We start from the raw sequence: 50,343 nt of genomic DNA, 5'->3' as shown, positions 1-50,343 counted from the left end.
ATGAGATCGACGTATTCACGCTTCAGGATAACTACACAAATCCCGCTGAGCCCACTGAAGCGATGACCTTCAGTCAATACGGCATAGTGGATTTCAAGGTCCAGTACTGGAACGGAACGGCCTGGACTGCGGTGACTGACGGAGTGGTTACCGGCAACAACAAGGTGTGGAGGAAGTTCTCTTTCTCAAACATCACCACCGACCAGATCAGGGTGCGAGTAACCAGCGCATTGGCCAGTTACAGCCGAGTCACTGAGATCGAGGCCTACCAGCCGAACAACTCCGCCTATGACGCGGCGGGCAATGTCACTAACGACGGAGTACACAGCTACAGCTACGACGCAGAGAACCGACTGGTGAGCGTGGACAATGGAGCGACTGCCTCCTACAAGTACGATCATCAGAATCGCCGAGTGAGCAAGGCAGTCGGATCAAGCTTGACTCATTATGTGTGGCAGGGCTCGCAAGTGATAGCCGAGCACGACGCGACGACACCATTGCCGGGGTACGGGCAGCCGCCCTATCAAGTGCAGTCAGCGCGAGTCGACTACGTCTATGCGGGCGGCAAGATGGTGTACAGCACGCAGCGAACGAGCAGCACTGGCGCCTGGATGGAGAGGTATTACCTGGGCGACCGACTGAGCACGAGGGTTGTGCTGGACGCGAGCGGCAATGTGTTAGGCCGGCAGGGACACTTGCCGTTCGGGGAGGACTTCGCAGAGAGCGGCACGCAGGAGAAGCATCATTTCACCTCATATGAAAGGGACGGAGAGAACGGAAGCGACTATGCGATCAACAGGCAGTACTCACAAAGCACAGGTAGATTCATACGCGTGGATCCGTTCAGCGGAAGTAGTCAGACAGGCAACGCTCAGAGCCTGAACCGATACTCTTATTCGCAGAATGATCCAATCAACGGATTCGATCCGCTTGGGCTGCTGAGAGTGATATGTTCAACAACCATTTCCGGAAGTATCTGGCGATACGAGGGTATTATACTTGGAGTTTCCGTGAGCGCGAATTCATTCTGCATGATCGTCGCCGACGCTGGCATGAGCAGAGGCGAGGGCTCCAGCGGCCCCGATCTCCTTGATCTCTTGAAGAAATTCTGGGATCTGAATCCTTGTGAAAAAACAGCGGCGATGAATACTCCGTTCCCTTTTCTCGAAGGGATCGTAGAAGCTGAGAGAATAGCGCAAAAGGTCGCCAAGGCGTTTGGTGACCAAGATAATGACTATGGCAACGCTGTGAAGCACTGCACATGGAGTTGCGAAATGGCAAGAAGAACAAATCAATATTGGGCTGAGCAATGGGGAACCGCTCACGAATGCGATAAGAAGGGAAGAAAGGACAGGGATAGGAGCGCGCTGATGGATCTTCATAACAATGCAGTGGGACGAGAGCTTGCCAAGAAACCTGAGAGCGAAGGCTCCTGCGCGACGCTCTGCTCACGGTGCAAGGATATCCAAACGAGCCCTTGAGAATTGTCTGACTGAATGAGGATCATTAGCTGCGAGAGGTAGTATTGTCCTGAAACTTCCAAAACGAAACCTCCGCCTAATTTGCGGGTAAAAATCGGCATAGAGATCATGAGACCTTTGCCTTGTTATCTGACGTAGCATTTTGGCGAGAAAGGAGTTTAGACTTTGCTTAGAACCTCTTGCAGTATTCTATTGCTCGCTACTTCTTTGTGTATAGGTTGCAGACAAGATCACAGAGTGACCAATGACCCCTCAAGCAAGGTCGTTAAACTACGCGACGAGTTGATAAGCTTGGCTGAAGGGAAGATAGCCGAGATTAGAGACGAGTTAGAACCAGAAGAGCGCTACGTACTGCTTTACGGTTACGGTCGCCCCTTGAGGTCTCTAGCTATTCCTCCTGCGTTATTAACGAAATTGGAGGACATAGCCCCGCCTCGAGACTACGAGGTTTATGTTCTGGTACATACTGAGGGCGATGATATCCTAGAGTATACAAGGTGGGAACCTGTCAATGAGAACTGGCATCCCGGTTTGTCGCCAATGCCGCTATTAATAACTGGCAAGCGGTATAGGATCAGCATGGGATTGAACAAAGAGGTCACCGTGGAAACTGAGCGTTGAACTGAAGATCGCGAACCGAAGAGAGTCAAACAACGCAAACCAACCCAGGTTGTCCAAGAATGAGGGCCAGGCCTGCGATTCTGCAATTTCCCCTCTTTGACTGTTGGGCCTTATCAGTCAAACAGCGTCGGGAGGAACAGCAAACAGCGTCGGGAGGGGTCTGGCTTGACTTTGTTGACATTGGGGCAACGGGGGAGGATGGGCCGATGCAACTGGCGGCTACCCGGATTGGATACAAGTGGACTTCAGCGGGAGCAAAACGATCACGAGATAGATGTATTCACCTTGCAGGATAATTTCAGCAATCCACAAGAGCCGACCGAGCAGATGACCTTCAGCCTGTACGGTGTAACCGAATATCAGGTGCAGTACTGGAATGGGTCTTCCTGGCAAACAGTGTCTGGAGGAAGCGTAACCGCCAACAACAAGGTGTGGAGGAAGTTCAGGTTCTCGGACATAACCACGAGCAAGATCAGAGTATATGTGACGAATGCGGCCGAGGCGCACAGCCATGTTACAGAGATAGAGGCGTATCAATCGGCGACCAATTACAGCTACGATGCAGCAGGAAATGTTACGAATGATGGCGCGCACACTTACAGCTACGACGCAGAGAACCGCGTGGTGAGCGTGGACAATGGAGCGACTGCCTCCTACAAGTACGATCATCAGAATCGCCGAGTGAGCAAGGCAGTCGGATCAAGCTTGACTCATTATGTGTGGCAGGGCTCGCAAGTGATAGCCGAGCACGACGCGACGACACCATTGCCGGGGTACGGGCAGCCGCCCTATCAAGTGCAGTCAGCGCGAGTGGACTATGTGTATGCGGGTGGCAAGATGGTGTACAGCAGGCAGCGGACGAGCAGCACTGGCGCCTGGTCAGAGAGGTATTACCTGAGCGACCGTCTGAGCACGAGGCTTGTGCTGGACGGTCTCGGCAACGTGATAGGCCGGCAGGCTCACTTGCCGTTCGGGGAGGATTTCGCGGAGAGCGGCACGCAGGAGAAGCATCATTTCACCAGTTATGAGAGGGATGGTGAGAGTAGTACAGACTATGCGGTGAGTCGCCAGCACTCAGGAAACGTAGGGAGGTTCATGACTGCTGATCCGTACAAACCAAGTGCATATTTGATAGACCCAGAAAGTTGGAACCGGTATAGTTACGTACAGAATGATCCGGTAAATTTCACCGATCCTACGGGGTTGTTCATGTTGGCCCCAAGGTTTCCCTACGACGTCGTCATTATTACGCATCCTGACACAGACACCACTCCAACAGACACCACTCCACCTGATGCAAAGGGACCGGGTGGGGGTGCAGCTCCTAGTACTCCGCTGCGGCCGGGTGAGACCAGCGAACGAATAAAATCATTCTTCGATAGAACACCATGTGCACAGGCCTTGAGGAATATTTTCGGACCAAACGCCACAAATAAGATTGTCCATAAAGCCGAGTAACCGTCAGTGGCGAGCCAAGCGCTGCCTTGGTGTTCCCGTCTTAGTCGGATTGAATTCAGTGGGGGGTGATGAAGGCGTTGCGGTGCGCAGAATTGTGCTGTTGCTCAATTCGCGATATTTCAACGAAGAGGATTTGACAAAAGTGTTCACGGCTCTCGCGTCTGAGTATAGTGAGCCGGACTTGCTCTCCATAGATGCACACACAGATCAAAAAGAAGCGAGCGAAGAAATTCGCGCGGCCCTATCTAATGTGATAATCGATGTTGGAGCTTCGACCGATCGCGAAGGAGCGGCTCCGAGCCTCTCGGCGGCGGGTCGCATAGATTCCTCGCTCCGGGCCGAGTATTCTCGAATGCAGGGCGAGGAAGTTTTTCACTATGAGGATCCAACAACGCAGGAGTATCGGACCATTACGATAAAGTCCAAGACTATTCAATACACAGAGAACATCAGCACGGATTTATTACTCGCGGCCCAAGAAGGTGATATCTCAAAGATACGCTCGATACTAGCCAGCTATGCTGATAGTAGAGTCAGCGCGAAAACCAAGTCGATAGCGATTCTACGTGCAGCATTAAATGGGCATGACGACGTTGTAAGAATACTGTTAAAAGAAGCGATAGACGTACGAACCCAGACGGAGGGGGGTTGGACACTCCTGATGATAGAGGCTTCGCGTGGCGATCTCGAAATTGTGCAGCAGTTGTTAAATATGGGCGCAGAAGTGAATGTTAAGGATCCAAACGGTAATTCGGCGCTCCTTTCGGCGGCTTACAAGGGGCACGTTCAAATAGTTAAAGTGCTTTTGGACAATGGGGCTAAGGTTGACGCAAAGGACAATTCTGGAGTTACTTCTCTGATGGAAGCAGCGGCAACCGGAAATTCGGAGATCGTAAAGGAACTGTTGGCGCGCGGTGCCAATGTAAATCTGAAGAGCGATGGGGGCAAAACGGCATTGATTGTGGCTAGAGAGCGCAATCAAGTAGCCGTAGCGGATCTGCTGAAAAAGGCTGGCGCCAAAGAATAAACAAACCCAACACCAAGATGGGGCCCCAAGATGGTGCCGGGCTTGCAATATTGCAATTCTGAACGATGCTCCTAAGATCACTCCGCTTGGCTCGAGCAGTAGCACGTGGGCTTGGATATCGAGGTATTACCTGAGCGACCGCCTGAGCACGAGGCTCGTGCTGCACGTAAACGGCAACGTGATAACCTTATTCGCGTCTGGATATTTTTGAGTTGAAGCTAAAGAGTTAGTCTCTCGTGAACTCGACGGCGACCGCATCGCCCGCGAATTTGGATTGGCCGGCGATTGGCTTGAAGTAAATGTACGCGATCTTATTAACGCTTCCGCAATTCACTTTTCCCTCAAACTGTGGGTCCTGACTATAAAACTCCAACTTGTCTTTGTCGCTGACCGCGAAGCGCAACAGATCATCCTTCGTGTTGACGACCAACGTCCACTTTCCCGCTTTGCATTCGATCGAAACGAGCACGCCGCGAATCGTCTGTGCGCCCTCGATCTTCAACGTCGGTCTTCTAATGAGGCGTGGAGGAGCCGGCTGACCCGGAGTGCTCGTTTGAGGCTCGGTGCTCCTGTCGGCATCCGTCCCTGATCGAGCCAGCTCGGAAGGAGTCGGGGCCGGCCGCGTGGCGTACTCAATCATTTTCATTGTCGACTCGGCGGAGGTTTTCAACCCAGGATCGGCATCGGCGGAGAGCAGCGGTTCAAGCGTCTTTTTCGCCGCCGCGTAATCCTGCATCCGCGCCTGAAGCAGCGCGAGGTTAAGAAGGAAGTGTTTGGTTTGCGGTTCAAGTCGAATAGCGGTCTTTAAGCTCTCCGCGCCCTCCTTAAGGTTCTGCCCGGTGGCCAGCGACAAGAAGCCAAGTGCGGCATGCGAGTGCGCAAAGCCGGGCATGAGCTTGATCGAAGTCCGCAGCTCCTCTGAGATCGTCTGCGCGAGCGCCGGTGTGATGCCGCCTGGCGCCTGCTGCTGCAGCGCCTGAGCGTAGTAGTAATGTGCAAGATGACTCATCGAGCCGCGCGTTGCTGCCTGCTTGTAGTGCTCCAGCGCTTCAGTGTAGTTGTTGCGCCGCATCGCGACAAACCCAAGGCCTTCGTAGGGCCGCGCCAGCTCAGGTTCGGCCGCGACCGCTTGCTTGAAGAGCGCTTCAGCCTCGTCCATTCGATTGGTGCGCGCCAACAGGTTGCCCAGGTAAGACTGCGCTTCGCCTTCTGAAATCGGTCTTACTGCAATGTCCTTCTCGCCTTCAGTGCTCGCGAGCGTGTAGATGTTGGCCGTATACGAACTCCTGCCGATGTAAGACCGGATCTGCTTTTCCATTTCTACCGGGCTCACCTTGAACGCCTGAGCGAATGCGCGATCGTCGGCGACGCCCTGGTTGATCAGCCTGGCGAAGTCGGCCATCTGTGGTTGGCGAACGCTCTTGTCGCCGAACATCATATAGTGGCAAAGCGCCCACGATTCGGCGTAGAAGATACTTTGTTTGTCGCGCTCGTTGTAAATGGGCGAACCGTGGCGAACGGCTATGAGATCCTGAAGCGGTATGAAAGTTTTGTCGCGCAACAGCAGAACATGCCGCGATATTGGGGACCCAAGCGTCACCTCGTTGTCGTCCACATCGAAGCTCGAGTAAAGCTCTGCGAGGCCTTCCTTCAGCCACACCGGCCACTGACGCGGGGTAGCGCTTGTCAGCAGATGTGTGTACTCGTGGTAGATGAGGGACATCGGACGTTCCTGGTTAGCGCTGATGTCCACAGCGATGAGGTTTTCGTCCTGCCCGGACTGGAAATAACCCGCAAGGTTTGCCGGCTTCCCGTTGTACAGAGGCTTGTAGGGTTTGAAGGAGCCGTCGTGCTTGAACACCATCACGGTCGTCGGGAGTGAACGCTTCAGGGGGAGATTGAAAAGTTTTGAGAAGACGAAATGAAACTGCTCGAGCTTGAGCGCAAGCCTGCGAGTTCCGCCCTCGTCAGCATTGCTGATGATGTTGAAGTTCTTGGTGGTGAGGTTGATCCACTTGTCCTTGGCTTGAGCGGGCGTCGCCAACAGAGCAAGCACCATAGAAGCCAACAGCACGGTTTTCACGTGAAGTCTCTTCATAAAGAACTCCTGGGCACGGATTGAGCGAGGGATTGACCGGCAGTTGTTTCAACTACTGCTGTCTGAGCGAAAAGTATGAGCGCTACTCGTCGACGAAGTCAACACATGCGAGTCGTGCCCTTCAGCGCATGGGTGATCGTAGATTAGTGCAGTATTGGAAAGGGCCGCCGCGCGCGCTCCCGTTCAATTGGCGTTAGCCCACCGACATTGCCGTTCGCAAAAACCGCGTGTTAGTATCGACCTACTCGTGCGGAGGTTTCTTTAACTCAATGGTCCGCTTCCCGAAGCAGCTTTCTATCACCTTGTCTCTCTTTCTTCTGATCGCGCTTAACTCGGGGCCGATCCTCGCGCGCCAGGTCGTCAGGCAACAATCCCAACAGGCGCCGAAGGTTCAGGAGGAATCGGAGACTCAAAAGGACAAACGCGCTCGGAAGGCTGAGCGCAGGAAGGCAGCGGATGCTGAAAAGGAAACCGCCTCGCCCGCGCCGCCGGGCGCAGCTACCGACGAGGAAACAGTTGAGATCATCTCTGACAAGCAATCCAAGAACGGCGATCTTTTCTTGCACGAGGGTTACGTGAACGCGACGCAAGGCGAGGTTCGTTTGCAGGCTGATCGCGTGACCTTCAACAACACAACAGCCGATATGATCGCCGAAGGCAACGTGATCTTCGATCAGGGCGCCGACCAGCGAGTTACCGCGCGCCGGGCTGAGATCAATTGGACGACTAAGAAAGGCATATTCTGGGAGACGACCGGTTTCACCAATCGAACGCAGACCGGCGATTATGTTTTCTTCACCGCCGCGCGAGTCGAGAAGACAGGACCAGACACCTACGAGTTATATGATGCGGAGGTGACCGCCTGCGAAGACGTGATTCCCAAGTGGAGCTTCAAGACCAGACGCGCCGAGTTAAAGATGGGCGATCGCGTGGTCATGCGCAACGCAGTGTTTAAAGTGAAGACGCTTCCCGCGTTCGTGCTGCCCTATGTGTGGATACCGGCGACAAGGAGAGAGCGCAAGTCCGGCTTTTTGTTGCCGAGCACCGGCAACTCGAATCAGAAAGGCCGCACGCTCAAGCTCGCCTACTACCAGACGCTGGGCGAATCGGCCGACATCACGTTTCGCGGCGATATCTACACTCAGCGCGGGATAGGAATGGGCGCCGAGTTTCGCGCGCAGACGGACGAGAATTCATACTTGAGGCTCGGCGTATTCTCGGTGAAGGACAGGCTGTTCGGACCTGCGGGCGAAAATCAGGGCGGCACTGCGTTCATCGGCGAAGGCGTGCAGCACCTCGGGCACGGCTGGCTGGCAGTAGGAAACGTTTCGCTGGTTTCGAGCCTCGCCTTTCGCCAGGTGTTCTCCGACGACATTGCTCAAGTCATCGACCCGAGACGCGAATCCACTTTCTATGCGAACAACAACACGGGCGGGTTCAGCTTCAACTTTCTAGCGGCGAACGAAACCACCACGCTTTTCAGGCCAAGTCGGGATCCTCAGACGCCCGGGGCAGGAACCAACTTTGACATCAAGATTCGCCAAGCGCCGGAGATCAATATGACCGTGTATCCGCGGCGCATCTTCGAAGGCAAGCCGGTCTATTTTTCGTTCGCCTCGACGATTGGCGCGCTCAAGCGGGAGGAGACGATCGACTCCAACGTCAAGCTGGTCACACCGGCGGCGGTTCAGCGATTCGACTTCCAGCCGAAGATCACCGTGCCACTTGCGACTATCGCCGGCGTCGCAATTACTCCGAGCCTGACCCTGCGAGAAACCTTCTACAACAGCAGCCTTGATCCCAGCGTGCCGGCCTTTGATCCGGAGGTGTTCACATTTGATCCAAAAGATCCAAGACTTAATCCGACCCGCATTGAGTTCAAACCCCAACTAAAGCTGTTCGACCGCAACCAACTCGACCCGATCAGCGTCGAGGCAATCTCTCGCCACTACGCGGAGGCCGAAATTGACATCAGGCCGCCCTCACTCGAGAAAACGTACACGAACGAGGATGGCGCCGCGCGGTTCAAGCACCTGATTGAGCCTTACATCACCTATCGGCTGATCCGCGGAATCGGAGATGAGTTCAACAAGGTCATCCGGTTCGACGATCGCGACGCGGTGGCGAACACTAACGAGTTCGAGTACGCGATAGTAAACCGATTCTTCACCAGGCAGTTTGCTTCCGATTTGACCCGGAAGCGTTTCAGAGGACCTCGCGCGCCGCAGGATATGAACCCAGTGCGGCCGGGCAAGCGAGACAAAGCCGATCGCGAGAAGGACGGGGCACGCGAAGCAGCAGAGACTAAGACCGAACCGCCGGCGACCGAGACTCCAGCGGCTTTGCAAAAGGAGCAGAGCAACCCCGAGCCGGCGCAAACCTCGGAGAAGAAATCACAGCTCGAGACGGGTCAAAAGGCTGAATTGAACGCTAAAGACCGCGTGGACCAGCAGAAGCAAGAGACGAAGAAGGGCGCAGACAACGATAACAAGCAGACCAGATCAACCGAAACTATTGCCAGCAACGAGAACGCGACACCACAGGCTTATGAAGTCTTAACCGTCAAAGTTGCGCAGAAGTATTTCTTCGACCGGAGCTTTGGCGGCGCGTTGATCGAAGGACGCCGCAACCAGTTCTATCCCATCAACACGCTGTCGGGTTTTACGTTTGGCGGCCGCGCGCGCAATTTCTCGCCGGTTAATGTTGCCGTCCGCTACCGGCCGATCTCGTCGGTGTATGCAGATCTGAGAATGGACGTAGGGAGCGACGACGGCGTTCGAAACGTCACAGTCGGCGGTGGGATGAGAACAGACAAGTTGACGGTCTCGGCCAGCTATTACCTCTCGCGTCAAACCAGGCTCGAGCCGAATGGATTCGAGCCGGGTACATTCCCTGGCGATCAGGTCTCGACGACGGTGCAGTTGGGAGATGATCTTCGCGGAATGTACGGGGGCGCGCGGGTAAGCTACGATTTCACGAACCGATTCATCAGCGAGACGGATCTGTCACGGGGCCGGCTGATGAACTCGCGCAGCTACGTAGGCTATGCCTGGGACTGCTGCGGAGTGCAGTTCAACTACAACACGTTCAAGGCCGGGCTCCGCAGCGAGGGCGCGTGGTCGTTCACATTCACGCTGGCGGGATTGGGGAGTTACGGAACGGACCAGTTTTCTCAATTGGGCGGCGGCCGCGGGGCCCGCAAACGCGGAAAGCGAATGGGTGATGATTTCCCGTGAGACGGTCCGTGGACGTGCCGATGACTCACGAGGCGCCGGTCGAGACCCCGGCGCTTTACTCGACGGTGAATGAGAAGGGCGCCGAGAACACCCCGCCCGGATTGACTATCCTTATTTGGTGACTCCCCTGTGCGAGCGCAATCGGCTTCAGAACAAACGAACCATCGCTTACTGTGGCTGAAGTTTGGTTGCCGTCTACCAGCAACACCGCTGCGGGATTGATTCTGTCTCCCAGCACGATCAGCTTTCTCCCGCCTTTATATTTCACTTTCCTGATCGCTGGTATCGTTTCAGGATCTATCAAAGCGATTTGTATGTTGGCCGTCGCGCTAACAGACGCTTGATCGCGAACGGTTACGATCAGCGTGAACACACCGGCGACAGTTGGAACACCTGAGATAAGGCCCCCGGTTGAATTAAGATTCAATCCGGAGGGGAGCGCTCCCGAAGTGACCGACCACGTGTACGAAGGCGTTCCCCCTGTTGCCTTGAGCTGGTAGCTGAACGATGACCCTTTCAGCCCTTCAAGAGGGGGCACAGTGGACGCCAGGAGCGGTGGCGCGACTACCGTAATCGACAAAGCCTTGCTGCCCGTGCGCGACTCAGCGTCGGCTGCCATCGCACTAAAGCCGAATCCCCCGGTCGCAACGGGTGTGCCCGATATCATTCCCGTCGCAGTCGCGAGGCTAAGCCCTGCGGGAAGCGCGCCCGCAGTCACCGCCCACGAATAAGGCGGCTTGCCTCCGGTTGCATTCAATTGCTGACTGAAAGCTACTCCCTTAATGGCCGAGGGAAGCGAAGATGTTGTTATCTCGACTGGCGGAACAACCGGAGCGGTCACCGAGATCGTCAAAGCCTTCTGTGCCGTTTGAGATTTTGAATCGGTCACCTGCAAGGTGACAGCAGAATTGCCGGTCGCAGTAGGCGTGCCAGTGAGAGCCCCCGTGTTGGGATTCAAGCTGAGCCCCGGCGCAAGCGTGCCCGATGCTACTTGCCAATTGTAGGACGGCGTGCCTCCGGTTGCCGTAAAGACATGCGTGAAGAATGTTCCCATCACCGGTGCAAGAGATGAAGGGCCGTCTATTGATGGCGGGGGTGACGGCGGGCCCGGGTCGCCTACTGTGATGGTAACGTTCGCCGACATCTGGCCAAACAAGCCGGGGCCTTGCTGATATAACTGCCACTGAAAATCGTAAATACCTGCTCGACTGGGCGCGAACGCTTGAAACAACAACTCCATCTGCTCGCCTGGAGCGACAGGCGAACCAAACCAGGGCACGGCGTTGCCTCCCCAAGTCACGTTGTTAGCAGGATTCTGTGAGAACACTCCGAACCCGGCCGCTCCGTCCCACGTTTTCGAGCCGGTATTGATCCATCTGATGGTAGCGAAAAATGCCTGGTCTGGATTCAGCTTTGCCGGTACGTTCTGCGAAACAAACTGCGAATCTACTCCTGACGAAGGTGCGATCACCGTAATGGAAAGGGGCTTCTGAGCGGACACATTTTGAGGGTCCGTCACCTTGACGGTGAAGTCGGAAGTTCCGATTGCAGTCGGTGTGCCGCTGATGACGCCGTTTGGGAACAGGTTGAGACCGTCGGGCAGCGAGCCTGAAATCAAGCTCCAGCTATAGGGAGTCGCGCCTCCGGAAGCAAGAAGCTGTCTCGAGAAAGTGCTTCCAACCGTGGCGATTCCCAGTGGCGAGGTACTAAGAATTGTCAAAGGCCCGGCGCCATCGCCAGTGGCCGGGTAAACGAAGGTGATTGCGTTTATGTCGTCTTGACGAATTGACGCGCAACGGCCATCGAAGTGAGCACGGCCAGCCATTGTGGCGTCGGAAAACTGTGAGTGCCCTAAACCGAGCGCGTGACCCAGTTCGTGTGTGGCTATCTCGCGAACAATACAATGCTCGCCAAAATCGCAGCTTGCGTAAGGGTTGAACGATATGTGGCCGGTGGCGGCCCTGACAAAAGTTGTTCCGTTAATTACCTTGGTTTGACTGGAGTCCCAGCTCACGCCTCCGATCGCGAGAACACTCGCACAATTGGGACTGGGCGGAAACTGTCCGTCACAATTGTTAAACACTATGGTGTTCACGTCGCGCGGATAGCAGCCGCCGTCCGGGCCGCCGTTTACGACCCTCAGAGAGCAGGCGGGTACCGTCGACCAGGCTTCCATCGCAGCGGAAATGTCATCCATTATCAGCGGACTTGGCGCTCCATCGGGGTTAACCATAAAAACAACGGGCTGGCCGAGATCGGGCTCAAACCATCGCGGCGGCGGTGACGTTATGAAAGTGAACTGCGGCTCGAGCTCGCCGGCACTGCCGTGGTTATACTCGGAGGGCGCGGCGAGCATTGGAGTGTTTCTGTAATGAGTCCCGTCAAAATTCTCAGATCGTTCTCGATTCGCCTTTAGCCGCCTCTTCACCATCTCGCGATAAGCTGACAATTCCATCCGGCTCGTGGCTACGCCGCCAGCCGTATGAGATCCGCTTTGTAGTACCGATGTGTTTTTGTCGGGAGAGGCGCGAACAACGATTTGTTTGCCGGTTGCGGCGTCGTCGATGATGGAGAACTTGCCCAGAAACATCTGGTAGACCCGCAGACTCCCGTCGCGCCATGTATCGAGGTAAAGCAGGACGTTCTCGCCCTTCTCGAACCCGGGCGTGCCGAAAACGATGCTCCCCCGATTGCCTGCTTGCCCGCCGTTTTCCTTCAGTACGATCTCGCGCTCGGACACTTGTCCTTTGAGCACCTCCCGGACGCGCAGCCGCACGTAGGTGAAGATGCGACCCGTTTGATCGTCAGCTTGACAGCTTACGGAGAGGACCTTTCCCCGTACAATTGCCCGCGCCCCGATTATCAGATCGTCATCGGTGGGGATAGTAAAAGTGGACGCTTGAGCGCTAGCGGCGCAGAAGAACACCAGGTAGAGCGCCAGCAACCTCGTGCCGGCTTTCATGTATGTCGACATGCAGCCTCCGTTAAAAGGGGGGCATCGCTTAAGAGTCACTGACGAGTGGGAGCCGCGTCTGAATGTGACCTTGCGGATTATCGAAGTAGGTCAATACCAAATCGGTACTTCGGGTGCCGCATCGAAATCAGGGGCTTTGCTCTTCCTGAGCCTGCTGACGAAGGGCTATCGTATTCCGGGCAATAAAATACTCGTTAAACCGTTGCGGTGTCAATTCAATAGTCTGACCGACGATTCAGGGACTCACCTGGCGGGCGGTCAGTCTTCTCCTCCGAAGCGCGTGATGGAGAATCGCTCGGTGCGAACCGGAGTGCCCGGTCTGATTCCGGCTTTAGAATGCACAGCAAGCCACTGCTCTTCTACCGAATCTATGCCGTGAATTCGAGGGAGCAAGAGGCCGCGGCGCAATCCGTCCAAAGTCTCTATGATGACCCCATAGACTAAATGATCAAGGTCATCCGGTCCGCGCGCTGGTTCGGGCGTCGAGAGTACGTCCACGCCATATCTCAAGTGAGACAGTTCAGTTGTTGATATCGGGGGAAACCGAGGATCGCGCGTCGCCGCGCTGATTGCGTTATGAACTATCTCTTCGGCGACGTTCGAGTGCGCGGGTTCGATGGTTCCGATGCACCCTCGCAGTTGACCTTCTGAGGACCTCAGCGTAACGAACGCGCCAGCTCGCGTCGCAAGCACGCCGCAAGGGTCAACGGGCGGCTCGATGACGGTTCCATAACTTACGAATGTCTCGATCGCCATCCTTGCGAGTTCTTGCGGTAATATGTCATTGGGCGGGCGGTTCATTGTCTTTTTGCTCATAGCACCCCTGATGTGTCAGGGCGACGAAATGAAACGGGGTCACGAATCACGCACTACGAATCACGTTTCGCGATCACGGATCACTCATCGGTTCGGTTCGCGTCGGCGAGCACTGCGACCATGTAGCCGACGCCGAATGGGCCCTCGTAGCTCAGAACTTCATGATCGCGCAGGTGCTGACCTACGGTCCCGAGTGCGATCACGATAGACCTGTATCCACATTCGCCGGCTCGGTTCCTCAGATCGGGATCGACGTCGATTACACCATTGGCATCGCCACGCGCGATTGCGCTGACGATCTGCTCATCAAACAAGTGTGCAGTCGGCTCGTACTCGTATGGCCCGTCTACAACCAAACGATGGCTAAGGTCTCCGCTTGCGACCAGAGCTACGCGTCGATTGATCGCGCCGGCGGCCCCGGCGATCGCGCGCCCGAATGCCAGATGCTCGTCGTTCGATTGAAGCGTGAAGCCGATGACGACTGTTCGCCCGCGCCAACCTGCTTCGTGGAGATAATACAAAGGCACAAGCGCTCCGTGATCGAGCGGATAGTCTCCAACAAGCTCGCGCAACTCGACGCCTTCGACCGACGCCGCGTGTTTAATTGCGCCAAGCATCTCGAGGTCATTTGGAAAGGTCAGCTTGACCGCGGGCGCAGAAAACTCACGGAAGTCACCAATGAGGGCCGCAGTAGAACGCGCAGTAAACGCGCGAGCGTCGAGCGGCGAATGTGGAGAGATAACGACGACGGTCTCAGGCCGGGCTTGTATGAGTCGGCGGGAGAACTCCCGCAGGGCGCGTTGTGACTCGGCCACCTGCTCGATTCGCCTGCCGCCGACTTCGGGCACGAGAAGTGGCGGATGCGGCGCTATTCCTGCGAATACGATTGAGCCGAGCACGATGTACTCCTTCTAACTTTTGAAGGGTTTCAGCGCGTTTGTGGAGATCATTCAACAAAACGGCGAGCACAAACTGCGTTTCGTCGAGCCGCAGTGAACCTTGTCCTCGCCACCCCCGTTTGTATGGCCGACTTGCTCAAGTCAGATGATAACCCTCGGAATTTTGGAATTGCAATTCCATGAGATCCCAATTCTCAAGGGCCTATCAGCCTGCTTCACATATGCATCCGAATTCACGGCGCGCCTGGCAGACGGTCGACAGGGAGAGAATACTCACTCACTCCTGAGCTGCCCCTTAATAGCGCGCTCCTTTCGTAGCGTTGACAACGGTATGATGCTATGGTTGAGTCCCGCTACTGAAGCTCGCTAACCCTCAAGGTGTCGCGGAGCCTGATCAAGTTTGAATGGTTCGGGCGTCGCTGAGCTTCGGACGAGTCGTTCGCGATGGGCCTGGCGTGTTCAGTGTTGGAACAAACATCGGAGAACATAAGCAGTTGTCTGTAAGGAGGGCCGATGCCAGGCACGGCGGCGCAATGAATAACTCAGGACCGGCAGGCTCGTAAGAGAAGATGATGCGACGCAAGATTGTCACGATTGTGGGGACACGTCCTGAAGTCATCAAGATGGCGCCGGTCATTCGTGAGATTGAGCGACGCAAGTCCATCTTCGAGCACACGATCGTCACCACGGCGCAGCACCGCCAGATGCTTGACCAGGTTCTTGAAGCGTTCGCAATCGAGCCAGACATCGATCTGGGACTGATGGAGCCGAACCAGGATCTTGCCGGGTTTGCCTCGCGCTCACTGCTAGCGCTTTCAAACCTGTTTTCGGAGGTTAAGCCGGACGCCGTTCTGGTTCAGGGCGATACGACAACCGTGATGACGGCGGCTCTGGCGGCGTTTTATAAGGGCATTCGAGTGGGACACGTCGAGGCTGGCTTGAGATCGTTCGATCGGTATCAGCCGTTCCCAGAGGAGATTAATCGCCGGCTCGCGAGCTGTCTCGCCACTATGCACTTTGCACCGACCCCGCGCGCGCGTCTTAACCTGTTGCGAGAAGGAGTGCCCGAGGAGAACATCTTCATCACCGGAAACACAATAGTTGACGCTCTCAACTCTATTTCTCCTGGAGCGAGTTTTGACGATCACAGCCTGGCGGGCTTGGATCGCAATGGCAACCGTGTGCTGCTTGTCACTGCGCATCGCAGGGAAAATCACGGGCAGCCACTGCGTTCAATCTGCAATGCCCTGAAGATTCTCACGAGCAGCTTCGCCGATCTTGAGGTGGTTTATCCAGTACACTTGAATCCCAACGTAGCGGCGGTGGTGCGAGAGGAACTGGGCGATAACGACAGAATTCACCTTGTCGATCCTCTCTCTTATGCTGATATGTTGAGGCTGATGAAGCGCTGCTACCTGATTTTGACGGATTCGGGTGGCGTACAGGAAGAGGCTCCGTCGTTTCGCAAACCCGTGCTTGTGCTCCGAGAAGTAACAGAGCGCCCGGAACTGATCGAAGCGAATGCGGGAAGGATGGTTGGCACGGAAACTACGGCGATTGTGGATGCTGCTGCGCGTCTGCTGACGGACGCAGCGGAATACACAAGTATGTCGGCGGTCGAGAATCCGTTCGGTGACGGGCACGCGGCCGAACGCATTGCGGACATATTGTCTCGATGTTTTTGATGCCGCGCAGGGACCGACCTTACTTACGCGTCTTTAACAGATGAACGCACATCCCAAATCAAGAGTGTGGTCCTATTCAAAAGTGTTGACAATGGTACGGTGCTATGTTTGAATGCCGCTACTGAAGCTCGCTAAGCCCCTCAGAGTGTTGTGAAGGTATTGACCCGGTTGAGCTGGTTCAACCCTCACTGAGCTTTAGACCTGAAGTCCGATTTAACGTGCCTGGCGCATTTTTCGGGCAAGCCCCTTGCAGGTTGACAAATAGGTATCCAAGATCAAGCAGCGACTGTCTGTGACAAGAGGCGACGCTGGCCAGTTGGCTCCCTTTTCTACCGTGATCTTCGAGCCCTGCCTAGCTGTGGGAACGCGTCAAGTCCTAACTACTGTCCAAGCTTGTGAGTTTAACTGAAGGCGAGCGCCCGCGAACCTTCTGGTGGAGGCAAGTATGGAACGCGTTCTGAATCGAGTTTCGTTCAAAGCTATAATTCTATCTATATGTCTGTTGTGGTCGGCGCAGTCTGCGCTGGCGACTACAGTGATTCGCCCGCTCGACGACGACATGATCGTTGGGGCGAGGGCGATCGTCACCGGCAAAGTTGTCGAGATCCAGAGTTCCCTTGACGAGCAGGAAGATCGCATTTACACCTACATAACAGTTCGGGTCAGTGAGGTTATCAAAGGGCAGATAGCCGAGCGGAGAATCACTATCAAAGAACTCGGGGGCGTTGTCGGCGATCGCGTCAGCGTCGTCTACGGTAGTCCTCAGTTTAAGCGTGGCGAAAAAGTTTTGCTCTATCTGAGCACTCGCGATGATGGGAGCTTACGCACTTATCAATTATTTCTCGGCAAGTTCTCTCTTGTGATAGACGACACGACCGGTAATAGATTTGCGGTGCGGGATACCGGCGGCGAAAACGTAACTGTGATAGGGGCCCCTCAAGGCCAGCCGCAGGGTGATACCACCGACCGCATGGAGCTCTTAGCTTACGCTGAAATGGTGCGAACCAAACTCGCGGTCAATCTGGAACGTTCGCAGGCTTTTGAGGAAGCTTACTTCAAGAACACTCCCGTGCTGGCCTCGCCGCCCGGCTTCGTCGGCTCTAAGCATCAGTTGCAGCCGGAGTACACATTTCTGGGGAACAGACGATGGTTTCAGCCCGATTCCGGTCAGCCTGTTCCCTATACGATCAATCCTAATCCTGGATCACCGGCAGTTGTACTTAACGCCGCCGATATGGCGGCCGCTGCAGGCGCCTGGTCAGGTGTGCCGGGCTGCTCTTTGAATTTGACCCCTTCCGGTAATCTCGACAGTTGCTACACGCAAACCGGCACTCCCGCCATAAACCTCGTCTCCAACAATTGCGACGGGATGAACCAGGCCACATCTGGTTGCGCCAACATACTGGCGATCGGAGGATGGAGTGGAGGTGGTTCTCAGACCAGGGTCCTCGGAGGTATAACATTCGGCCAAATAACCCAGGGATTCGTGTCTTTTAATCCTTGGGCGAGTTGTTACTTCAGCAATGCCTGCAACCTTCGTGAAGTCGCCACCCATGAGATCGGCCACGCGCTGGGGTTTGGACACTCGGCCGATTCAACCGCGACGATGGCCGCGTTCGCACACTTCGACGGCCGATGCGCGTCACTCCGATCGGACGACTCCAACGGCGCTGCTTTCCTCTATCCCGGATCGAGCGGACCAGGCCCGTTGGCGGTTGTGACTTCTTCACTGCCCGGCGGCACGGTCGGAACCTCGTATTCGCAAACGCTCACGGGATCTGGGGGGACGTTGCCCTATGGCTGGAGCCTGGTTGCCGGTCTGGGCTCGTTACCGCCGGGCCTGGGCCTGAGCAGTGGAGGAGTCATCAGCGGCAACCCCACTACAGTTGGAACCTACAATTTCACCGTCAAGGTGACTGACGCCGTGCCGGCTACGGCGCAGAAGGCCTTGTCAATTGCCGTAGTGGTGGCTGGCGTTCCGCTTGCCTCACAGTTCGTTTCGCAGACGACGCCCACGACTGCAACACCCGGTCAGTCAATGAGCGTAAACATGAAGTTCTTAAACACGGGCACCGAGACATGGGGAGGTTCGGTATTCTACCTGGCTTCGCAGAACCCGGCGCTCAACTCAAGCTGGGGCGGCAACGGGGTCTCGTTAGTCAACCTCTCTATCGGTCCCGGCCAACAGCTTGACCTCACTTTCACCGCCACGGCGCCGTCGGTATCCGGCACACACAACTTCCAATGGCAGCTATACAAGAATGATGGGACGGGATTCTTTGGACAGATGTCGACAAACGTAGCGATTCAAGTGGGAAGCGCACCTCCTCCCACAAACAACGCGGTCTTCCTTTCGCAGACGGTGCCTACATCGATGGGCGCAGGTCGGACTTACAGCGTTTCCGTCACAATGCGGAACAGCGGCACTAGCACCTGGGCTGCGGGCAGTTACTATCTCGGCTCGCAGAATTCGCAAGGCAACTATACCTGGTCTTTGAATAGAGTCGATCTTGGTTCGTCTGTTGCCCCAGGCTCCGATGTCACCTTCGCTTTCAACGTCAACGCTCCTACAACTCTCGCAGCCTACAATTTTCAGTGGCAAATGGCTCAAGATGGCGTGGGCTATTTTGGAGCTATGTCGACAAACGTTTCGGTTAACGTGTCTTTAGCGAAATCACTTTGCGATTTCGACGCGGACAAAAAGGTCGATGTTTCCGTATGGCGACCCTCAGACGGATTCTGGTACATAATCAATAGCTCGACCGGCGGAGGTAGAATTCAAGGCTGGGGCGAGAGCAACGACATACCCGTGCCAGGCGATTACGACGGCGATGGAAAGTCTGATCTGGCGATATGGCGTCCTTCCACTGGAGTTTGGTGGATCATCAACAGCTCCGATGGCGCTGTCAAATCCCAGCAATGGGGCCTGGCTGGAGATAAGCCAGTGCCAGGAGATTACGATGGAGAGGGAAAGACAGACTTAGCAGTATGGCGACCATCAAACGGGTTTTGGTACATCATCGATAGCTCGACTGGTGGAGGCAGATCCCAAGGCTGGGGTGTCAGTACCGATATTCCGGTGCCGGCAGACTACAATGGAGACGGAAAGACCGACTTGGGCATATGGCGTCCATCAACCGGGACCTGGTGGATCATAAACAGTTCGAATGGCTCTGTTACTACAAAGCAATGGGGCGCGAGCGGAGACCAGCCAGTGCCCTCAGATTATGATGGAGACGGCAACGCTGATCTTGCAGTATGGCGTCCCTCGGACGGATTCTGGTACATCATCAACAGTTCCACTGGCGGCGGCAGATTCCAAGGTTGGGGCCTCGTCACTGATGTTCTGGTGCCGGCAGATTATGACGGAGACGGAAAGTCCGACCTGGCAGTATGGCGTCCGTCAGATGGCAACTGGTGGATCATAAACAGTTCGAATGGCTCTGTGACAACAAAGCAATGGGGCATGACCGCAGATAAGCCAGTGCCCGGAGTTCCATAGTCCGAAGCGGACGCTGATGTAGCTTAAAGCTTTGTATACCTGCTCGGCCGATGCGGCCCGTTCGTCGGTAGCAGCCTCTGCAGGAAAACGCAGCCCGCGTCGCACCCGAGAAGCGGCCGTCGGTGACAAGCGCGACGTCGCGGAATAAGCTCATCAGCCGTTTGACTGGTGGAACGGGGTCATTATCACGCGCTCGAAACTCTTTGGACGCCGGATTCCGAGTAAAGCCTCCCTCCACAATGCTGCGATGATCCCACTAGTTAAACCCAGAAGGATCGAATCAGCGTCAAAGTCCGACGACGACTCGAACCCCATTCGCTGTTCAGAATTAAACTTTAGAACTGCCAATACTTGAGCTACGGCCCTAGTTCGGGTTTAGGCAGCATCCCATCTCCATCTCATCTCCATCTAGACAACGCATTATTCATGCTAATAGAATACGAACTCCTTTAGTACCCCACCACGCTTTTATATAAGCGTATGGGTTTGCGGGCTTGATTCGATTACAAGCAAGAGAATTGACCAGGTCTTCACCGGAGGGGGTTAGTGTACTTCGATGATTGCGCTAAGGTCGTAAACCAGGGCGAGAAGTTGAACTTAATCTAAGATGAAAGCTACCGATTCGCTCCTTTATCAATTGCCAATATATGAGGACACCATTGCAACCTCATTTCGGCTGAGTGTTTTGGTGCCCGTGTACAACGAGCGTCACGTGGTCGAGGCGAGCTTGCGCCGCGTGCTGGCGCTGGGACACGAGGTTATCAGCAATCTCGAACTGATTGTAGTGGACGATTGCAGCACCGACGGCACGCGCGAGATTCTGGAACGGATGGCCAATGAAGACGACCGCATTACCTTGCTTCGCCACGGGCGCAATCAAGGCAAAGGCGCTGCGATTCGCACTGCAATCCAGGAAGCGACGGGCGACATCATCATCATCCACGACGCCGATCTTGAATATAATCCTGCGGATATTCCATCTTTGCTCGTGCCGTTCGCTAAAGAGGGCGCTGATGCTGTATTCGGTTCGCGCTACCTCTCGGCACCCTATCGCCGAGCCTTGATGTATCGGCATACTATGCTTAACAAGTGGCTGACGACCCTAGGTAACTGGTTCACTGATCTTACGCTGACCGACATAGAGACTTGCTACAAGGCGGTGAACGCGACACTGTTAAAATCCATCCCTCTGCGTAGCAGTGACTTTCGTTTCGAAGTAGAAATCGTGTTCAAGCTAGCGAAGCGCCGCGCCCGCATCTTTGAAGCGCCAATTCGCTACTTGCCGCGAAGCTACGAAGAAGGAAAGAAGATTCGCGCCCGCGACGGCATACTCGCTCTTCTTGCGATGATCCGTTTTTGGCTAATAGATGATCTTTATAAGGAAGACCAATACGGATCGCACATACTCATAAAGCTTGAGCGGGCGCGGCGATTTAATATGTACACGGCCGATGTATTGCGCCCGCATATTGGCGATCGAGTGTTGGAAATAGGCGCCGGCATCGGGAATCTGACAAACCAATTCATTCCTCGCGAGTTATACGTTGCCTCGGACATAAATCCTAACTATCTGCACTACCTGCGTTCGTATTCTATCGGCAAGCCTTATCTGCGGGTGATGCATATTGATGCTGGGAACCGAGAACACTTCGCCGGCTTGGAAGGTCAGTTCGATACGGTGGTGATGCTCAACGTGCTTGAGCACCTGCCCGATGAGCGGCAGGCGTTAAGTAATCTGTGGTCTGCGCTTGAACCGGGCGGGCGAGCAATCATACTAGTTCCGCACCACCCCGCGCTGTACGGCACGCTAGACGAGGCGCTGGAACACCGCGAGCGGTACACAGTCGCCGGGCTAGAGCAGGCACTCACCACCACCGGGTTTCGCATTGAGAGGATATTCGACTTCAACCGTTTTTCTGTCCCGGGCTGGTGGCTTAACGGCAAGCTGCTGCGCCGAAGAAGATTTTCTCGCGTGCAACTCAAAATAATAGACACGATGATGCCAATCCTGAGAGGCATTGATCACATATGGCCTTGGACCGGCCTCAGCATCATCGGCATCGGCATCAAAGAATAGACCTTCTAATCTGCTAAAGACTCTCCGGCGAGACTGCGCGATAATTCATTTCGAGCTCTCCTTTACGCGTCCGATCTTTTCAAAAACAGCAGTAAGTAGCACTCGGCGTTGCCTTCGGAGTTGACGGTAGGCACAACGTTGATGCCTTTGGCCGCCTTCTCTAGCGAGCTTGGTTCTCGCAAGGGGTTTCCTCTTGATTGTTTGACCTCGATAGCCAGAGTCGAAACGCTTTTTCTGTACTTTCGATGCTTCTTTGGTACAATCGCATTGGAACAAGCCAAGTCCTCGGCAACGAAACTGAACACTGCGTGGGAACGGGGACTGACTTGAAAGATAGAATCGCAAAACGAACGCTTCTGGTCGCCCCGCCTTCGTAGACTGGTCGGTTGCCCCCAACCTAATGACACCGGAGGAGAGTTAGAATGGCTAAACCAGGGATTAGAAAAGTCCGATGGCTTGCGCATTCATCTACCATCTTTTTGATACTAATCTCTCTAATGGAGAGCCCAGATCGATCGACTGCGTCGCTTGCTTCAACGCCGCTGACAACTATTCAACTTCAGCCAGTAGTTACGACAGGCCTGTCCTCCCCGCTTTATGTGACGAATGCACACGACGGCAGTAATCGGCTCTTAATAGTGGAACAGCCCGGCAGGATCACGATGCTCCAGCCGGGACAGAACTCGCCCACAGTGTTCCTGGACATCACATCAAAAGTCTTGTTTGGTGGGGAGCAAGGTCTGCTAGGTCTCGCCTTTCATCCGCGGTTCGGAATCAATGGCCGTTTGTTCGTCGACTACACCCGTCAGCCTGATGGCGCGACTGTGATTGCCGAGTATCACGTATCGCAGAGTAATCCGAACATAGCAGACACGGAAGAGACCGTGATTCTTACGATCGCTCAGCCTTTCGCAAATCACAACGGCGGCATGATTGAATTCGGGGCCGATGGTTTTCTTTACGTGGCGATGGGCGATGGAGGATCGGGCAACGATCCCGGCAACCGCGCGCAGAATATCGACGAGCTTTTAGGCAAGATACTTCGGATAGACATCGATCATCCGAATGGTTCGGTGCCCTATTCATCACCCTCAGACAATCCATTCTTCGGCCCCACTCCCGGTCGCGACGAGATCTTTGCTTACGGGCTGCGGAACCCGTGGCGCTTTTCGTTCGACCGGAATACGGGCCAACTCTACGTTGCAGACGTCGGACAGAATGCATTCGAAGAGATCGATATTGTCACTCGAGGAGGCAATTTTGGCTGGCGCGTGTTTGAGGGCAACCACTGTACCAATATTGACCCTCCTCTGTGCAGCGGGAGCGGTTTTGTTTTCCCGATAGCCGAATACGGGCACGCAGTAGGCTGTTCAATAGTTGGCGGATATGTATACCGCGGGCCCATCGGGACACTGCCGAGCGGAGCCTATGTGTATGGTGACCTTTGTACGGGCGAGATATTCGTGCTGCAGAACGGCTCCCAGAGTGTGTTGCTCGATACGGCTCTCACTATATCGTCGTTTGGCGAAGACGAAGCTGGTGAGATTTACGTCGTCGGGCTTGGAGGCACAGTTCACCGGATTGTTAATCCCGATTCACCCTGTTCCTTTTTTGTTTCGCCATCGAGTCGAGTTTTCAACGCACGCGGAGGACCTGCAAGCACGGTCGTCACTGCGCCCGAGAACTGCAGTTGGACTGCTATAAGCAACGCTAGCTTCATCACCATCACGGCCGGAAGCGCCGGGACAGGCACCGGAGCGGTCAACTATTCCGTGGCGGCTAACCCCGGAGGATCTCGCACCGGCACGATAACCATAGCCGGCGAAACTTTCATAGTCTCGCAGACCGCCAAGGGAAACCTATATGACTTCGATGGAGATAGCAGGACGGACATAGCAGTATGGCGACCATTAGATGGATTTTGGAACATCATCAACAGTTCTACTGGAGGTGGCAGATTCCAAGGCTGGGGCCTCAGCACCGATGAGCTTGTTCCCGGTGACTACGATGGCGACGGCAACACCGATCTAGCAATATGGCGACCATCAGACGGCAATTGGTGGATCATAAATAGCTCCGACAGTTCATTGAGACTCCAGAACTGGGGCCTCAATGGAGATGTACCCGTCCCGGCAGATTACGACGGAGACGGTAAGATAGACTTGGCTGTGTGGCGACCATCGGATGGATTCTGGTACATCATCAACAGTTCTACAGGAGGAGGAAGATTCCAGGGCTGGGGTGTGAGCACCGATAAGCTGGTTCCGGGAGACTACGATGGCGATGGCAAGACTGATTTGGCAATATGGCGACCTTCAGATGGAAACTGGTGGATAATCAACAGCTCAAATGGATCCGTGAAAGTTCAGAACTGGGGGCTCAATGGAGATGTGCCTGTTCCAGGAGATTATGACGGAGACGGGAGGACAGACCTGGCTGTTTGGCGTCCATCGGATGGAATCTGGTACATCATAAACAGCTCAACGGGCGGAGGAAGGTTTCAGGGCTGGGGCCTGAGCACTGATAAGCTTGTACCGGGAGACTACGATGGCGACGGCAAGACTGACGTGGCAATATGGCGACCATCAGATGGAAACTGGTGGATCATTAACAGCTCGACCGGCACGGTCAAAATACAGAACTGGGGTCTGAGTAGCGATGTGCCTCTGCCTTCAGTTTTCATTAGATGATGTAGTACTGTCGTAAATGGTCGGACAACTTAATGTTCTACCACTGTTCCCGGCTATGATTGGGTTGGCCACGCGCCGGCCTCCGCATTCTCGGCATCGGCGCCGAACAATAGAGGGCGTCATCCTTACGGGTGCTCGGCGAGATTGAGGCTGGCGAGAGTCCCCTTGACAGTCCTATTGACCTCGCATACGATGCACCGCTCTGGCCCTTCCCAGGGTATACTTTTCTGAAGGACGCAAATTGAATTGAACGTGATCCAGTTGTTTGGAGCGATCGCGAAAACTCGGCGACAGGTCTTTTTGTCAGTTTGGGGAAGGTCTGACGAGCTTGGAATCCTCTCACAGTAACTCTGGCCGCTCATTTTCAAGTTCGATAGAAGATGATCTGACAGGAGTCGCCGAGTCAAAACTTCTGCTTGCCGTAAATATCAGGCGGCACTTGTTTATTAGATAGGGAGCGGTTTGTGCCAAGGTACCAATGAACCGCCACCGTGGGGCACCAATGAAATACTCGAAAACCTGCGTCAAGGATTTGGCCGTCATAATTGCGGCGTCACTTAGTCTCACAACTTTCATCGCCTCGCCGGGCAGCCATCCGAGCGCGGCAGTGTTTGAACAGCATGCGGTGGAAGCAAGCCATTCGGGCCTGACCGACCCGCCGGATCTGCGCAACACGTCGCGCGGAGTCGAACTCAACCAAAAGGCTCAAATGAGGATCAACGAATCATATGCCAGACTGCCATTGGGGTTTGAACCCAACTATGGGCAGACCGATCCTCAGGTCAAATTTATGTCTCGCGGCAGCGGGGCTGCTCTTTTCTTAACCTCCCGGGAAGCTGTATTGGCCCTGGCGCAAAAAAAGCGTACGTCGCGTAGGTCTGCAACGAAGAACACAAGGGAACGAGGACACCGCGCGGCGGCGAGCGTGCTTCGGGTTAGGATGCTTGGCGCAAATCCCAAATCGAGCATCAAAGGAGTCGATCAACTACCCGGTTTTAGCAACTACCTGGTAGGAAAAGACACTAATAAATGGCGCCGCAACATACCTACTTATGCAAGGGCGCAGTATCAGGACATATATCCGGGAGTGGATCTCGTCTACTACGGCAACCATCGCCAACTCGAATATGATTTTGCGGTAGCTCCCGGGGCCGATCCGAAACTTATCAAGATGGCGTTTGAAGGCGCTCTGAGGATTTGGGTGGACGCCAAAGGCGATTTGGTGTTGCACACGGCGAGCGCCGATATTAGTATGCACAAGCCATCGGTCTATCAAGAAATAGACGGAATAAGGCAGGCCATCGCGGGTCGTTACGCGCTCAAGGGTAAACATCAAGTCGGCTTTGAAATTGCTGAATACGACAGGAGTAAGGCTTTAGTAATCGACCCTGTGCTTAGCTACTCTACATTCCTGGGCGGCAACAGCACGGACGATGGTAGGGCCATCGCCGTGGATTCCGGCGGCAACGCCTATGTGACAGGCAGGACCTTCTCATTCAACTTTCCAACGACAATAGATGCCTTTAGCACGACATATAGAAACGGTAGTGATGTATTCGTAACAAAAATGAATGCTGATGGAACAGCGCTCATCTATTCGACATATCTAGGCGGGGCTTCGGATGATAATGGCAATAGCATCGCCGTGGATTCTACAGGCAATGCCTTTGTCACAGGCTTTACGAGTTCGAGCGACTACCCGACGACGCCCGGCGCTTTCCAGGTTGCGTTGAGCAGTTCATTCGCCAATGATGCCTTCGTCACCAAGCTCAATAGCACAGGCACAGCTCTGGTCTATTCTACATATCTTGGAGGATCGGGCGGCGACCAGGGGAATAGCATTGCTATAGATCCATCCGGCAACGCTTTTATTGCTGGCCTCACGAATTCGACCACCTTTCCGACAACTGCCGGCGCTTACCAGACTAGTCTTAACGGATTCAGCAGTGATGCCTTTGTCACCAAGCTTAACAGCGCCGGCACGGCTCTCGCTTATTCTACATATCTCGGGGGATCAAACTCCGATGGGGCCAACGGCATCGCTATAGATACATCCGGTAACGCTGTAGTCGCGGGCGTTACTTTTTCGACTAACTTCCCCGTAAGTGTGGGCGCTTACCAGGCCACGTTCGGTGGCTCCTCTGATAGTTTCATTACGAGGATCAACAACACAGGCACGGCTCTGCTTTATTCTACATACCTCGGCGGCAGCGGTGATGAGACCGGCTTCAGCATCGCTCAGACAGCTTCAGGCGAGGTTTACATAACGGGGTCTACGACCTCGAGCAGTTTCCCGACAACGACCGGCGTGGTGCGCGTTGGTAATGGGGGAGCGGCAAAGACGACCAACAGCGGAGCCAGTTGGAGGGCAATTAACACCGGCCTAACTAACTGGACAATCACCTCGCTGGCTGTCGATCCTTCGAATCCAACAACTGTTTTTGCAGGCACAGCAGGCAGCGGCATTTTCAAAAGCACGAACGGAGGCGATAACTGGAGCGCCATCAACTCTGGCTTGACTGACCTCCAAATCAGGACCGTCACGGTTGATTCCGCGAGCTCATCACTCCTTTATCTCGGCACCACCAATCGCGGCGTTTTCCGGAGCACAAATGGCGGGAGCACATGGAAAGCCATAAACACTGGCGAGAACGGCATGACCGTAAATGCTTTGAATATCGATCCTGCGAATCACTCCGTTATCTATGCAGGCACAGACCAGGGTGTCTTTAAGACCACCAATGGCGGCGCCAGTTGGACGAGCGCCAATGTCGGTCTGAATCAGGGCCTTTTTATCAATGTGCTGGCCATAGATCCTACTACCACGTCCAACATTTACGTGGGCCTCAGTTTCGGCGGCGTTTACAAGAGCACGAACGGCGGCAGTAACTGGAACGTCACCGGTTTGACCAATACCAATATTACAAGCCTGGTTATCGACCCATTAATCCCTTCTACTTTATATGCAGCCACAGATAATGGTGCGCTTAAGAGCACTGATGGCGGCACGACTTGGAGCGGCATCAACACGGGCCTCACTAACAGATCTGTGAATGTTCTGGTTATTTCCCCGGCGGACTCATCCACCATCTATGCCGGTACAGGAAACGGTGTGTTCAAATCTACCAACGGCGGAAGCGCGTGGAGCCCCGTGAACAATGGTTTGGCCGGTGCGTTTGTCAACACACTCGCTATCGATCCTATCAATGCGACTATTATTTATTCCGGCGCCGCCGCCGGCAGCACCGACGCCTTCGTCACAAAGTTAAATGCGGCAGGCACAGCGCTGGTTTACTCAACACTTCTCGGAGGAAGCTCTTTTGACGCGGCCTCTGCGATCGCCATTGATAGTTCGGGCAATGCCTACGTGACAGGTCAGACCAGCTCGGGTAACTTTCCTACAACGGCTGGCGTCTTCCAGACCATCAGCAGCTTTAGTACTGATGCATTCATAACAAAGCTGAATGCGGACGCAACGGCTTTCGTTTACTCCACATATCTCGGTGGCTCTAGCTTCGATCAAGGGCTCGGCATCGCTGTCGACTCGCCCGGTAGCGCCTACGTCACTGGAACGACTCAGTCACAGAATTTTCCGGCAACCCCCGAAGTCTTCCAAGACGGTTTAGTTGGTTTCAGCCCCGATGCGTTCATCACTAAACTCGTCGTCACGCCGAGTCTCGCGTCTAACCTTACGATCACTATGACTGCGCCAGACTCGGGCGTAGCAGGCTCGAATATTAGCTATAACATTACGGTCACTAACATGGGCCCTGAGCCGGCTTCATCAGTCATAGTGAGCGACGACCTTCCGTCATCGACAATATTCAATTTCTGTAGTTCGTCATTTGGTTCCTGCAACCATGCCGGTAACAATGTTACCTTTACTTTCAACTCCCTGGATGTTGACGCATCCGTGAACATGACGATCGGTGCGATAGTTAGCTGTTCAATTCCTAGCAGTGTGATGATCACCAATACTGCCACAGTAGAGTCTTCGGCCACTGATCCCGATACCAGCGATAACTCTGCGATGGCGACAACTACTGCTACCAATCCGGCGACAACTCTATCTCCAATGAGTCAATCGTTCTCCTCCGCCAGTAGCAGCGGCAACGTGTTCGTGAATAGGGGAGCCAATTGCGCGTGGACGTCTACCAGCAACGCTAGTTGGATCACCATCACTTTCAGTTCCAACTGCTGCAATGGGTCGGTATTCTACAATGTAGCAGCTAATACGGGAGTGATGCGTACAGGTACTATGACCATCGCCGGTCAAACCTTCACAGTGATTCAGGCAGGGGTTTGTACCGCGAGTATCTCGCCGACCAGCGCGGGCTACGGTAGCGGCGGCGGAGTGGGCGCGACCAATGTAACAGCGCCGACTGGATGCACTTGGACAGCCTCAAGCAATGATAGCTGGATCACCATATCATCTGGCAACAGCGGCAGCGGCAACGGCACGGTAGCCTATATGGTCGCGCCCAATACAGGAAGCACGCGCACGGGAACTATGAGTGTTGCCAACCAGACTTTCACCGTAACACAGAAGGGCATTTTCGGCAGCAATCTCTTCGACTTCGACGGCGATACAAAAACCGATTTAGCAGTGTGGAGACCGTCCGATGGCTTCTGGTACATCATTAACAGCTCGACTGGGGGAGGCAGGTTCCAGGGCTGGGGCGTGAGCACCGATAAGCTCGTCCCCGCCGATTACGACGGAGACGGCAAAACCGATCTTGCTGTATGGCGTCCGTCGGAAGGAAATTGGTACATCATAAACAGCTCGAATGGTACTGCAAGGGTCCAAAACTGGGGGCTCAGCGGCGACGTGCCTGTTCCTGCGGATTACGATGGAGACGGCAAAGCTGATCTCGCGGTATGGAGACCGTCCGATGGGTTCTGGTACATCATCAACAGTTCTACAGGAGGAGGCAGATCCCAGGGCTGGGGTGTGAGCACCGATAAGGTTGTTCCTGCAGACCACGATGGAGATGGCAAGACTGATTTAGCGATATGGCGACCTTCAGATGGCAATTGGTGGATCATCAATAGCTCAAACGGCAGTGTCAGAGTCTTTAGCTGGGGACTGAACGGAGATAAGCCTGTTCCAGGAGATTATGATGGCGATGGCAAGGCAGACCTTGCCGTATGGCGGCCATCGGATGGATTCTGGTACATCATCAACAGCTCTACAGGAGGAGTAAGATTCCAGGGCTGGGGCGTGAGCACCGATAAGCTTGTACCTGGAGACTACGATGGAGATGGCAAGACTGACCTGGCAATATGGCGACCATCAGATGGAAACTGGTGGATCATAAACAGCTCGAATGGTTCTGTCCGGACCCAGCAGTGGGGTCTGAGCTCAGATAAACCCGTGCCAGCATCTGAGTGATCAAAGCACCAAACGGTTCTCGGAACGGTTCAACGTCGAGAGAACCGACGTGCTGATGGAGTGATTTCGGGAATGATGTCAACACATTCCCTTCGATCACAAAACCTTGAGACCATGGCTGCATCGTCGCGCGCGGCCCTGCGATTGGTTCAGTAGTGTCCAGCGGCTCGCAAAAGGTTACTCTTCTTTAGCACCTCGATCCTCTTACGAATCGTTTCCAGCCGCGGTGCGTCAGGCTCATCTCGAATGAGTGTTTGCCATTCGGCCATTACCTCTTCGTAAAGTGGTGTTGTTTCATATCGGGGTTGTAATTCATCAGGGCACCTTTCGCGAGCATCCCTTAACTCGTCGATAGTGCGAAGCAACTTAAGGAGTGCCTTCTGTGTGTTGCCTGACTGGGTCAGCGCGCGGCACCGCCGCACCACCTCTTCAGGAGGGCGGTCTGGCACACACTGGTCCTCACTGGCGCGCTTGAGCAAAGCGCCGGCTTCGCGCGATGTGGGGTTAAGACTTAGAGCGATCTCGGCCTGCTCGCGCGCTAGCTCCCGCTCCCCTTCAGCAAGATAAGCTTCACCCAGGAGCCAGCGTGCGGCATAATAGTTTGGGTCCCATTCCACCGCTTCCGACGCAAACCTCTTCAACTTCGGAATATCGCCCGAAGTCAAAGCCACATATGCTAAGAGCTCAAGGCTTGAGTCAGGGGCGAAGGTGTGGGTCAGCGAGAGGCGTGCGTGTCTGTATGCGAGCTCGAGTGCTCTGGCTCGCGCAACTCTTCGTGCTGCGCCCAGGTCTTCAGGATCGGCATCAAGCCCTTCTTCGAGATGATCAGCGCAAACAGCAAGACTTCGTGCAAAGATGAAGTCGTAGGCATGCGTTGGATCTGCGCTTTTGGTCGCGTGGGTTCCATGGTACACGACCGCATCCAGCTCCCCTGAGCTAGCAGGGTCAGATGCGCGCATAATATGTGAGTCTGCAGCCAAAAGGGACACTGAATACCACGAAGCGAGAATAACTGATGCCGCGCTCACAGCGAATGTCAAACGAGCGGTCAGGTATCCAGTCCAGGAAGCGGCTCGCCTGCCTATCGAGTCTTTCTTGTTTGCCATATTGCGGCCACTGGGTGGCGGCACGGAGCCGCGTTTGATTCGGGAGCCGCTGTCCTGCCCTTTTCCGGTCCCAGACCGCTCCCCCTCACCGTTGTGTGAGTCCGCTACGTTGGAAGCGGCCCGAGCGAAAGCGAGGAAGGCAAAAAAATAGAGTCCGGTTGGGATCTGATCGAAAATGAAAAAGTTGTGTACTGCGACGCCCGCCATCGACGCAATGAGCCCCGTTAACAGGAATTTGATGGCTCGATCGGTGGTCTTGCGTCCGGTTGCGAATTGCAGCTCTGTAGTCCTCGTTGATGACAATCGCAGGTGGGCGTGATTATCGGCACCGCCCTCCGTGGAGGCTTTTGCTAATGAAACATTTATCTCGCCAACTGGTGCTCGCTTTAATACTGATCATATCAGGGGCTTTGCTCGCACTAATAGGTCGAAGCATCCCTGGCGCGTCGGCACAAGTGGATGACGAGTATAGATGGTTGTACGACAACGACGAGCTGTTCAACCAGCTTTCGGGCGCTGCAAGAAGCGGCTTGGAGGTCAAGTTTGGTAAGAAAGTGAATCTCAAGGACACCAAGAACAAACCACTCCGTCCAAAGACCCAGGGTTCAAAAAAGATAGTTGGGAACTCTGGGGTGACCGAAGCGCCCGGGACGCCGGTGGGGAATGACCCACTTTCCCCGCTCGGGAATACTTTGGTGAACGACCCAAACGCGGACGTGACCTCTCAAGACACTCAGAGCGAGACCGCATTGGTGATTGGGTCCGGCTCGAATGTGATCGCGGCATTTAATGATTCTGGCTCCTTCTTGGGCGCGGCTAGAAAGTTCACTGGCTACTCGCGATCAACCGATGGCGCGGCGACATGGACCGATAAGGGAAGTCTCCCTAGTGGCTCAGACGGTGACGTGGGAGATCCAAATCTTGCGCGAAGCAACTCGACCGCCACTATATTTCTGTCGACTCTGTCCTTCAACACACGGCAGAACTTACTGATCTTTCGCTCGACGGACGACGGGGCGACTTTCCAACCGCCGGTCAATGCCGCGCCCGGGTTTTCTGCCGGCGTCGATTTCCAGGACAAAGAATGGCTGGCGGTAGATAACTTCCCAGGACCTGGGCAAGGAAATGTATACGCGGCGTGGCGCAACTTCTCGAATACCGCCCAACGGAATGGCATCACGTTTACCCGTTCCACCGACGACGGGCTGTCTTGGGGTCCGACCGGCGGCACTCTGATAGATAGCTTGGGCCAGGGCACGTTTCTTACGGTCGGGCCGGACCACGCGGTGTACCTATTCTGGTGGAATGCCAATAGCAGCCCCTTCCGAATCACGATGCGTAAATCCACTGACCAAGGCGCGACGTTCGGACCAATTACAGCCGTAGCGACCCTGTTGGGCGTTGGCGGAAACGGAGATCTGGGGCTGAATGGCGGCTTCCGCACCAACTCCTTTCCCCAAGCTGCGGTAAACCCGGTAAATGGGAATCTATACGTGGTCTACAATGACCGCACAACTGGGTCGGATCGTGCGAATATCTTGTTCGCCCAGTCAACCGATGGCGGCTCGACGTGGAGCGGGCCAGTTACAGTCAATACCGACGGAACGATAAACGATCAGTACATGCCGGCTTTGGCGCTAACACCGGACGGCGCCTCATTGTGCATTACTTTCTATGATCGGCGACGCGATCCTTTTAACTCTCAGATCGACAGGTTCGGAGTCATTGGCAGTATTTCAGGTTCGGCAATTACTTTCGGACCTAATTTCCTGATCACCAACCAATCCTTCCCAGTGGTGCGTGGAGTAGATCCAGCGGTGAACACAACCTACATGGGCGACTACGACATGATGGCAGCAGACAGCAACTTCTTCTACACGACGTGGGGGGATAATCGAGACCAGAGCATAGCTGCGCCATCGCGCAAGAACGCAAACGTCCGCTCGGCCAAGATACCGATAGTAGGACCGGGTGCTATCCTTACACTAGCCGGGACTGGGCTGCCGACTGGGGGCAACGGAAACGGTGTAATCGACAGGAACGAATGCAACAACCTGAATTTTACTCTTAGGAACTTCGGGTCGAGCCCTGCTACCGGAGTCTCGGCAACCCTATCGACTACGACCCCCGGCGTCAGCGTTTCACAGGCGCTGTCTGCCTACCCGGACATCGCCGTCAATGCAAAGGACACAAATACAACCCCATTTCAGCTGAGCACCTCGCCTAGTTTCCCATGTGGAAGTACGATCGCTTTGACACTGACGGTAACGACCGTCAGCGGCGGGACCTCCATAATCCCGTTCCAAATGGCGACGGGCTCGCCCAGCGGGCCGGTAAGGATCAACAACAATACCACTCTGCCGATCCCCGATCTGTCTACAGTTGAATCACCAGTGACAGTCTCGGGGGTAGCCAGCGCCATCTCTCAGCTTACCGTGTCGTTGTTCATTACTCACACTTTTGACCATGACCTGATCAATGGTGGAAAGTGTCGCCCCCTGGTTCGCAGCAGAACGACGGCTGTGACCAAGTGAACTGCAACGGGCACCCTGATAACTTTGGGAATGAGGAGTACTTTGGAATCGTTGCTCTCGACCCTATGAATGTGAATCGCCTGCCACGTATGCTCTACAACACATTAACAAACGCCTTCGCGCCGGCCTATCAACCGCCCATTGCTCAAACGGCAATATTTCGGGCCACTTCAGCAGGATGCGCCGTCCCATCCACATCGTGTGGGTTCGCCAAGTTTTTTAAGAGTAACGGTGAATTCTATTCCGCGTCGGGCGGTGGGGGCGGAGGACGCGGATTTAATGTAGTCGTGATTGATCCGTGCACAGGTGCCTTCCTGCATCCACCGCAAAATTTCGATACCTGGGGTACCCGTACCACGGGCACAGCGATGACTAATCTAACCAATTTCTTAGATGGCCTATCAAATGGAGGCCTCGTGATGCTGGCAGTCGGAGATGAAGCGGGCTTGACGCAAGATAACTCCTGTACGCACTTCTCTTTTCCGTGGATTGAGCCTTTTTATCAAGCGCTAGAAGCATTGGGAAGTACGCAGATTCGCAATTACTGCTTTCGTAATTCCTGGGCGATCGTCGCGGTTAAGGGTGAAGGCGTGGCGCGTAGCGAGCAGTTGGCCAACGCAGTAGACGTTTCCGCACAGACGATGCTGTCGCTTCAGTCGGCAATCTCTCCGGCGAGTCGGGCTTTTGCATCTAGCGCAGGCAGCGGCACCATCAGCGTGACTGTGCCAAATGAATGCAATTGGACAGCAGTAGCAAATAACGATTTTATCACCATCAACTCCGGCAGCGGCGGCATTGGCAACGGAATAGTCACCTACTTTCTGGAGGCCAACACAGGTCCTGTTCGCACAGGGACAATGACCGTCGCCGGCCACGTGTTCACGGTGACACAGGCGCAGGCAGGAGCATCTGGCGGGAGAACACCATTCGAATTTGACGGTGACACAAAGACCGAACTAGCCGTTTGGCGACCATCGGATGGATTCTGGTACATCATCAATAGTTCCACCGGTGGAGGTAGGTTCCAGGGCTGGGGCCTCAGCACCGATAAGCTCGTTCCGGCGGATTATGACGGAGATGGCAAGACTGACTTGGCTATATGGAGGCCGTCAGACGGCAATTGGTGGATCATCAATAGCTCCGACGGCTCGGTCAGAATTCAGAACTGGGGCCTCAATGGAGATGTACCCGTCCCAGCAGATTACGACGGAGACGGCAAAGCTGATCTCGCGGTATGGAGACCGTCCGATGGGTTCTGGTACATCATCAACAGTTCTACAGGAGGAGGAAGACTCCAAGGTTGGGGTGTGAGCACCGATAAGGTTGTTCCAGGAGACTACGATGGAGACGGCAAGGCTGATCTGGCGATATGGCGACCTTCGGATGGCAACTGGTGGATAATCAACAGCTCAAATGGATCTGTGAGAATTCAGAACTGGGGCATCAATGGCGATGTGCCGGCGCCAGGAGATTATGACGGAGACGGGAAGACAGACCTGGCTGTTTGGCGACCCTCGGATGGATTCTGGTACATCATCAACAGCTCCACGGGAGGGGGCAGACTCCAGGGCTGGGGCGTGAGCACAGATGAGCTTGTGCCGGGAGACTACGACGGCGATGGCAAGACTGACCTGGCAATATGGAGACCATCAGATGGAAACTGGTGGATCATCAATAGCTCGAATGGCTCGGTCAAAATCCAGAACTGGGGAATCAACGGCGATGTGCCCGTGCCTTCAGTTTTCATACGATGACCTTGCGTCGTAGCCCAAGCAACTGCAACTCTCAATCTTCCTAATGGTGATGATCTCGGCGTAAGCTCATGCCCGGCTTCGGTTCCGATGAGTGTTAACTTTTTTCACTAACAGACACGAACTCGTTATGCCTGAACAGGCGCCCAAAGATTCTCGGAAACGGAAAAGAGTATTCCTTTACCGGTATCAAACCGGCCTCGCGACCAATTCTCCTTAGAGTCTCAAAGTCCATAAATTCAATGTGCGTCGGATCTGTGCGATAACCGGCTTCCTGCGGCGCAATAAGGATGACCCTTCCTCTTGGCTTCAATAGGTAGAGATAATCGCTTAACAGCTCTAGAGCTTCTTGCTCGGTCATATGTTCCACGACATGCGCCAATAGAATTGAGTCAAAACTATCAGGGACGTTGAACGGTGAAGCTTCAAACTCCTTAGGGGTGAATGCGCTGAGACCGTGCGATTTTGCTATTTCGACGAAATCCGAGTTGTGGTCTATTCCGACTCCATTTCCTCTCAGGTTGATCAGGTTTCTGCCAAGGCCACACCCAACATCCAGTGTAAAGCCAAGGTTGAGACGTCGAAGGTTCCAGCGATACGGAGCCTGCACGTCCAAAACTTTCTTCCACCGCGCCAACTGCACCGCTACGAGTCGGGCAGTATATTTCCCGTCTCGAGTATTCAGAGTCTCAGCCTGTTTCGTATCGCGCAGCTTTGCTTTCATGAACCTCGTTCGGATGTGTACTTCGAGAACGAACCAGCAACAAAGTGCTCATTCGACCTTTCCCCAATCGTTGACAGCCTCTTTAGGAAGGCCGCCGGCCGGCTGCCGACGTGAATCGCCGCGCTCACGCCCTAAAATCAGAAACTGATCTACAGCATACAACCAACGCAGCGTCCTCAAGAGTTTCCAGTCAGATATAACGCGCACGGATTCGGCCAGCCGCCGCCGTTCTTTGATCTGCGACCACTGCCGGAAGGCCCACCGATACGATGCGAATTTCGCTCGCGTAAATTCCCATCCTCGCAAAAGGCAGTAGCCCCATAAGAGAGATTCGGTGATCAGAAAGATCGGCGACAGGAGAATCAAGCTTGACCAGTGCAAATAGGCTAGCAGCATCGCCCAACGGTTGCGCTCGAGTAAGTGCAGCTTTCCAGGGTACATCGTAAGAAAGTAATCGTGATAGACCACCGATTCCGGAACGCAATAGAGATCAAATCCCATAAGCCGCAATAGCCAGGACAGATTCACGTCTTCATGATAGAGGAAGCCGGTCGTATCCATTCCGCCCATTCTCTCGAGCACTGTGCGACGAATGAGAAAGGCGCCGCCTTGGATTCCAGACACGCGAAAGGGTGTGTGCCCGATGTCCTCAACGGGTCTGCCAAGCCAACGATTAAAGCCAAGACCGGTAACGTGAATGTCCTGTCCGACCGCATTTATGCGCTTGCCATCTGCTAGAGCTATGAGCGGGTTCACTGCTCCCACCTCTGGGCGCTGTTTGAGGAACGCGACCAGCGGCGCTAGCCAGCCGGCCTTCACCGTCATATCCATGTTCAACACGGCAATGAATTCCCCATGCGCCGAGCCGAGCGCAAAGTTTACACCACCAGCGTATCCGAGATTTCTATCGCTCCAAAGCAGATTTACTTCCGAATGAAGCGATGCCAGGTGGTCTAAAACTTCTCGGCTATCATCGGTCGAACCATTGTCTACAACAATGATTTGTTGCGTCGGATACGTGTCGGCGATCAGTGAATCCAGACAACTGGCCAGGCGCTCCGCACCATTGTAATTTACTACTATTACCGAGACCGGCGTCGGGTCTGCGCGGCGCGAGTATGTTTCTTTGTTGTCATCTGTGAGTACGCTGTTGGGCATTTCAAGCATTTGAACAATTGAAAACCTGCCGTCTGATTCTATAGCTTAACTTGCTTTTCTCTTAGCCCTGCGCTCCTGACGCAGGTCTTCGGCAACTGTTCCAAGCTGAAACTCCAATTCCTGGAAGCGCCGACTGATTGTGTGCAAGATCAAGCCTACACAAACGGACAGGACACCGGTCAATACCAGGCCCACTGCCAGCACAGCGGATGGTATGCGATGCACATATCCGCTCTCGTAATAGTCTACGAAGACCCAGATGCCGGGTACGAGGCTCAACGCCATTAATAGAAGCCCCAACCCACCGAAGAACATGAGAGGCCTGTAGTCACGGAATAGCGTCATAATAGTGCGTAGTATCCACAGGCTGTCCTGCACCATTCGGATTTTTGAATGGCTACCCTCTGGACGAGGGCTCAAATTCACAGGCAGCTCGACAATCGAAAACCCGCGCTGAAGAGCTTTTATCGTCACCTCGGTTTCGGTCTCGAAGCCGCCGCCGAACAGCGCCAGGCTACGCACCAATCGCAGGCTAAAGACGCGGTAACCTGACAGCAGGTCAGTCAGCCGAACTCCGAACATTGAGTTTAACAATAGGAGAAAAATATGATTCCCCAGACGATTTAGAAAGCGAAACTGACTGCTCGATCCTTTATGCAGGCGGGAGCCAATGACCATATCGGCTTCGCCTCGCCTGATCGGTTCGATTAAGATGTTTACGACATTTGCGGGATAAGTGCCATCACCGTCGACCATCACGTAAATGTCCGCCTCAACTTTTTGAAACATAGCCTGCACTACATAGCCTTTGCCCTGCCGTTTCTCGTAATGAACTGTCGCGCCCGCGCGAAGAGCTTCCTCGACTGTGCGATCAGAAGAGTTGTTATCGAAGACATAAATATTTGCGTAAGGCAGCTGCGCCCGGAACTGATGGACAACATCAGCGATGGTTAACTCCTCCTGGTAGCAGGGTATGAGCACGGCGATATTTGGCTGGCCGGGAGTATTCTCGCCCGGAACGGTTGCAATCTCGCTCAATGCGTTCATAAGGCTTCTTTGATATTCCCAGGAGCAATAAGGCTAAACATTGTGCAATCTCGGCGGGAGTCTGACCAGAACCGGTAAGCTTGTAACATCACCGCCTCATCAGACTAAGGCCCTGCCCTTCTTCCCGTGTAATTCATGGCGGGCAGAATTCTGCTGCCCGACTCTCATTTTCCGCCACAGCTTGTTCAATAGTGCGTGCGATCAGAAAGTAAACGAATATGAGGCTCGGCCAGAGTTGCAAAAGCAGCCGACTCAGAGAAGTGCCTAATTGCCAGGAAATATCAAAAGGCGTCACCACAAATGTCAAAGCGTATGCCAATATCATTAAGCCTACCGTGATTAGCGAGGCGAGAGTGCTTAACTTTTCCCTTTGCTCAATCCTTATTCCTGAGAGCAGGATATAGAAAATCAAGAGAAGCGGGATGCTAACAGCCCAGCCGCCGAAATCCGTCATCTGCCTTGCGAAGGCATTCCACACCTGCAAGTGTCTGGAAACATCCATCAGTTTGTGCAATGTTGTTTCCAACCCTTGAGAAATCAAATAGTTTCGCGGGGCGAGCCGCGTTTTGAAATAAATTAAGATTATCAATGTTGGCGCAACCCCCAAGCCAAACGCAAGCATTTGCCGGAGATAGAATTTCAACCCATTGACCCGAGCGATGGTGATAAATCGACTGATTGCTATTGCCGCTATGAATATGAGTCCTTCATTCTTGGTCCAGGCAGAAAGTCCCGCTGTGATTCCTGCCAGAACAAGCAAGTTGTTATTGTTCTTTGACAACTTGTCTTGCAGAGTCAGCAGTACGAGAGTCGCTAAAAAGAAGAAACCAACGGGAACATCCGCATACTGAGACGCTCCATGCGTAATGAGAAAAGGAGTGCCTACTAAGATGAGGCCTGCCAAATAGGCCTGGCTTTTACCCCGAAGAACATACAGTGAGGAAACTGTTAAGCCTACGGTAGCAAGAGTAAAGAGCATGGATAGCAGGACCGGTATAAGCACGGTGTCGTTACCTATGGAAGTCCAAAGCCCGGCTATCGTTCCGGGAATGAGCAAAGGATAATCCGGGCGTGATTTTTCCAGAAGGCCAGAAAAAGCGGTCGTCCATTGGTCGCCGCCTCTGAACAGAAATCTTGCTCGCAGATTCCAAATTGCCCATGCGTCCCAATCTCCATGCGGCTTCTTGATTGAGGTGAATGTGAAGGAAGCAAGACCGAAAGCGAGCGCAGCAAAAAATAGTATTGCAAGTATCCGGTGAAACTTGGGCTTTGGAAACGAGTCGCTCGATATTTCCAGAGCGGGAAAGTGGTTTAGCTTTCGGATTCTGTAGATCAGTATCGCAGCCATTAGAATGAGCAATGCAATCAACGAAGGGATAAGTCCGCTGCTCGCTGGGCCAAAGATCAACAGCCAGATGAAAAAGAAGCACGAGAAAACTCCAAGCCCAATTCCTATAGCAAAGAAAATCTTAATCACTAGATGCGACGTTAGCGACCTTTGATTCGGCCAGAACAAGAGAACGAGAATTAGGCCCATTAACAGAGGTACGAGAAGCGAGAATAAAATTGGAGCCATCATTTCGAGTCGACCGTGAATAGTTTTATGCCGTTGCCGAAGTCCCCACGCTGAGTCAACCTCATAGTTGTTAGTTTGTTGACATCGACGGTTCTATTGGCGAAGTTGCCTATGACAAACTGATGTGGTTGAGTTGGGTCGACGATGAGAGGTGAAAGCGTATATTGCGTCAAATAGAACTCGGCGCCGTCGGGTTGAGCATCACTCACATAACCAACAACGCCCTGCGTGGACAACGTAGCTTTAACACCTACGAAGCGTTGCTCGTACAGAGTTACACCGTCACGACCTTGAAGACTGGACTTCAGATCAAACTCCTTTCGATTAGCCGTGAATAGCTCCCAGCTTGAAAGCAAAGAAAAGAAAGCTAGAACTAATACTCCCACTTTTACTCGCGATGGATAATCAAACTTGAGACTGATGGGCGTGAGGCGCTTGATATTTCGCACAAGGACATTCGTCTGCCCGGAGTAATCTTTTTTCAACGTGGTAAATTCCATTTCGGCCTTCTCAGCAAGCGCTCGTATCCATGAGGCGCCAGTAAACGGCCAGTTGACTAAGCCAGGGAGTTAAGTCTCGCTTCTAATCAAGGACCATTAGCTTGTTTCAGCACCACGGTGCCTTAGTCTGATCGGGGGCCTGACCAAGTGCTTGTGTCGGAGACTCGGAACGGACGACTATGCTTATCTTTGGGTCAGTCGAGATGGTTTCAATATTCTGAAAGCCTGCATGAGCCACCATCGCCCTGACGCACTCCGCATTCGGCGTCCAGAAAACTGTCGGATCCCACATTGGATTTTCAGGCGGCCCGCTCTTTAGTCCAAAAGGATGAAACTTAGCCAGAGGAATCTCAGTTTGGCCAGGTACTTCATAAGTCATCGTTTGCAACAACATCGTGCCGGTGCAAACAGTCAATATTCTTTCGAGAGCCATAATAGGGTTTCGCAGATGGTATAGCACGCCATAGAAACAGACCATATCAAAAGTGCCAAATGCCCTTGGGTTCAGATCATAGACGCTGCACAGGAATGCAACCGCTTTTGACCGTAAAGCGCTCCTACAGATGTTGAACCTGCGAACAGAGTCTGGAAAAGAGTCGATAGCGACGACTTCTCTGGCTCCTCGGCGCTCCGCTTCAAACGAAAAGAAGCCCTCGGCGCACCCGACGTCTAGCACGCGCATTCCGGTCATATCGTCGGGCAAACCGTAATGCGGCAACTTATCCACCTTTGGATCCGACCATCCGGGAGTAACCAGATCAGGAGCAAGCTCAATTCGATGAAACCAGTATCCTTCGTTTTCAATCTGGGATCTAAGCCACTCTCTAAAGGAGATGGAGCTTGATGCAGGGCTCTCCTCATTTGAGTAATCGATGTTTTCTGCCGTCACTTTACCTCCATAACTCTCCCGTGCTCTCTAGCAGATGACTGAAGTATATCGGCCAGACTCTTCTTCATCGCGCCGGGGGAGCAATGTTGCTTTATGTATTTCCTCTCAGCCTGTTGGATTGAATGCCACAAGGTCTCATCCTTGTAAAGCCGAATGACTTTGGCGATGATCTCATCATCGCTATTTCCAACCAGCGCTTCTCGCCCATCCTGTATATTCAGTCCTGAAGCTGCCAAAGGCGATACAACCGACGGAATCCCGTAGCTCATCGCTTCTGTAAGTTTGTAGTTAATCCCCGCGCCGAAGCGAAGCGGCACAACAAAAAGGCGGCACTTCTGGTAATACTCACTCAGGTCTTCTACAAAGCCGGTCACCATGACGTATTGAGACGCGAGTGCTTGTATGACTTCGGAGGGCTCGGAGCCCACGATTATGAAACGAACATCAGACAATTCTTGTCGGATTTTCGGGAACAGGTTGTTGGCAAAGTGAAGAACCGCATCTGTATTCGGCGGATGCCCGTGCGTGAACCCGCCGACGAACAGCAAGTCTCGCCTTTCTGAAAAACTGGTCGCCGGTATTTGCAAATCGTGGGTGTGACCCCATACTACGACTCTGCTATCGGGACTCTCGCTTAGTATACTTTCCCGCTCCGCGTCTGAGACCGAAATAATCGTATCAGCCTCGCTGAGAACATCGATCTCGCGCCTGGTCAGTCTTTTCTTTTCCGCCTCAGAGAGGTCGCGTCCTTCTATCTGGGCCCTTAGGATCTCTCGTTTTGAGAATAGCGCCTCGGCGTCGTAGATGAGCCTGGCTTTTGGGAACGCTTGTCGGGCAAGTTTTAGGAATCTCTCTCCATTGTGCGGTCTGCTGATAATCACGATATCGTACAGTCCTGTTCTGGCCCGTAAGAGCTCTTCTATGCTGAAGCTATTCCCGTAGAATAGCTCAATGCCCATCTGCTGCAATTGTTCCGTGCTCGGCTGCCAGGCGGCACGAGAGGCCGTAGGAACGAAGGTCACCACATACCCTAGTTGTGAGAGATACTCCAGCATCTTATTGTCGCGCGGGAATCCTGAGCCGAGGTATGGAGCAGGAATCTGATCGTTGATTACCAGAACGCGCTTGCCTTCACGTTTGTCACGCCCGCGCAGCACGTTCCCATGGGGAACATGCCGTTGAAGCCTCACCGCCCACTTCTTTTTAAACTCAGGATAGTTCTTCTCACAAAGCGCCGTGGCCCGTTCCATAGAGTGACTGCCAAACTCGTAATGAATAATGGCCGCCTGCGGTTGATAAACGACTTTGTGGCCGAGCTTCCTTATGCCCATGCACAAATCTGAATCTTCGTAATAAGCTGGGACATAGCGCTCGTCAAAGCCGCCCAGCTTCCGAAAATCGCCCGCGCGAACGAGCAGGTAAGCCCCTGAGACGTAGTCTACTTCGCGGACGTAACAGTATTCAGGTTTAGATGGATCATCGCCGCGCCCATATCCCAGCGCCGAACCATCTTGCCAGATTATCGATCCGGCCTCCTGCAAAGTTCCGTCCGGTCGAACGAGCCGCCCTCCGACTGCACCGCATTGCGGGTAGCGCCCCACGGTTTCAACGAGAGCCGAAAGCCATCGTGGGGTAACCATTACATCATTGTTTAGAAACAGGATGTAATGCCCTCTGGCGAGTTGCGCTGCTTTGTTGCAGCTTTTGATGAAACCTGAATTCTTGTCATTCCTGACCGCATGCACGTTTACGAGTTTCGCCATTAATTGTGGGATGCCATCGCTCGAACAGTCGTCAACAATGATTATCTCAAACGGGGTATCAGTATAAGCAAGTATGGTCTCCAAACACTGGAAGAGGTATTCAGCTTTGTTGAAGGTCGATATTAGGATGCTGACCAGCGGCTCTGGGAACTGCGGGAACACAAGCTGAGATCCAGGCTGAGATAAGAACAACTTCAGCTTTTGTTTCAGCAACGACTCCATCAGCGTACGGGATGTAGAGACCGCCTCTTGCGGCTTGCTTCGAAGAAGCGAGTCGCCGATCGACGCACCTTCGGCAGGCATTTGCTCTAGAATAGAAGGCTGAGACGACTGCAGCTTATGATCAAACTCTTTCGGCATGAGATTCAGGAACCTGTAAATCGGCAACAGGTATCGATATTTGATCGGCCCATACAAGCTGAGTAATCGCCAGCCCAATGAGCTCTTAATTCTTTCAACTTCGGTTACTCTCTCTACCAGTCGGGCCGAAACTATCTGTGCTGCTCGCTCAGTGGCGGCTAACCGAGAAGCTAATGCTCGAAGTTCTGTCTCTTTTACTTCGAAGCCCGACGCTAGCTCTCGCCGCTGCCGCTCTTTCGCGTTCAACTGATTCGATAGCCCCTCCACCTTCAATCTCAGATCAGAGGCGACGGCCTTCCCATCGCTTTTACTTTGCTCCTTTACCCTGAGTTGAGAGATCAGCGTCCTTATATGTTGTTGTTTATCTGCCAATTGTGCTTCTAAGCATTTGACATCCCGCTTGTCCAGCGTCACTGTCTCTGCGAGCCTGCCTGAGGTATTTTCCTGCAAACATAAAGCAGGCGAAGACCACTCTTCAAAAAGCACGTGAAGCATCATATCGAGCAACTGCAGGCAGAATAGCTTGTCGGCTTCTGTCGCCTTTGGCTCAGGGCAGAGCTTTTCGCGTAGACCGCTTATGTCGCGTGTTCGAGATGCGATGATTACCTTACGATAACTCGGCTCACAATTATCCGCTCTGTAAAAGGTCGAGTTGTAGTAGGCATTGGTACGCTCGTTCAATTCCGCGTTTGGAAATCGCCGTTGTAATAATAAGAAAGCAGAAATCGCGACAAGCCATCGATAAAGATAGCCATTCGGTAATATGGCGGTCTGAAATCCTTGCTTGCGCAAGAAGTCTTCCGTTTTCGCCAAATCAGGAAGTCCATATCTGTGGTGCTTTTCTCTGAAGTTGTGACCTTCCCCATAACCTGCCCATGTCAAAGACTGAAAGAGATCTTCCGCCTGAACCACCTCCGAGTCATCAAATGGTGAGCATACTATGAGCGTTTCATTTGATACTCGCGCAAGCTCCGTGAGAAACCGCTCGCGCTCAACCGGAGGAACGTCCCTTAATGCGTCCGATGACACCACGACATCAAAGCTAGCGCTGGAAAACGGGAGGGGTGTGCCGCTGCCATATGGCTGCAATTCACCTTTATTTGCGACTGCCGCAATAATTACATCGTCATTGGGTAAGAATCGCGCCAGAAGCCCTGCCGAGTCCCCGACATCAAGCACACCTAGAGACGACCGCCAACGAAGTAAGTCGATTGACTCCTGAATGATACGATTGCGCTGATAATTATCGACCGAGAGTCCCAGAACGCCCCTACAGCCCACGGCTACCTCCACTAACAAAAATTACTTTTGTAGAAGTGAAACCTAACCGGACCCCGAAATACTAACACAGACGTCTCCAAGAATTTTATAAGATTAGCCTTGTTGGAATGATCAGTCAATACGCCCGCTTTAGCTCCTATTCATACAAGCGAGATTTAAGCAACCATCGTTTCTTTCACGAGGAAATTCCACATACAAATTCACGGTAGTAGAAAGCCGCCAGGCAAGCATAGCCAGTATAAAACGTCAGCAAAAATGCCTACAAGCAAGAGCTATTCTTACCGGGCATCACTCGGTTGAAATCTCACCGACTAATAAGCGCGCTAGACAAAACACAGTTGGATGAGTACAATACCGCTTCTTCAGTTCCACCCTTACGCTTGAAGTATGAGAGCAAGTCTACTGCGCAAAGGAGCACATAACGTGATGAGGGTTCACTTGGTACGACTATGCATTGGAGTCATGCTTTTCTCGCTCAGCGTATCGCTGCTTGCCTGTTCCGGTAATCAGCCGACCCGCGATGCGAGTCAAACGACTCCCTCGGCGCCGCCAGCTTATGAAGGCTACCTCGACATTGCTAATTGCGATGCCATTATCGCCTGGGGCTGGGATATGAACCACCCTAACGAGCCGATCAAACTTGATATTTATGACGGTAACCTTTTGGTAAGCACGGTGACGGCAGATACCTTCCGGCAGGATCTGCTGGACGTGGGCAAGGGCAATGGCAAGCACGCAATATTTTGGGCTATTCCGCCTCAGATGAAAGATGGCAAGAAGCATGTGATTACAGTCAAATTCCCGGGAACGAGCGTTGAACTGGGGACCGCGCCCAAGGAAATCACCTGCAACTTCGAACAGTAAACATTTACTGGAGCTACTGGAGCTACTAATTCAAGATGGTCAAAGTGAATCGGTCGCTTCAATACCTGCAGCTTCTTGAGCGATGATTGCTCAATTGTCTTCGTTAACTGATTAGAGCATCAAGTCAGTGAATCAAAGTATCTTCAGTCTTGGGTATAAGGGGCGGGGCGACTCCCTCCGAAAAGGCAGAACTCGTGTGCCATTGCTGTACGTAGGCCTTCCGATATCGAGCCGCCCCAATTGAAGGAAACTTCCTACGTAAATGGTTTGCGACGAAATACCCAAGTCACGTTGTCGGCATATACGAGCTGATAATCCGGCCAAAACGGATTCACGACCGGGTTTTGTTTGGGTATGTTCAACTCCGGGGCTTTGTAATAAACGAATATCCACGTGACATGCTGATAGTCCAGCCACTGCGTCCACAACTGATCGTTAGGCCAACGGAAACTGGGTTTCCTATTTTGGAATAGCGTTCCCCTTAAATCTATGACTCGCTGATGAAAGTAGTAATTCAGCCAACTAGCGCTTAATACGCAGACCGTATCGTTATTATCTGCATGCGCATTCACATACTTGACGCCAAGGTAGCCGTTTAGCTGAATAAGGAAGTCTTCTCGGGCATCTGGCGTCGCCGGCGGCAACCCTTTACCTTTGACTTCTGCATATACTCCCCGACCGCTCCACAGGAGAATAAGAATGCTCGCAGTCACCCAAGCGGCGTTATGAAAAGCAGGAGATTTGCGAATTCTTTCCAAAAGCCATTGAAGGCTTTCGCACAACGCGAGGCCCGCAAGCGGCAAGGCCGGCAGCCAATACCTCAATAGCGGAGCTTGAAGGAACCAGAAAACTGTGTAGGCGAGCGCCCATAAAGTCCACCAGCGAACGGAACGGTTGAACAATGCTACTATCCAGGCCAGCGGCCAGATCATGATAAGCGGGAATAGACTCTGATGGAGTTCTGCATTAAACCGCTCGGGGTAACGTATCCAGTCAACAGACAGTGTCATGAAGTTTTGAATTGTCGCTTGTTTAACACCGGATTTCAGCAACTCATTTGCGCCACTGACGACCCAGGGGGCACCCCAAATGCCTGTGCTGTATTGCGCGAATGCAGGCCAGAAGGGATTGCCGGTGTGGTAGGCAATAAACCCATACCAGGGAATCAGTATGAGAAGACCTAGTGTCCAGCCAAGCACAAGCGACTTCCAGGTAAATCGAGATTCGACCTGCCCCGCATCCTCGGACTCTTGTCCGGCGCTTCTGCGACTGAAACGCTTGAAGGAAGGCCTCATTAGCACCCACAAGCCCAGCGGAAATGCGATACCAACAAAAAAGAGTCCCGGCAGCTTGACACCTGCACACATGGCCAGCAGCGCCATGCCCAGATACCACCAAAAAGCATCTCGACTATCACGGAACACGCGCAGTGCGTAGACGCCCAGAAATGCAAAGCAGGTGATGGCAATGTCCACATAGGCCGCTTCCCCAAGCAAGCGAACCAGCGGATGAGCAACCCAGAAGGCAGCGGCAGCAAACCCTAATGCGGGTTGATTCCGACGCTTGCCCCATGCATAGAGTCCTAAAGCAGTCAGCATCAAGAAAGTATGTTCCACCATCTGAGCCAGCACGTCATCTTTCAGGGCAAACGCCCATGTAAACAACATATGGTTTAATGCGGGCAACAGCGGTTGTTGTATCCCCGGCACTACAACAGGCCCATGTTGAGCCAGGAATTCACGGACTATGATCAGGTGATGTGATATTGAATCCCAATGAACGGGAGGATATTGACTGGTCACCAGCAAGAGGACCCAATAACCCAGCGCAAGAAATATCAACAAGGCCATAGCTGCATTGCGCAGGCTCCAGAGATGCTTCGACTTCCAAACATTCAAGAGTCGTTTCCATTGCTCGATTGCAAGCCACTGCTTATTTGAGTATGAGAAGTTCCAAACCGTAGCCATTGCGCCTGATAACGTCAAACCCCAGATAACTGATCGATAGAGCATTCCGAAGAGGCCGATGATAAAAAGCACGTTAGCACATAAGCCCAGACCTGCGGCGATAGTAAACACCAAACGCTCCGCCAGGTTCTGAAAGCGATATTTGCCGAGAAATAAGTTTCCGATGCCCCAAGCGCACAAAAGCATCAGCGCCCATGCGCCGAGATGGACGATTGCCCACAGAGGAAAATCAATCATCTTCGTGACTAAACCTTAATAGCAAACAATGGCGTTAATGTTCTGCGAACCAATGGGTGACCGGACCATTGAGCTGCTCTCCCGTAAACTCTATTCAGGTGTTCTGCTCACTTCTTGTTTTCCGATGCGAGCTCGCCCCGATGGTCGTTGCGGGCAGAGCGGTTCATCATTACTTCTTAGTTGCCATCTCAAGAGCGGGCGAAGATGCGATGAGGGATTCAAACCTCAGCGGCGCGTGCTTGTGCGGTATCCACTTAACGTTCCATTTGGTTTCATAGCGACGCCGATTGCTGTCGAACAGCTCCTTGTAATCACCGCTCTCGATTAACTTCTTGAACGCAGCCTGGCCGAAGTGATGAACATAAACATCACGCGCGCACATCACTCGGTAGCCCTTCGCTTTCATGCGTTGCGCGTAGTCATCATCCTCGAACATCCCTATCCCGAACTGCTCATCGAGCGGGCCGATCTCTTCGTACACTTCCCTTCTGACTCCTACGCAGAACATCGCCAGCATACGGATGTCTGCTATTTGCCCGTTGTGCTCCCAGGTCTGCTCTCTGGCGAACGCTTCCAACTCGGACCAGGTGCGATAGGACACTTCAATCTTTGCCTCGTTGCCGACGAAGTTTGTCACAGGGCCGACCATCCCGACTTCCTTATGCTCCAGGTGTCTCAGCAATCGGCTCAACCATCCAGGCGGCACAATCGTGTCATTGTTCAGCAGAACTATGTACTCACCGGTGCTTCGCGCGATACCCTGATTGTTAGCCCGCGCAAAGCCGTTGTTTTGTGAGTTCAGTATGACATTGATGTTCGGATGCTGCGCGACCAGATATCGCAGATATGCCGGAGTGCCATCGATCGAGTCGTTGTCTACTACTATTACTTCGTAATTGGGATACTCGGTGTTGCGTATGATGCTTTCGAGGCACAACTTGTTGAGCGCCAGGTTATTGTACGTGACGACGATGATGCTTGCGCGCGGCGTAACATTGGCAAGCGCAGCGTCGATTTGTTTGTAGCGCTTCTTCCATGTGTGTTGTCGGGCAAAACGGCGCCGGCGGGCGATCAACTGCGGATCATTCTCCGCAATCGCTCTGTCGAGTTGAAAAATGAAATCATTCCCGTCTTCGGCTATGTACAGATAATCGTGAAGGAGCTCAAGTTCGGGCAGCCTGACAGTGACCACTGGTTTCCCGGCGCTAAAGTACTCATACACTTTTACTGGATCTGTAGCTTCGGTAATTGGATTGATCTTGAAAGGAACTATGCAAGCATCGAAATGATATAGATACTGAGGCATCGACTCATAAGGCTGCTGGCCGAGAATGCGCACATTGGGCAGGGTCTTTAGCTCTGTCACGTTCACATCGAGCGCGCCGCTTAGCAGCACGAACGTGTAATCGGGCCGCCGGCGAGCCGCTTCAGTCATGAGCTCGATGTCAAACCAATCGGAAATCGCGCCACAATAACCTATAACCGGATGCTTGATCTCCGCCAGTATGGTGTTGGGGCGACAATGTTCAGCATAGAAATCCCAATCGACAGCGTTGCGGGCCAGCACCATCGGCCGCTCGTATTTCTGCCATTTCTCATATAAAAGCTGGCTCGTGACCACAAGCAAATCGCAGTGGCCCACTAGCTCCAATTCCATATCGAGAAGGCCGCGCTTGATTCCAGGGAAGTTTTCCCATTCATCCATGCAGTCGTAAATCACGCGCCAGTTCCAAAGCTCCTTTGCCTCAAGCGCCGCGCCTCCCCAGGAAGCGATCATCACGTATGCTATCGCCTCGTCAATGTAAAAGGTGCGGCGCAACTCGTCGAGCGACGCCAGCAACGCCTCCCGGTTCTGACCCTCTATCACTTCGCCGTACACGTCAGGCGGGCTATCGACCGCCAGTTGCACCTCGAAGACGTTCTCTTTTATCTTGCTCACCCGAACCCGAGGAGTCGCGCCGGACGGCCGGAAGCGAGATGTGCTTACATAAAACACCCTATGCCCATGTGCGGCGAACTGCGAAATTATTTGCTGCGGGCGCTGATAGCGGAACTCCCAGTCAATTATCGAAAAGCAGATCACATCAGAACGATGAAGGGGCGCTTCCGGGCACGGCGTGTCTAGAATGATAGGTATCTCTTCTTGACGCAGATGAGGAAGCAGGGTCAGCGACGGGTAAGGATCAAGCCGTTTTTCTCGCTCCTGTTCAACTCGCTCCAACACAACCGACAGCACCGGGTCTGCCGCCAAATCCTGCTCTCCTAGCTCAACTGCCGGTGCTGGCTCCAATTGGCTTTGGTCGTTCCTGTCAGGTTGTGTTGTGGCTGTTTGCGAGTGTCCGGCTTCCTTTGATCGATCGGGCGAAAGGCCGAGCAAGCGATAAACTGGCAGCAGATAGGGGTATTTGATACGACCGTAGTAACTCAGCAAACGCCAGCCCAGCGAGTTGACTATCTTCGCCAACTGCGCCTCTACGGTTGCCAGTCGGAATGAGAGCATCTGTTTGTCTTGCTCTTTCTTGGTTAGCCGTTCTCGTAGCACCTCATAAGAGATCGCCAGCCGCTCGTTCTTCTTTTGGGAGTCAGCCAACTTCTCTTGGGAGTCAGCCAACTTCTCTTGGGAGTCAGCC

At 53.6% G+C, this 50,343-nt stretch carries 28 protein-coding genes; 13 read left to right on the top strand and 15 right to left on the bottom strand.

Annotated features, from left to right (window positions below; translation table 11 throughout):
- The 4 genes from AABO57_24460 to AABO57_24445 form a co-directional block, all read left to right on the top strand.
- The coding region (locus AABO57_24460; protein MEK6288884.1) for an RHS repeat-associated core domain-containing protein at nucleotides 1–1,481 on the top strand (1,481 nt) is incomplete at its 5' end.
- A gap of 237 nt (nucleotides 1,482–1,718) precedes the next feature.
- On the top strand, nucleotides 1,719–2,102 hold the full coding sequence (locus AABO57_24455; protein ID MEK6288883.1) for a hypothetical protein: 384 nt from the start codon (nucleotides 1,719–1,721) through the stop codon (nucleotides 2,100–2,102).
- Nucleotides 2,103–2,330: 228 nt separating this feature from the next.
- Nucleotides 2,331–3,560 (top strand): RHS repeat-associated core domain-containing protein, encoded by a 1,230-nt coding sequence (locus AABO57_24450; GenBank protein MEK6288882.1) that lies wholly within the window; start codon nucleotides 2,331–2,333, stop codon nucleotides 3,558–3,560.
- Between the two features lie 58 nt (nucleotides 3,561–3,618).
- A complete protein-coding gene (locus AABO57_24445; protein MEK6288881.1) occupies nucleotides 3,619–4,587 on the top strand; it encodes an ankyrin repeat domain-containing protein in 969 nt (322 codons plus the stop codon).
- A 226-nt stretch (nucleotides 4,588–4,813) separates the two neighbouring features.
- Here AABO57_24445 and AABO57_24440 read toward each other — a convergent pair whose 3' ends face one another.
- Nucleotides 4,814–6,685, bottom strand: a complete 1,872-nt coding sequence (locus AABO57_24440) for a tetratricopeptide repeat protein (GenBank protein MEK6288880.1) — start codon at nucleotides 6,683–6,685, stop codon at nucleotides 4,814–4,816.
- A 269-nt stretch (nucleotides 6,686–6,954) separates the two neighbouring features.
- On the opposite strand from AABO57_24440, the gene AABO57_24435 reads away from it, so the two are divergent.
- Complete coding sequence (locus AABO57_24435) at nucleotides 6,955–9,921, top strand: putative LPS assembly protein LptD (protein MEK6288879.1); 2,967 nt, start codon at nucleotides 6,955–6,957, stop codon at nucleotides 9,919–9,921.
- Between the two features lie 55 nt (nucleotides 9,922–9,976).
- Here AABO57_24435 and AABO57_24430 read toward each other — a convergent pair whose 3' ends face one another.
- The 3 genes from AABO57_24430 to amrB all read right to left on the bottom strand — a co-directional run bounded on the left by AABO57_24430 (nucleotide 9,977) and on the right by amrB (nucleotide 14,610).
- Nucleotides 9,977–12,895, bottom strand: coding sequence for a putative Ig domain-containing protein (locus tag AABO57_24430; protein ID MEK6288878.1), 2,919 nt, complete (start codon nucleotides 12,893–12,895; stop codon nucleotides 9,977–9,979).
- Between the two features lie 258 nt (nucleotides 12,896–13,153).
- The gene (amrA, locus tag AABO57_24425; GenBank protein ID MEK6288877.1) at nucleotides 13,154–13,711 is read right to left on the bottom strand and encodes an AmmeMemoRadiSam system protein A; all 558 of its coding nucleotides are present in this window, start codon (nucleotides 13,709–13,711) and stop codon (nucleotides 13,154–13,156) included.
- A gap of 80 nt (nucleotides 13,712–13,791) precedes the next feature.
- Nucleotides 13,792–14,610, bottom strand: a complete 819-nt coding sequence (amrB, locus tag AABO57_24420) for an AmmeMemoRadiSam system protein B (protein ID MEK6288876.1) — start codon at nucleotides 14,608–14,610, stop codon at nucleotides 13,792–13,794.
- 572 nt (nucleotides 14,611–15,182) lie between these two features.
- Between amrB and wecB the strand changes: the two genes are divergently transcribed.
- The 5 genes from wecB to AABO57_24395 all read left to right on the top strand — a co-directional run bounded on the left by wecB (nucleotide 15,183) and on the right by AABO57_24395 (nucleotide 29,956).
- Nucleotides 15,183–16,295 (top strand): UDP-N-acetylglucosamine 2-epimerase (non-hydrolyzing), encoded by a 1,113-nt coding sequence (gene wecB, locus AABO57_24415; protein ID MEK6288875.1) that lies wholly within the window; start codon nucleotides 15,183–15,185, stop codon nucleotides 16,293–16,295.
- Nucleotides 16,296–16,740: 445 nt separating this feature from the next.
- Nucleotides 16,741–19,797 (top strand): FG-GAP-like repeat-containing protein, encoded by a 3,057-nt coding sequence (locus AABO57_24410; GenBank protein ID MEK6288874.1) that lies wholly within the window; start codon nucleotides 16,741–16,743, stop codon nucleotides 19,795–19,797.
- Nucleotides 19,798–20,404: 607 nt separating this feature from the next.
- Complete coding sequence (locus AABO57_24405; GenBank protein MEK6288873.1) at nucleotides 20,405–21,874, top strand: glycosyltransferase; 1,470 nt, start codon at nucleotides 20,405–20,407, stop codon at nucleotides 21,872–21,874.
- A 422-nt stretch (nucleotides 21,875–22,296) separates the two neighbouring features.
- Nucleotides 22,297–24,564, top strand: a complete 2,268-nt coding sequence (locus AABO57_24400) for a PQQ-dependent sugar dehydrogenase (GenBank protein MEK6288872.1) — start codon at nucleotides 22,297–22,299, stop codon at nucleotides 24,562–24,564.
- A 502-nt stretch (nucleotides 24,565–25,066) separates the two neighbouring features.
- Nucleotides 25,067–29,956, top strand: coding sequence for an SBBP repeat-containing protein (locus tag AABO57_24395; GenBank protein ID MEK6288871.1), 4,890 nt, complete (start codon nucleotides 25,067–25,069; stop codon nucleotides 29,954–29,956).
- 149 nt (nucleotides 29,957–30,105) lie between these two features.
- On the opposite strand, the gene AABO57_24390 is transcribed toward AABO57_24395, so the two are convergent.
- Both AABO57_24390 and AABO57_24385 read right to left on the bottom strand, forming a co-directional pair.
- Nucleotides 30,106–30,627, bottom strand: coding sequence for a tetratricopeptide repeat protein (locus AABO57_24390; GenBank protein ID MEK6288870.1), 522 nt, complete (start codon nucleotides 30,625–30,627; stop codon nucleotides 30,106–30,108).
- Between the two features lie 44 nt (nucleotides 30,628–30,671).
- The gene (locus AABO57_24385) at nucleotides 30,672–30,827 is read right to left on the bottom strand and encodes a hypothetical protein (protein ID MEK6288869.1); all 156 of its coding nucleotides are present in this window, start codon (nucleotides 30,825–30,827) and stop codon (nucleotides 30,672–30,674) included.
- 588 nt (nucleotides 30,828–31,415) lie between these two features.
- Here AABO57_24385 and AABO57_24380 point away from each other — a divergent pair.
- Together AABO57_24380 and AABO57_24375 are read left to right on the top strand one after the other, a co-directional pair.
- On the top strand, nucleotides 31,416–33,596 hold the full coding sequence (locus AABO57_24380; protein MEK6288868.1) for an exo-alpha-sialidase: 2,181 nt from the start codon (nucleotides 31,416–31,418) through the stop codon (nucleotides 33,594–33,596).
- Between the two features lie 65 nt (nucleotides 33,597–33,661).
- Nucleotides 33,662–35,350: an FG-GAP-like repeat-containing protein gene (locus AABO57_24375; GenBank protein ID MEK6288867.1), complete on the top strand. Its 1,689-nt coding sequence runs from the start codon at nucleotides 33,662–33,664 to the stop codon at nucleotides 35,348–35,350.
- Between the two features lie 94 nt (nucleotides 35,351–35,444).
- Here AABO57_24375 and AABO57_24370 read toward each other — a convergent pair whose 3' ends face one another.
- The 7 genes from AABO57_24370 to AABO57_24340 form a co-directional block, all read right to left on the bottom strand.
- On the bottom strand, nucleotides 35,445–36,071 hold the full coding sequence (locus tag AABO57_24370) for a class I SAM-dependent methyltransferase (protein MEK6288866.1): 627 nt from the start codon (nucleotides 36,069–36,071) through the stop codon (nucleotides 35,445–35,447).
- Between the two features lie 48 nt (nucleotides 36,072–36,119).
- Nucleotides 36,120–37,229, bottom strand: coding sequence for a glycosyltransferase family 2 protein (locus tag AABO57_24365; GenBank protein ID MEK6288865.1), 1,110 nt, complete (start codon nucleotides 37,227–37,229; stop codon nucleotides 36,120–36,122).
- Between the two features lie 45 nt (nucleotides 37,230–37,274).
- A complete protein-coding gene (locus AABO57_24360; protein MEK6288864.1) occupies nucleotides 37,275–38,276 on the bottom strand; it encodes a glycosyltransferase in 1,002 nt (333 codons plus the stop codon).
- Between the two features lie 133 nt (nucleotides 38,277–38,409).
- Nucleotides 38,410–39,753: a glycosyltransferase family 39 protein gene (locus AABO57_24355; protein MEK6288863.1), complete on the bottom strand. Its 1,344-nt coding sequence runs from the start codon at nucleotides 39,751–39,753 to the stop codon at nucleotides 38,410–38,412.
- A 98-nt stretch (nucleotides 39,754–39,851) separates the two neighbouring features.
- Entirely contained in the window at nucleotides 39,852–40,352 is a 501-nt protein-coding gene (locus tag AABO57_24350) for a hypothetical protein (protein MEK6288862.1), read from the bottom strand.
- 106 nt (nucleotides 40,353–40,458) lie between these two features.
- A complete protein-coding gene (locus AABO57_24345; protein ID MEK6288861.1) occupies nucleotides 40,459–41,241 on the bottom strand; it encodes a DUF1698 domain-containing protein in 783 nt (260 codons plus the stop codon).
- Nucleotides 41,238–44,657: a glycosyltransferase gene (locus AABO57_24340; GenBank protein ID MEK6288860.1), complete on the bottom strand. Its 3,420-nt coding sequence runs from the start codon at nucleotides 44,655–44,657 to the stop codon at nucleotides 41,238–41,240. Before AABO57_24340 ends, AABO57_24345 begins: the two co-directional genes overlap by 4 nt.
- Nucleotides 44,658–45,107: 450 nt before the next feature.
- On the opposite strand from AABO57_24340, the gene AABO57_24335 reads away from it, so the two are divergent.
- Nucleotides 45,108–45,509 (top strand): hypothetical protein, encoded by a 402-nt coding sequence (locus AABO57_24335; protein MEK6288859.1) that lies wholly within the window; start codon nucleotides 45,108–45,110, stop codon nucleotides 45,507–45,509.
- Nucleotides 45,510–45,763: 254 nt separating this feature from the next.
- Here AABO57_24335 and AABO57_24330 read toward each other — a convergent pair whose 3' ends face one another.
- Entirely contained in the window at nucleotides 45,764–47,713 is a 1,950-nt protein-coding gene (locus AABO57_24330) for a hypothetical protein (GenBank protein ID MEK6288858.1), read from the bottom strand.
- Nucleotides 47,714–47,882: 169 nt separating this feature from the next.
- A partial coding sequence (locus AABO57_24325; protein ID MEK6288857.1) for a glycosyltransferase occupies nucleotides 47,883–50,343 on the bottom strand: 2,461 nt, incomplete at its 5' end.

It is taken from the genome of Acidobacteriota bacterium, from assembly GCA_038040445.1.
GTDB lineage: Bacteria > Acidobacteriota > Blastocatellia > UBA7656 > UBA7656 > Onstottus_A > Onstottus_A frigus.
Note: the sequence above shows the minus strand (reverse complement) of the source record. Positions and strands in the feature narration are given on the sequence as shown.

Bases quoted from the DNA above. Each gene is read 5' to 3' on its own strand.
- AABO57_24440 (MEK6288880.1), bottom strand. From the start codon at position 6,685: ATGAAGAGACTTCACGTGAAAACCGTGCTGTTGGCTTCTATGGTGCTT.
- AABO57_24435 (MEK6288879.1), top strand. From the start codon at position 6,955: ATGGTCCGCTTCCCGAAGCAGCTTTCTATCACCTTGTCTCTCTTTCTT.
- AABO57_24430 (MEK6288878.1), bottom strand. From the start codon at position 12,895: ATGTCGACATACATGAAAGCCGGCACGAGGTTGCTGGCGCTCTACCTG.
- amrA (MEK6288877.1), bottom strand. From the start codon at position 13,711: ATGAGCAAAAAGACAATGAACCGCCCGCCCAATGACATATTACCGCAA.
- wecB (MEK6288875.1), top strand. From the start codon at position 15,183: ATGCGACGCAAGATTGTCACGATTGTGGGGACACGTCCTGAAGTCATC.
- AABO57_24410 (MEK6288874.1), top strand. From the start codon at position 16,741: ATGGAACGCGTTCTGAATCGAGTTTCGTTCAAAGCTATAATTCTATCT.
- AABO57_24405 (MEK6288873.1), top strand. From the start codon at position 20,405: ATGAAAGCTACCGATTCGCTCCTTTATCAATTGCCAATATATGAGGAC.
- AABO57_24400 (MEK6288872.1), top strand. From the start codon at position 22,297: ATGGCTAAACCAGGGATTAGAAAAGTCCGATGGCTTGCGCATTCATCT.
- AABO57_24395 (MEK6288871.1), top strand. From the start codon at position 25,067: ATGAAATACTCGAAAACCTGCGTCAAGGATTTGGCCGTCATAATTGCG.
- AABO57_24385 (MEK6288869.1), bottom strand. From the start codon at position 30,827: ATGCCTACGACTTCATCTTTGCACGAAGTCTTGCTGTTTGCGCTGATC.
- AABO57_24380 (MEK6288868.1), top strand. From the start codon at position 31,416: ATGAAACATTTATCTCGCCAACTGGTGCTCGCTTTAATACTGATCATA.
- AABO57_24375 (MEK6288867.1), top strand. From the start codon at position 33,662: ATGAATGTGAATCGCCTGCCACGTATGCTCTACAACACATTAACAAAC.
- AABO57_24370 (MEK6288866.1), bottom strand. From the start codon at position 36,071: ATGAAAGCAAAGCTGCGCGATACGAAACAGGCTGAGACTCTGAATACT.
- AABO57_24365 (MEK6288865.1), bottom strand. From the start codon at position 37,229: ATGCCCAACAGCGTACTCACAGATGACAACAAAGAAACATACTCGCGC.
- AABO57_24360 (MEK6288864.1), bottom strand. From the start codon at position 38,276: ATGAACGCATTGAGCGAGATTGCAACCGTTCCGGGCGAGAATACTCCC.
- AABO57_24350 (MEK6288862.1), bottom strand. From the start codon at position 40,352: ATGGAATTTACCACGTTGAAAAAAGATTACTCCGGGCAGACGAATGTC.
- AABO57_24335 (MEK6288859.1), top strand. From the start codon at position 45,108: ATGCTTTTCTCGCTCAGCGTATCGCTGCTTGCCTGTTCCGGTAATCAG.
- AABO57_24330 (MEK6288858.1), bottom strand. From the start codon at position 47,713: ATGATTGATTTTCCTCTGTGGGCAATCGTCCATCTCGGCGCATGGGCG.